The sequence below is a fragment of the Affinirhizobium straminoryzae genome (assembly GCF_007004135.1).
Classification (GTDB): domain Bacteria; phylum Pseudomonadota; class Alphaproteobacteria; order Rhizobiales; family Rhizobiaceae; genus Neorhizobium; species Neorhizobium straminoryzae.
Genome location: NZ_VJMG01000013.1, coordinates 1 through 55864 on the forward strand (window position 1 = coordinate 1; position 55864 = coordinate 55864).

General features: G+C 64.4%; 56 protein-coding genes, 1 tRNA gene and 1 other RNA gene (1 of these 58 cut by a window edge). 34 read left to right on the forward strand and 24 right to left on the reverse strand.

The features are described 5' to 3' along the window. On the forward strand, nt 1-229 hold a 229-nt coding region (locus tag FNA46_RS06135), incomplete at its 5' end, for an N-acetyltransferase (protein ID WP_483923584.1). On the opposite strand, the gene FNA46_RS06140 is transcribed toward FNA46_RS06135, so the two are convergent. Continuing rightward, nucleotides 219-719: a DUF3833 family protein gene (locus tag FNA46_RS06140; RefSeq protein ID WP_143124237.1), complete on the reverse strand. Its 501-nt coding sequence runs from the start codon at nt 717-719 to the stop codon at nt 219-221. The genes FNA46_RS06135 and FNA46_RS06140 overlap by 11 nt on opposite strands. A 158-nt stretch (nt 720-877) precedes the next feature. Next, complete coding sequence (locus FNA46_RS06145) at nt 878-1882, reverse strand: 2-hydroxyacid dehydrogenase (protein ID WP_143124238.1); 1005 nt, start codon at nt 1880-1882, stop codon at nt 878-880. Nucleotides 1883-2057: 175 nt separating this feature from the next. On the opposite strand from FNA46_RS06145, the gene FNA46_RS06150 reads away from it, so the two are divergent. Continuing rightward, the gene (locus FNA46_RS06150; protein ID WP_143124239.1) at nt 2058-2609 is read left to right on the forward strand and encodes an SH3 domain-containing protein; all 552 of its coding nucleotides are present in this window, start codon (nt 2058-2060) and stop codon (nt 2607-2609) included. An 84-nt stretch (nt 2610-2693) separates the two neighbouring features. Here the strand turns inward: FNA46_RS06150 and FNA46_RS06155 are convergent, their stop codons facing one another. Continuing rightward, nucleotides 2694-3686 (reverse strand): adenosine kinase, encoded by a 993-nt coding sequence (locus FNA46_RS06155; RefSeq protein ID WP_143124240.1) that lies wholly within the window; start codon nt 3684-3686, stop codon nt 2694-2696. A gap of 92 nt (nt 3687-3778) precedes the next feature. Then, complete coding sequence (locus tag FNA46_RS25945) at nt 3779-3925, reverse strand: hypothetical protein (RefSeq protein WP_185969747.1); 147 nt, start codon at nt 3923-3925, stop codon at nt 3779-3781. 64 nt (nt 3926-3989) lie between these two features. On the opposite strand from FNA46_RS25945, the gene FNA46_RS06160 reads away from it, so the two are divergent. Further along, nucleotides 3990-4937, forward strand: coding sequence for an AEC family transporter (locus FNA46_RS06160; RefSeq protein ID WP_143124241.1), 948 nt, complete (start codon nt 3990-3992; stop codon nt 4935-4937). A 104-nt stretch (nt 4938-5041) separates the two neighbouring features. On the opposite strand, the gene FNA46_RS06165 is transcribed toward FNA46_RS06160, so the two are convergent. After that, nucleotides 5042-5614, reverse strand: coding sequence for a c-type cytochrome (locus tag FNA46_RS06165; protein WP_143124242.1), 573 nt, complete (start codon nt 5612-5614; stop codon nt 5042-5044). Between the two features lie 151 nt (nt 5615-5765). Here FNA46_RS06165 and FNA46_RS06170 point away from each other — a divergent pair, with 151 nt between their 5' ends. The 3 genes from FNA46_RS06170 (at nt 5766) to FNA46_RS06180 (ending at nt 8457) form a co-directional block, all read left to right on the forward strand. Then, a complete protein-coding gene (locus tag FNA46_RS06170; RefSeq protein WP_143124243.1) occupies nt 5766-6521 on the forward strand; it encodes a 3-deoxy-manno-octulosonate cytidylyltransferase in 756 nt (251 codons plus the stop codon). A gap of 11 nt (nt 6522-6532) precedes the next feature. Beyond that, entirely contained in the window at nt 6533-7396 is an 864-nt protein-coding gene (locus FNA46_RS06175) for a prephenate dehydratase (protein ID WP_143124244.1), read from the forward strand. Nucleotides 7397-7512: 116 nt separating this feature from the next. Continuing rightward, nucleotides 7513-8457, forward strand: coding sequence for a DMT family transporter (locus FNA46_RS06180; protein ID WP_143124245.1), 945 nt, complete (start codon nt 7513-7515; stop codon nt 8455-8457). 7 nt (nt 8458-8464) lie between these two features. Here FNA46_RS06180 and nudC read toward each other — a convergent pair whose 3' ends face one another. Together nudC and FNA46_RS06190 are read right to left on the reverse strand one after the other, a co-directional pair. Then, nucleotides 8465-9433, reverse strand: a complete 969-nt coding sequence (nudC, locus tag FNA46_RS06185) for an NAD(+) diphosphatase (protein WP_185969748.1) — start codon at nt 9431-9433, stop codon at nt 8465-8467. Continuing rightward, on the reverse strand, nt 9430-9840 hold the full coding sequence (locus FNA46_RS06190) for an HIT domain-containing protein (protein ID WP_143124247.1): 411 nt from the start codon (nt 9838-9840) through the stop codon (nt 9430-9432). The genes nudC and FNA46_RS06190 overlap by 4 nt, the downstream gene beginning before the upstream one ends. A gap of 87 nt (nt 9841-9927) precedes the next feature. Between FNA46_RS06190 and ffs the strand changes: the two genes are divergently transcribed. The 3 genes from ffs to FNA46_RS06205 all read left to right on the forward strand — a co-directional run bounded on the left by ffs (nt 9928) and on the right by FNA46_RS06205 (nt 12372). Next, nucleotides 9928-10024, forward strand: an RNA gene (gene ffs / locus FNA46_RS06195) — signal recognition particle sRNA small type. Between the two features lie 84 nt (nt 10025-10108). Continuing rightward, on the forward strand, nt 10109-12016 hold the full coding sequence (locus tag FNA46_RS06200) for a DNA polymerase III subunit gamma/tau (protein WP_143124248.1): 1908 nt from the start codon (nt 10109-10111) through the stop codon (nt 12014-12016). Between the two features lie 32 nt (nt 12017-12048). Further along, nucleotides 12049-12372 (forward strand): YbaB/EbfC family nucleoid-associated protein, encoded by a 324-nt coding sequence (locus FNA46_RS06205; RefSeq protein WP_143124249.1) that lies wholly within the window; start codon nt 12049-12051, stop codon nt 12370-12372. A 51-nt stretch (nt 12373-12423) separates the two neighbouring features. Here FNA46_RS06205 and FNA46_RS06210 read toward each other — a convergent pair whose 3' ends face one another. Beyond that, a complete protein-coding gene (locus FNA46_RS06210) occupies nt 12424-13035 on the reverse strand; it encodes an MOSC domain-containing protein (protein ID WP_143124250.1) in 612 nt (203 codons plus the stop codon). 56 nt (nt 13036-13091) lie between these two features. On the opposite strand from FNA46_RS06210, the gene recR reads away from it, so the two are divergent. Together recR and FNA46_RS06220 are read left to right on the forward strand one after the other, a co-directional pair. After that, nucleotides 13092-13697 (forward strand): recombination mediator RecR, encoded by a 606-nt coding sequence (gene recR, locus FNA46_RS06215; protein ID WP_143124251.1) that lies wholly within the window; start codon nt 13092-13094, stop codon nt 13695-13697. 296 nt (nt 13698-13993) lie between these two features. Next, nucleotides 13994-15241, forward strand: coding sequence for a lytic murein transglycosylase (locus FNA46_RS06220; RefSeq protein ID WP_425468676.1), 1248 nt, complete (start codon nt 13994-13996; stop codon nt 15239-15241). 100 nt (nt 15242-15341) lie between these two features. On the opposite strand, the gene FNA46_RS06225 is transcribed toward FNA46_RS06220, so the two are convergent. Continuing rightward, nucleotides 15342-15797, reverse strand: coding sequence for a GNAT family N-acetyltransferase (locus FNA46_RS06225; protein WP_143124253.1), 456 nt, complete (start codon nt 15795-15797; stop codon nt 15342-15344). Nucleotides 15798-15812: 15 nt separating this feature from the next. Beyond that, a complete protein-coding gene (locus FNA46_RS06230) occupies nt 15813-17453 on the reverse strand; it encodes an MFS transporter (RefSeq protein ID WP_143124254.1) in 1641 nt (546 codons plus the stop codon). 247 nt (nt 17454-17700) lie between these two features. On the opposite strand from FNA46_RS06230, the gene rimP reads away from it, so the two are divergent. The 8 genes from rimP to FNA46_RS06270 all read left to right on the forward strand — a co-directional run bounded on the left by rimP (nt 17701) and on the right by FNA46_RS06270 (nt 27688). After that, nucleotides 17701-18291, forward strand: a complete 591-nt coding sequence (gene rimP / locus FNA46_RS06235) for a ribosome maturation factor RimP (protein ID WP_143124255.1) — start codon at nt 17701-17703, stop codon at nt 18289-18291. A gap of 67 nt (nt 18292-18358) precedes the next feature. Next, nucleotides 18359-19981, forward strand: a complete 1623-nt coding sequence (gene nusA, locus FNA46_RS06240) for a transcription termination factor NusA (RefSeq protein ID WP_143124256.1) — start codon at nt 18359-18361, stop codon at nt 19979-19981. Then, nucleotides 19978-20655 carry an RNA-binding protein gene (locus tag FNA46_RS06245; protein ID WP_143124257.1) on the forward strand — a complete coding sequence of 226 codons (678 nt, stop codon included), beginning with the start codon at nt 19978-19980 and terminating at the stop codon, nt 20653-20655. The genes nusA and FNA46_RS06245 overlap by 4 nt, the downstream gene beginning before the upstream one ends. Nucleotides 20656-20757: 102 nt before the next feature. Beyond that, on the forward strand, nt 20758-23547 hold the full coding sequence (infB, locus tag FNA46_RS06250; RefSeq protein WP_143124258.1) for a translation initiation factor IF-2: 2790 nt from the start codon (nt 20758-20760) through the stop codon (nt 23545-23547). Nucleotides 23548-23873: 326 nt separating this feature from the next. Beyond that, entirely contained in the window at nt 23874-25037 is a 1164-nt protein-coding gene (gene exbB, locus FNA46_RS06255) for a tonB-system energizer ExbB (RefSeq protein ID WP_425468677.1), read from the forward strand. Between the two features lie 3 nt (nt 25038-25040). Then, on the forward strand, nt 25041-25505 hold the full coding sequence (exbD, locus tag FNA46_RS06260; RefSeq protein ID WP_143124260.1) for a TonB system transport protein ExbD: 465 nt from the start codon (nt 25041-25043) through the stop codon (nt 25503-25505). Beyond that, a complete protein-coding gene (locus FNA46_RS06265) occupies nt 25502-26479 on the forward strand; it encodes a TonB family protein (RefSeq protein ID WP_143124261.1) in 978 nt (325 codons plus the stop codon). The genes exbD and FNA46_RS06265 overlap by 4 nt, the downstream gene beginning before the upstream one ends. Nucleotides 26480-26698: 219 nt before the next feature. After that, nucleotides 26699-27688, forward strand: coding sequence for an Ldh family oxidoreductase (locus FNA46_RS06270; protein WP_143124262.1), 990 nt, complete (start codon nt 26699-26701; stop codon nt 27686-27688). Nucleotides 27689-27749: 61 nt separating this feature from the next. On the opposite strand, the gene FNA46_RS06275 is transcribed toward FNA46_RS06270, so the two are convergent. The 4 genes from FNA46_RS06275 to FNA46_RS06290 form a co-directional block, all read right to left on the reverse strand. Further along, nucleotides 27750-29162, reverse strand: coding sequence for an ABC transporter permease (locus FNA46_RS06275; RefSeq protein ID WP_143124263.1), 1413 nt, complete (start codon nt 29160-29162; stop codon nt 27750-27752). Beyond that, a complete protein-coding gene (locus FNA46_RS06280) occupies nt 29159-29848 on the reverse strand; it encodes an ABC transporter ATP-binding protein (RefSeq protein WP_143124264.1) in 690 nt (229 codons plus the stop codon). Before FNA46_RS06280 ends, FNA46_RS06275 begins: the two co-directional genes overlap by 4 nt. Nucleotide 29849: 1 nt before the next feature. After that, nucleotides 29850-30320 (reverse strand): hypothetical protein, encoded by a 471-nt coding sequence (locus FNA46_RS06285; RefSeq protein WP_143124265.1) that lies wholly within the window; start codon nt 30318-30320, stop codon nt 29850-29852. A gap of 107 nt (nt 30321-30427) precedes the next feature. Then, on the reverse strand, nt 30428-32167 hold the full coding sequence (locus tag FNA46_RS06290; RefSeq protein ID WP_143124266.1) for an alkaline phosphatase: 1740 nt from the start codon (nt 32165-32167) through the stop codon (nt 30428-30430). A gap of 415 nt (nt 32168-32582) precedes the next feature. On the opposite strand from FNA46_RS06290, the gene FNA46_RS06295 reads away from it, so the two are divergent. The 3 genes from FNA46_RS06295 (at nt 32583) to FNA46_RS06305 (ending at nt 36294) form a co-directional block, all read left to right on the forward strand. Further along, entirely contained in the window at nt 32583-33206 is a 624-nt protein-coding gene (locus FNA46_RS06295; RefSeq protein WP_143124267.1) for a ribonuclease D, read from the forward strand. Nucleotides 33207-33294: 88 nt separating this feature from the next. Next, nucleotides 33295-34317 carry a hypothetical protein gene (locus FNA46_RS06300; RefSeq protein WP_143124268.1) on the forward strand — a complete coding sequence of 341 codons (1023 nt, stop codon included), beginning with the start codon at nt 33295-33297 and terminating at the stop codon, nt 34315-34317. A 249-nt stretch (nt 34318-34566) separates the two neighbouring features. Continuing rightward, nucleotides 34567-36294: a hypothetical protein gene (locus FNA46_RS06305; protein ID WP_143124269.1), complete on the forward strand. Its 1728-nt coding sequence runs from the start codon at nt 34567-34569 to the stop codon at nt 36292-36294. Nucleotides 36295-36435: 141 nt separating this feature from the next. On the opposite strand, the gene rpsA is transcribed toward FNA46_RS06305, so the two are convergent. The 3 genes from rpsA to FNA46_RS06320 all read right to left on the reverse strand — a co-directional run bounded on the left by rpsA (nt 36436) and on the right by FNA46_RS06320 (nt 39795). Beyond that, a complete protein-coding gene (gene rpsA / locus FNA46_RS06310) occupies nt 36436-38139 on the reverse strand; it encodes a 30S ribosomal protein S1 (RefSeq protein WP_143124270.1) in 1704 nt (567 codons plus the stop codon). A 165-nt stretch (nt 38140-38304) separates the two neighbouring features. Beyond that, nucleotides 38305-38940 carry a (d)CMP kinase gene (cmk, locus tag FNA46_RS06315; RefSeq protein ID WP_143124271.1) on the reverse strand — a complete coding sequence of 212 codons (636 nt, stop codon included), beginning with the start codon at nt 38938-38940 and terminating at the stop codon, nt 38305-38307. A gap of 78 nt (nt 38941-39018) precedes the next feature. Continuing rightward, nucleotides 39019-39795, reverse strand: coding sequence for a 3-phosphoshikimate 1-carboxyvinyltransferase (locus FNA46_RS06320; RefSeq protein WP_143124272.1), 777 nt, complete (start codon nt 39793-39795; stop codon nt 39019-39021). A gap of 270 nt (nt 39796-40065) precedes the next feature. Between FNA46_RS06320 and FNA46_RS06325 the strand changes: the two genes are divergently transcribed. Both FNA46_RS06325 and FNA46_RS06330 read left to right on the forward strand, forming a co-directional pair. Beyond that, nucleotides 40066-40452 carry a TIGR02300 family protein gene (locus FNA46_RS06325; RefSeq protein WP_143124273.1) on the forward strand — a complete coding sequence of 129 codons (387 nt, stop codon included), beginning with the start codon at nt 40066-40068 and terminating at the stop codon, nt 40450-40452. A gap of 154 nt (nt 40453-40606) precedes the next feature. Beyond that, a tRNA-Ala gene (locus FNA46_RS06330) sits at nt 40607-40682 on the forward strand. Between the two features lie 479 nt (nt 40683-41161). Here the strand turns inward: FNA46_RS06330 and FNA46_RS06335 are convergent. Next, complete coding sequence (locus FNA46_RS06335; RefSeq protein WP_143124274.1) at nt 41162-41668, reverse strand: GNAT family N-acetyltransferase; 507 nt, start codon at nt 41666-41668, stop codon at nt 41162-41164. A gap of 233 nt (nt 41669-41901) precedes the next feature. Next, nucleotides 41902-42156 carry a hypothetical protein gene (locus tag FNA46_RS06340; RefSeq protein WP_143124275.1) on the reverse strand — a complete coding sequence of 85 codons (255 nt, stop codon included), beginning with the start codon at nt 42154-42156 and terminating at the stop codon, nt 41902-41904. A gap of 107 nt (nt 42157-42263) precedes the next feature. On the opposite strand from FNA46_RS06340, the gene FNA46_RS06345 reads away from it, so the two are divergent. The 6 genes from FNA46_RS06345 to FNA46_RS06370 all read left to right on the forward strand — a co-directional run bounded on the left by FNA46_RS06345 (nt 42264) and on the right by FNA46_RS06370 (nt 47526). After that, nucleotides 42264-42842, forward strand: a complete 579-nt coding sequence (locus FNA46_RS06345) for a DNA-3-methyladenine glycosylase (protein WP_246102887.1) — start codon at nt 42264-42266, stop codon at nt 42840-42842. 137 nt (nt 42843-42979) lie between these two features. After that, the gene (gene kynU, locus FNA46_RS06350; protein WP_143124276.1) at nt 42980-44185 is read left to right on the forward strand and encodes a kynureninase; all 1206 of its coding nucleotides are present in this window, start codon (nt 42980-42982) and stop codon (nt 44183-44185) included. Beyond that, on the forward strand, nt 44182-45021 hold the full coding sequence (kynA, locus tag FNA46_RS06355; RefSeq protein WP_185969749.1) for a tryptophan 2,3-dioxygenase: 840 nt from the start codon (nt 44182-44184) through the stop codon (nt 45019-45021). The genes kynU and kynA overlap by 4 nt, the downstream gene beginning before the upstream one ends. Before the next feature lie 31 nt (nt 45022-45052). Next, a complete protein-coding gene (locus FNA46_RS06360) occupies nt 45053-45880 on the forward strand; it encodes an alpha/beta hydrolase (RefSeq protein WP_143124278.1) in 828 nt (275 codons plus the stop codon). Between the two features lie 121 nt (nt 45881-46001). Beyond that, complete coding sequence (locus tag FNA46_RS06365; RefSeq protein WP_143124279.1) at nt 46002-46739, forward strand: YoaK family protein; 738 nt, start codon at nt 46002-46004, stop codon at nt 46737-46739. A gap of 4 nt (nt 46740-46743) precedes the next feature. Beyond that, the gene (locus tag FNA46_RS06370; protein WP_143124280.1) at nt 46744-47526 is read left to right on the forward strand and encodes a YdcF family protein; all 783 of its coding nucleotides are present in this window, start codon (nt 46744-46746) and stop codon (nt 47524-47526) included. Nucleotides 47527-47529: 3 nt separating this feature from the next. Here the strand turns inward: FNA46_RS06370 and FNA46_RS06375 are convergent, their stop codons facing one another. Beyond that, a complete protein-coding gene (locus tag FNA46_RS06375) occupies nt 47530-48003 on the reverse strand; it encodes a hypothetical protein (RefSeq protein WP_143124281.1) in 474 nt (157 codons plus the stop codon). A 124-nt stretch (nt 48004-48127) separates the two neighbouring features. On the opposite strand from FNA46_RS06375, the gene FNA46_RS06380 reads away from it, so the two are divergent. Further along, nucleotides 48128-48778 carry a trimeric intracellular cation channel family protein gene (locus FNA46_RS06380; protein WP_143124282.1) on the forward strand — a complete coding sequence of 217 codons (651 nt, stop codon included), beginning with the start codon at nt 48128-48130 and terminating at the stop codon, nt 48776-48778. Between the two features lie 7 nt (nt 48779-48785). Here FNA46_RS06380 and irrA read toward each other — a convergent pair whose 3' ends face one another. Beyond that, on the reverse strand, nt 48786-49202 hold the full coding sequence (irrA, locus tag FNA46_RS06385; protein ID WP_143124283.1) for an iron response transcriptional regulator IrrA: 417 nt from the start codon (nt 49200-49202) through the stop codon (nt 48786-48788). Nucleotides 49203-49502: 300 nt separating this feature from the next. On the opposite strand from irrA, the gene fabA reads away from it, so the two are divergent. The 3 genes from fabA to fabI are packed head-to-tail and all read left to right on the forward strand — an operon-like array spanning nt 49503 to nt 52097. Next, entirely contained in the window at nt 49503-50018 is a 516-nt protein-coding gene (fabA, locus tag FNA46_RS06390; RefSeq protein ID WP_143124284.1) for a 3-hydroxyacyl-[acyl-carrier-protein] dehydratase FabA, read from the forward strand. Between the two features lie 44 nt (nt 50019-50062). Next, nucleotides 50063-51286 carry a beta-ketoacyl-ACP synthase I gene (gene fabB / locus FNA46_RS06395; RefSeq protein ID WP_143124285.1) on the forward strand — a complete coding sequence of 408 codons (1224 nt, stop codon included), beginning with the start codon at nt 50063-50065 and terminating at the stop codon, nt 51284-51286. 4 nt (nt 51287-51290) lie between these two features. Further along, complete coding sequence (gene fabI / locus FNA46_RS06400; protein WP_143124286.1) at nt 51291-52097, forward strand: enoyl-ACP reductase FabI; 807 nt, start codon at nt 51291-51293, stop codon at nt 52095-52097. Between the two features lie 85 nt (nt 52098-52182). On the opposite strand, the gene FNA46_RS06405 is transcribed toward fabI, so the two are convergent. The 3 genes from FNA46_RS06405 to rpsO all read right to left on the reverse strand — a co-directional run. Further along, complete coding sequence (locus FNA46_RS06405; protein WP_143124287.1) at nt 52183-53199, reverse strand: class I SAM-dependent methyltransferase; 1017 nt, start codon at nt 53197-53199, stop codon at nt 52183-52185. A gap of 78 nt (nt 53200-53277) precedes the next feature. After that, nucleotides 53278-55425, reverse strand: coding sequence for a polyribonucleotide nucleotidyltransferase (gene pnp / locus FNA46_RS06410; RefSeq protein ID WP_143124288.1), 2148 nt, complete (start codon nt 55423-55425; stop codon nt 53278-53280). Nucleotides 55426-55794: 369 nt separating this feature from the next. Then, nucleotides 55795-55864, reverse strand: the final stretch of a protein-coding gene (gene rpsO, locus FNA46_RS06415; protein ID WP_143124289.1) for a 30S ribosomal protein S15. It continues 200 nt past the right edge of the window; the window shows 70 of its 270 coding nt (coding positions 201-270); its start codon lies off the right edge, out of view; its stop codon occupies nt 55795-55797.

Sequence of the window (55864 nt, forward strand, 5' to 3'; positions counted from 1 at the left end):
CCGCCTGCAGCAGGCGGCGGAAGAGGAAGCGCGGCGCCACAATTTGTCCCGGCTTCGCCTCGAGACCCGCATCGAACTGGTCCAGAACCATGCGACGTTTTCCGCCTGGGGTTTTGTCCGCACGGCCGAGAAATCGCATCCCGGCTTCGACCGGATCACCTTCATCGAGATGCAGAAAATGCTGGCCACGCCCGCGGAGCAACGACGGCCCGAGGCCGTCAACGGCTGAAGATCACCTTGGTCCTGGCGACCGGCAGCAGGTACTTCGTGACCCAGGCGGTGTTGACGAGTGTTCCGTCCGGTTCCAGTTCCATGGTGTCGTAGAAACGCACTTTGTTCGGCTTGGCCTCGGTGCCGAGGTTGACGAGGTAGTTGAACTTCGCAACCTTGCCCTCGATCACCACGTCGGTGGTACCGATCACGTCCTCGCGGGTGCCGGTGTAGCGGCCGGGACCTGTCTTGGTGAAGCGCCAGGTCTTGCGGTCCTTCTCGCCGTCGGAGAAAACGAAATCCTCGCGCAAGACCAGCGTCTTGCCGTCCCAGCGGCCGGTCAGATCCACCTTGAACTCCCGCTTGACGCCATTGATCGCGCTGAACGAACCCGTTGCGCGCGTCTTGCCCTCAAAATAGCGCTCCAGCGCCAGATCCGCCGCATCCGCCGCCTGCGTCAATGTCAGCATCGAAAGCCCCATCATGACTGAGAGCAAACCCTTCTTCATCGGGTGCCTCCTTTCCGTCTTTTCAACGGGGTCTACGGAGCATCTTGCAAACTGGATCGATTCCAATCTGGCTTCCGCGATCAAGGCCGCGTGAAGGCGATACCGCCCCATGGCGGGGCGGATCCATCAAGCGTCAGCGCGGCGGAGGGCGGGAACGGTCAGAGACGACTTGGCAGCACGCGGTTCGGCGGGCGGTGGCCGTCAAAGAAGGTACGGATGTTGATGATCACCTTGTCGCCCATGTCGATGCGGCCCTCGACGGTGGCCGAGCCCATGTGCGGCAGAAGCACTGCCTTGCCTTCCTGCGCGAGCTTCAGCAGCTTCGGATTGACGAGCGGCTCGTTGGAGAACACGTCGAGGCCGGCGCCGGCAATGCGGCCATCCTTCAGAAGCTGGATGAGGGCAGCCTCGTCGATGATGTCGCCGCGCGCCGTGTTGACGATGATGCTCGACGGCTGCATCAGCGCCAGCCGGCGGGCGGAGAGAAGATGGAAGGTGGCGGGCGTCGAGGGGCAGTTGACGGAGACGATATCGACCCGCGCCAGCATCTGGTCGAGGCTGTCCCAGTAGGTCGCCTCCAGCTCTTCCTCGGTTGCGGGGTTGACCCGCTTGCGGTTGTGGTAATGGATCGACAGGCCGAAAGCCTTGGCGCGGCGGGCAACGGCAGTGCCGATGCGGCCCATGCCGACAATGCCGATGCGCTTGCCGCCGATGCGCCGGCCAAGCATCCAGGTGGGTGACCAGCCGGCCCAGCTGCCGGGATCCTCCGTCAGCACCCGCGATCCCTCGATCAGGCGGCGCAGGACGGCAAAGATCAGCACCATGGTCATGTCGGCGGTGTCTTCCGTCAGCACGTTCGGCGTGTTGGTGACGGTGATGCCGCGCCGGGCTGCCGCATCCACATCGATATGATCGACCCCGTTGGAAAAGCTGGCGATCAGCTTCAGCTGCGGACCCGCCGCCTCGATCAGTGCCGAATCGATTCGATCCGTCACGGTCGGCACCAGCACATCGGCCGTCTTCACCGCCGCCAGAAGTTGCTCGGGGCTGCGCGGCACGTCGTCTATGTTGAGTTCCGCTTCGAAAAGTTCACGCATGCGTGTCTCGACCGCGTCCGGCAGCTTGCGGGTGATGTAAACCTTGGGCTTTTTCCTGGCGGTCATGGTCGTCCTTCGGAAGCTTGTTCAGATCTCGTTAACCGAGATCGGCGACATTCGGCGGATCAGGCGTTTTCTACCAGACCCGTCGGCGAAGACAAACAAAACCTCGCGCGCTGCGTTTGCCCCCGCATGCGCGAGGCCCCGGCTGCTCCGGCCGATGAGCATCGAGAGAAGGCATATGCGACGTTTCATTCGAATTTCATGCCTTGCCGGCGCGATTGCGCTCGTCGGGACGTCGCTTGCCGCCTTCGTTGACACCGCACCGGCCATGGCGCAGACGGCCAAGGGCGCAAGCGGCCTGCCGCTGCCGCGCTTCGTCAGCCTGAAATCCCGCCGCGTCAACATTCGCGTCGGCCCCAGCACCGATTATGCCGTGTCCTGGATGTACCTCAAGGAGGGGCTTCCGATGGAAATCATCCAGGAATACGAAAACTGGCGGCGTGTCCGCGACGCGGATGGAACCGAAGGCTGGGTGAACCAGGCGTTGCTGTCCGGCGAGCGCACGGCGCTTGCAGCACCATGGATGCGCGACAAGGGACAGCAGGTGTTCGTCAACATGCGCCGTGAGGCCCAGACCACGGCCCAGGTGGTCGCCAAGCTCGAGCCGGGCGTGATCATGCGCCTGAAACAATGCACCGGCGACTGGTGCCTCGCCATCGCCGGTTCGATGGAAGGCTGGGTTCCGCAATCGGAAATCTGGGGCGCCTATCCCGGCGAAGCCTTCAAGTAAGTCCCCTGATCCGCTTGAGGCGCGCCACCGGGCAACAAGACCGTGACGGATCACGGCCCGAACTGACACGGAAAGTCTCTGACGTCAGAGAAGGCCGGCTTCCACGGCCGCATCCTTCAGCGACACCATCGGCCGTGGGCCGAAATGCTGGATCACGATACCGGCCGCCAGGCAGCCGAGCCTGCCGCAGACATCGAGCGGCTTGCCGGCCGTATAGCCGGTCAGGAAGCCGGCAGCGAACAGATCGCCGGCGCCGGTCGTATCCAGCACCTTCTCGACCGCGATGGCATCGACCTTGTAGCGCTCCTCGCCTCTGAGGATGATGGCGCCGTCTTCGCTCAGCGTCACCGCCGCCAGCTTGCAGTCGGCCGCAAGGCTGCGCAGCGCCAGTTCGAAATCGTCGGTTTCATAGAGCGACAGCGCCTCGTGCCGGTTGGCGAACACGATATCCACCGTGCCCGAACGCATGAGATCGAGAAATTCGCCGCGATAGCGGTCGACACAGAAGGAATCCGACAGGGTCATCGAGGTTTCGCGGCCATGCGCATGGGCAATGCGCGCGCATTCGCGGATGGCTTCCTTGGCGCGCGGCGGATCCCACAGATACCCTTCGAAATAGGTGACCTTCGCCTCGGCCACCACCTCGGCCTCGACATGTTCCGGCCCGAGATCGACGCAGGCGCCAAGATAGGTGTTCATCGAGCGCTCGCCATCCGGCGTGACGAAGATCATCGAGCGGGCAGTCGGCGGAAAGGTACCATCGGGCCGGGTCTGGTAATGCACGCCCTGGGCGCGGATATCGTGCTGGAAGATCTTGCCGAGTTCGTCCTCCGCAACCTTGCCGAAATAGGCGGCCTTTGCGCCGAAGCTTGCGACACCGGCGGCCGTGTTGCCGGCGCTGCCGCCGGAGGCTTCGTGCGCGGGACCCATCAGGCTGTAGAGCAGTTGCGCACGTTCCGCATCGATGAGGTTCATGGCCCCCTTGATGATGCCGTTCTCTTCAAGAAACCGGTCCTCGCATCGCGACAGGATGTCAACGATGGCGTTACCGATGGTCAGGACGTCGAACTTGCTCATTCAGCCTCAATCTCCGCAGGGTGGTGCCTTCTCTTCCTCATATAACTTCCAGAGTTGAAGGAAAGGAAAAAGCGCGCGTGGCTTGATGCTCGTCATGCGGGCGTCACGAAGGCGGGATAAATCATCATCATCGGATCGCGGCCCGGACCACGGATGAACTGGCGGACGCGGTTTCGAACCCCGGAAGGGGTCGAAGCGGGCTTCACGCCCGCTTTCGTGTTTTTGATGCCGCGCGCCATCACGGGTTTGTCCCCCGCACGCGAATGCGCTACATCGGACTCCCGTCCGTGAAAGCCCTCCCCCGTGTCAGCCGTCTTTACCAATGTCGCTCCCGTCTTCCTGCTGATCCTGATCGGCTGGATCGTTGCCCGTACCGGCCTGATGAGCGAGGAAAGCGGTGATGCGCTGGCGGAATTCGTGTTCAAGATCGCCCTGCCGACGCTGATTTTCCGCACGCTGGCGGAAGCGCATTTCGAGGGAGCCTCGCCCTTTCGCCTCTGGATCGCCTATTTCGCCGGCGTCGCGGTGACCTGGACGGTCGGCCACCTGATGGCCCGGCGCCTGTTCGGGCGTGACGAGAAGATCGGTGTCATCGCCGGCATGTCTTCTGCCTTCGCCAACAATGTCTTCATCGGGCTGCCGCTGGTGGGGCGTTCGGTCGGCACCGACGGCATCGTGGCCATCTCCATCCTGCTGGCCATCCATCTGCCGCTGATGATGGTGATCGGGACGATCCTGATGGAACATGCGAGCGCCAGGGTGGATGGCGGCGGGCGACGCAGTCTTCTGGCGGTGTTGCGCCAGGTCGGCACCAATCTGAGCCGCAACCCGCTGGTGATTGCACTGGCGCTCGGCGTCGCCTTCAACCTGTCCGGCCTTGGCGCCTTGCCCGTGGTCATCAAGAACGTGGTGGACCAGATCGCTGCGGTGACGGCGGCGGCGGCCCTGATCTCGCTCGGCATGACGCTGCGCAAATATCCGGTGCACGGCAACCTGTCGCTCGCCACCGTCATGGCGCTGCTGAAGCTCATCCTCCTGCCGGCCTCGGTCTACGGCTTCGCCCATCTGCTCGGGCTGTCGCATGCCTGGACCTCCGCCATGGTGCTGACCTCCTCGGTGCCAACGGGCATCAATGCCTGGATCATCGCCACACGCTTCCGCTCGGGTCAAAGCCTCGCCGCCTCCGTCATCAGCATCACCACCATTTTCGGCGTGGTTTCGGTGAGCTTCTGGGCCTGGCTTCTCAGTTGATCGCCGATGCGTCGCAGGCGGGCCAGACCACACTTCCCCTTGTCCAAAAGCAAAGGCCCGGCGTGACCGGGCCCTGATGACAGCAAGAGGCAGGAGCGCTTGGCTCAGTTGGTGGCCGGAGCCGCCGGGTCCGGCAGCGGGGCGGGCTTTTCCGAGAGCGAGCGCAGATAGGCGATCACGTTGGCGCGCTCGTCATCCTTCTTGAGACCCGCAAAGCCCATGGCCGTGCCGGAGATATAGGCCTTCGGAGCCGCCAGGAAGTGGTTGAGATGCTCATAGTCCCAGACCACCGAACCGCCCTTGGAAAAGTCCTTGATGGCAGCGGAATAGCTGAAGCCCTCATGCGAAGCGATCGGCCGATTGACGACGTTCCACAGGCCTGGACCGACCTTGTTGGGACTGCTCGGTTCGGCCGAATGACAGCTCGCACACTTCTTGAAGGAATTGGCGCCGGCCACCGGATCGGCCTTGGCCAGGAGCTGCGCGATCGGCACGGCAGCAGCAGCCGGTGCCGCCTCGCCGCCGCCTGCGGCCGGCGCTTCCGCAGCCGCAATGGCAAAGCCCGGCGTTGCCGGCGCTGGCGAATGGAACAGACCCTCGGATGCGATCGACACGGACATCATCACGAAGACGGTACTGAGCAGGGCCCCCACAGCCATGTTCGTATAGGCGTTCATTCGAAAAAAGCTCCTTCCCACCTGCTGGAATCGCAGGCGTCCCACCTTGAAATCCCTTGAAAGCTATGTCTTTTGCGACACTGGTGCAACCTGAATCAGTGAGCTGCCCCTGCTACCTTTTGCCATCCTCGGCGCTCACGGAAGGACTTTGATGCGCAATCCGGATTTCGACAAAACGCTCGTGCTCATCCCGGCGCGCATGGCTTCCACCCGCCTGCCCGGCAAGCCGCTGGCCGATATCGGCGGCGCGCCGATGATCGTCCAGGTTGCCCGACGCGCCCGCGAGGCCAATGTCGGCCGCGTGATCGTTGCCGTCGACGACCAGCGCGTCTTTGACGCCGTCAACGCTGCCGGTTTCGAGGTTGTCATGACGCGGGACGATCACCAGTCCGGTTCCGACCGCATCCACGAGGCGGTGCTCAGCGCCGATCCCGACGGCCAGGCAGAATTCATCATCAACGTGCAGGGCGACCTGCCGACCATCGAGCCGGAGGCCGTGATGGCTTCGCTGCGCCCGATGCAGGATCCCGCAGTCGACATCGCCACGCTGACCGTCGAGATCGACAACGAGGAAGACAAGGTGCTGCCGCATATCGTCAAGGTGGTCGGCTCGCCGCTCACCCCCTCGCGGCTGCGCGCGCTCTATTTCACCCGCGCCACGGCGCCCTATGGCGAAGGCCCGCTCTACCACCATATCGGCCTCTACACCTATCGCCGCCGCGCGCTGGAACGCTTCGTCTCGCTCGGGCCCTCCGTGCTCGAACAGCGCGAGAAGCTGGAGCAGCTGCGTGCGCTGGAGGCGGGCATGCGCATCGACGTGGAGATCGTTGACTCCGTTCCGCTCGGCGTCGATACTCCGGCCGACCTCGAAAAGGCGCGCGCGATCCTCGCCAGCCGTTCCCTCTGATGGACATTCCCATGGTTTCCAAGACCAATCGCATCGCCTTCCAGGGCGATTTCGGCGCAAACTCCGACATGGCCTGCCGCGACATGTTCCCGAGCATGGAGCCGCTGCCCTGCCCCACCTTCGAGGATGCCTTCACGGCGCTGGAAAGCGGCGAGGCGGATCTGGCGATGATCCCGATCGAGAATACGCTGGCCGGCCGCGTGGCGGATATCCACCATCTGCTGCCCGAATCGCGGCTGCATATCATCGGCGAATATTTCATGCCGATCCGCTTCCAGCTGATGGTGCTGCCGGGTGTGACCCGCGACGAGATCCGCACCGTGCACAGCCATATCCATGCGCTCGGCCAATGCCGCAAGATCATCCGCTCGAACGGCTGGAAGGGCGTCGTGGCCGGCGACACCGCCGGTGCCGCCAAGCTGGTGGCCGAACGCGGCGACCGTTCCATGGCCGCCCTGGCGCCGCGACTGGCGGCCGGGCTCTACGGGCTGGAGATCCTGCAGGAAAATGTCGAGGATTCCGAAAGCAATGTCACGCGCTTCGTCGTGCTGTCGCGCGATGAAGCCTGGGTGAAACGGCAGAGCGACAAGGACCTGATCGTCACCACCTTCGTCTTCAACGTGCGCAACATTCCGGCCGCCCTCTACAAGGCGCTCGGCGGCTTTGCGACCAATGGCATCAACATGACGAAGCTGGAAAGCTACCAGATCGGCGGCAAATTCGTCGCGACGCAGTTCTACGCGGATATCGAAGGACATCCCGACGATGCGCCGGTCCGCCGGGCGCTGGAGGAACTGCGCTTCTTTTCCGAAAAGGTCCGCATTCTCGGCACCTATCTCGGTCACCCGATGCGCCGCGCCCTGAACGGCGCCTGACATCCCGACGGCCGCACGGCGGGCCAGAGGGGTGAGATCGTCATGGACCGGCACCGTTCTTGCCGGCCACCGGCGTGGCCTTGTCGGCTTGCGCCTGTCGCGGCGAAGGAGATCACATGTTTCTTGGAATTCTGGCAGGCCTGCTGACCTGCGCCCTCTGGGGCCTGACTTTCGTTGCGGCGCGGCTGGTGCATCCGTTCAGCCTGTTCGACATCACCATTGCCCGCTACGGCGTTTTCGGCCTGACCTGTGCACTGACCATGCTGCATCCGCGCTTTCGCCTGAAGGGCGTCAGCGGCAGGCGGATCGCAACCGGCATGATGCTCGGCATCATCGGCTATGTCGGCTATTTCGTACTGGCCTCGCAGGCGGTTCTTCTGGCAGGCCCGGTCGTGCCACCGCTGATCATCGGCATCATGCCGGTGATCCTGCCGGCGATCGCCAACCTGATGGACAAGACCATCGAGTGGCGGCGGCTGGCGCTCCCGCTGCTGATGATCGCCGCCGGCATTGGCGTCGTGAATGTCGAACTGGTGGCGAAACTCGATCTCCAGGGCCAGCGGATGATGCTGGCCGGCGCCGGCTGCGCCATTGCCGCCCTCCTGGTATGGGTGCTCTACGGCATCGTCAATGCCCGGATCATGCGCGCAGCCGAACCGCCCGGCACCATCGACTGGACCAACCTGCACGGGCTTGGCGCACTGGCCGGCTCGCTGGTGCTGATCCCGATGGCCTCGAACACCTATCAGACCGCCACGACGGAGGATCTGCTGCGCTTCCTCGGCTGGGCCGTGGTGCTCGGCATGACCGCCTCCTGGCTTGCCACCTGGTGCTGGAGCTTTGCCTCAAGACGGCTGCCGCTTGCGCTGACCGCCCAGCTGATCGTCGCCGAAACCGTGTTCGGCCTGATCTTCGGCCTGACCCTCGACGCCCGGGGGCCAACGGCGGCGGAGGCAATCGGAGCAGCACTGCAGATCGCCGGCGTCTCGCTTGCGGTGCACACCTTCACGCGCCGGCGCAGGGCCGCTCTCACAGCAGGTTCGGGCGCTACGCCGCAGTGACCGGTCGTCAGTCCCTGCGGCTCCACTCCACCCAGTCACGCATCAGCCGGTGGGCAATGGCCCCGCGCGGCGGCGAGAACGGGCCTTCGCCGGCCGGATCCGCCTCCAGCATGGCCGCCACTTCGGCGCGGCTGAACCAGCGGCAATCGGCCAGCTCCTGCTCGTCGCGGCGGATGTCGGCCGACAGCGCCTCCGCATAGCAACCGATCATCAGCGAATGCGGCATGGGCCAGGGCTGGGAGGCGTGATAGCGCACCCGGCCGGTCTCGATGCCGGATTCCTCCAGCGTTTCCCGCCGCACGGCATCCTCGATCGTCTCGCCCGGCTCCACGAAGCCGGCAAGCGTGGAATACATGCCCGGCGCGAAATGGTGGCCGCGACCGAGGAGAACACGGTCGTTTTCCACATCCACGGTCAGCATGATGACGACAGGATCGGTGCGCGGAAACATCATGTGGCCGCAGGCGGGGCAGCTGCGCTTGTAGCCGCCGAGCTGGCTGTTCGTCCTGGTGCCGCACTTGCCGCAGAAGCGGTTGGCTGCATTCCAGTGGGTCAGGCTGAGCGCCTGCGCCACCTCGCCGAGCGTTTCCTCGTCCAGCAGAGCGTCGCGGAAGGCCGAGCGGGCATCGGTGATCTTGAACTGCTTTTCGAGATCTTCCGCCGGCGTCGTCAGGCTGACGGCAAGCCGCGGCTCGCCATTCTCCCGGTAACCGAGCAGGATCAGCGCGTCCCGGTCGGGATGCAGGCCCGCCACCTCGTGCCGGGCAAACAGCGCATCCAGCACCTGGTCGTCATGCTTCAGAACCAGCTTGCCGCCGGCGAGGACGAGAATATGCGCGCCCTCATGGGCAAGCGCCTGATCCAGGCAATCTTCCGTGCGGTGTTCGGCGCCGCGATCCAGCCGGTTGCCGGAAAAGGCAGTCAGACGGCTTGCTTCCGGATGCGGCGCATCCGTTTCGAAAAGGGAGAGGGTCATGATCCGATCGCCTCGTTCAGCGCGGTGAGGAAGGCATGCTTGCGGTCATTGTCGTACGGAACGGCCGTGCCAAAACCCCAGATCGGGCCGGGCCAGTTCGGATCGCCCTCGTGGCGCGCCACCACATGCACATGCAGCTGGCTGACGATATTGCCGAGCGCGCCGACATTGATCTTTTTCGCACCCGTCACCTGCTTCAGCGCCCCGGCGACCAGATTGGCCTCAAAGGTCAGCATGGCCTGATCGAGCGGCGTCAGTTCGAAGATCTCGGTCTTGCCGGCGCGCTGCGGCACCAGCATCAGCCAGGGCCAGCGGCTGTCCTTCAACAGGCGCAGCTGGCACAGACCAAGCGCGGTGACGAATTCGGAATCCCGTTCCAGCCGGTCATCCAGTACAAAAGGGCTCAAGGTGTCCTCCGAAGTTTTTCGTCTTGCTAGCAGTTTTTTGAAGGCTTGGCTTGCTTTTGCTGCGGGAAACGACGATATGTCCCCTCGGGAGGTTGGTGGTGGACGAGCCACTCGCCAACCGGGTCAGGTCCGGAAGGAAGCAGCCCTAACGAGCCAGGCACGGGTCGCCGTGCCAGCCTCCCACCTTCTATTCTTCGATGGTCAGCTTCCGGTCCGGCCGCAAGGCTGGCCAAAGGCTGCCATAGCCGATTGAGGCTCGCGGGACTTGATGAGCGACACCGGGCTGACAGTTTCGGACACGACATCGACGGGTGGCACGGGCTACCGGGTTCTGGCGCGCAAGTACCGGCCCAAGGATTTCTCGGACCTGATGGTCGGCCAGGAGCCGATGGTCCGCACCCTCACCAATGCCTTCGAGACGGGCCGCATCGCGCAGGCCTACATGCTGACCGGCGTGCGCGGCGTGGGCAAGACGACCACCGCCCGCATTCTCGCCCGCGCGCTGAACTACAAGACCCCCGAGATCGACCGTCCGACCATCGACCTGCGGATTCCAGGCGAACACTGTCAGGCGATCATGGAAGGCCGCCATGTCGACGTGATCGAGATGGACGCCGCCTCGCATACCGGCATCGATGACATCCGCGAGATCATCGAGCAGGTGCGCTACCGTCCGGTTTCGGCGCGCTACAAGGTCTATATCATCGACGAAGTGCACATGCTCTCGACGCAGGCCTTCAACGGCCTCCTGAAGACGCTGGAAGAGCCGCCGGAGCATGTGAAGTTCATCTTCGCCACCACCGAAATCCGCAAAGTCCCGATCACGGTGCTGTCGCGCTGCCAGCGTTTCGATCTGCGCCGCATCAGCGCCGCCGATCTGGTCGGCCTGTTTTCCGCCATCCTCGGCAAGGAAGGCATCGGCTTCGAAGCGGAAGCGCTGGCGATGGTCGCACGCGCTGCCGAAGGCTCTGCCCGTGACGGCCTGTCGCTGCTCGACCAGGCAATCGCCCATGGCGGCGGTGCCGTTCAGGTGGAGACCGTGCGCGGCATGCTGGGCCTTGCCGACCGCGCCCGCATCGTCGATCTGTTCGAACATGTGGTGAGAGGCGACGTAACGGCGGCGCTGCAGGAATTTGCTGCGCAATACGAGGCCGGGGCCAATCCGGTCGTCGTCCTGACCGATCTCGCCGACTTCACCCATCTCGTCACCCGGATAAAATACATCCCCGAGGCCGGCGACGACCCGTCGCTGAGCGAGGTCGAGCGCGTGCGCGGTGCCGAGTTTGCCGCAACGGTCGCGGTCACCACGCTGTCGCGCATGTGGCAGATGCTGCTGAAGGGCATTCCGGAAGCCGAGAACGCCGCCCGTGCAGCGGGGGCCGCCGAGATGGTGCTGATCCGCCTCACCCATGCCGCCCACCTGCCCTCGCCGGAAGATGCCGCGCGTCGCGTCGCCGACCTGCTGAACGGCGGTGGCGAGGCCGGCGCCTTGGCCCCGGCATCCGGCAATGGCGGCGCCCGCGCCAGCCTTGGTGCTCCGCCGGTGACGGCGCGGGGACCGGAGAGCGGTGCGCCCGCGCCGCGCATGGCCGCCAATGGCGCTTCGGGTGGGCCGACCGCCATGCTCGCCGCCGTTCCCTCCACGCCGCAGCCAATGACGCTCGGTCGTACGGAAGAACGTGCGGCACCACAGGCCGCTCCGACCGCAGCTCCGGCGCCGAAAGTTCCGGTCACCTCGCTCGCCGACATTGCCGATCTCTGCGCCAAGAACCGCGATCCGAAGCTGAAGGCCCTGCTGCGCAGCTTCGTGCGGCTGGTCCGCATCGATCCCGGCCGGCTGGAGATCAACCTGCCGCCGGATGCGCCGAAAAGCATCGTCGGCGACCTGCAGCGCCGGCTGGAGGAATGGACCGAAACCCGCTGGATGGTGATTCTCAGCCGTGAGAAGGGTTCGCCGACGCTCGCCGAGGTGGAAAGCGAAGCCCGCGAGGCGCGCCTCACCGATGCCCGCGCCGATCCCGACGTCGCCGCCATCCTCGCCCAGTTTCCGGGCGCCCGCATCACCGACGTGCGCATCCGCGTCACCGAGGAGGACGAGGCCGAGGAGATCAAGCCACCGGCCACCATCGAGACGGACGAGGGCGACATCCTGCCCGGCGACGACATCGAATTCTGACACCCGACACGACGAGACGAAGGAGCGACCCGATGCGCGACATCATGGGCATGATGGGCAAGGTCAAGGAAATGCAGGCCAAGATGGAGAAGGCGCAGCAGGAGATTGCCGCGCTTGAGGTCGAAGGCAAGGCCGGCGGTGGCCTGGTGACGGTGATCCTGAGTGGCAAGGGCGAGTTGCGCGGCCTGAAGATCGATCCGTCGCTGTTCAAGGAAGACGAGGTGGAAATCCTCGAAGACCTGATCGTTGCCGCCCACAAGGACGCCAAGGACAAGAGCGAAGCCCAGGCGCAGGAAAAGATGGCGGCGCTGACGGCCGGCCTGCCGCTGCCGCCCGGCATGAAGCTGCCGTTCTGAGCCGGTTCGACGGCCCTCTGAGATTGCAAGCCCGCGCGCTCGCTCCGGCCATCATCCGGCGATCAGCGCGCGCAGCCGCTCGCCGATCGGCAAGGAAAGGTAGCGGCTGCGGTCCTCGTCCGAGAGCCGTCCGGGGCGAAGATGCAGCAGTTCCGGCATGGTGACCGACGGCCCGGCAAAGGGCTGACAGGTCACCGCATCGCCCGCCTGCAACAGGCCCTGCCGCAGCACGCGGCAATAGAAGCCGGGGCGCGCCACCGCATTGAAACGCCGGGCAAAATGCGGATCACCCATGCGCTCGGACAGCGTGGAACAGGGCGTGCGCGTCGCCGTCACCTCCAGCAGAACCTCCGCCGTCTCGAAACGGTCTCCGACGCGGATGCTGCGGCTATCCACCCCCTCGATGATCAGGTTTTCACCAAAGGTGCCGGGCGGCAGCGTCATGCCGAGTTCCTCCTCCCAGGCGGAGAGATCCACCGAGCCGAGGCCATAGACGGCCTGGTCGGGGCCGCCGTGATGCTTGCGGTTACAGACCGAATCGCCGACGAGCCCGTGCCGGTCGACCAGCACCGCCGCCGTGACCTCTGCCTTGCGAATGCCGGTTTTCGCGGATTTTCCGGGTAGTTTCCCGGCCTGGCCGATGCAGATGGCGGTGACTTTCATGCCGGGCACTCCAAAGTCGGATTCCGTTCCGGCCTCTTATGCTCTAAAAGCGGCGCATGGCAAAACGCGTTACCGGTCCCGAAATCGAAAAACTGATCCAGCTGCTCGCCAAGGTGCCGGGGCTCGGCCCCCGTTCGGCACGGCGGGCGGCGCTGCACCTGATCAAGAAGCGCGAACAGCTGATGGGGCCGCTCTCGGTCGCCCTCGGCGAGGCCTATGACAAGGTCAAGGTCTGCTCGCGCTGCGGCAATGTCGATACCAGCGACCCGTGCACGGTCTGCACCGACGATCGCCGCGACCAGTCGGTGATCATCGTGGTCGAGGATGTCTCCGACCTCTGGGCGCTGGAACGGGCCGGTGCGATGAACGCCGCCTATCACGTGCTGGGCGGAACGCTGTCGCCGCTCGATGGCGTCGGGCCGGACGATCTCAACATCAAGGGTCTGATCACCCGCGTCAGCGAGGGCGGCGTGCGGGAAATCATCCTGGCGGTCAATGCCACGGTGGAAGGCCAGGCGACCGCGCACTACATCACCGACCGTCTGTCCGATCTTCCGGTGAAGATCACCCGCCTGGCGCATGGCGTGCCGGTGGGGGGCGAGCTGGACTATCTGGACGAGGGAACGCTGACGGCGGCGCTAAGGGCGCGCACGGCGATATGAGGGTGACAGGAGGAGGCGATAGGTTGACAGGGCTTCTTCGGAACATTTTCACCCGACGGCATGATACTTCCGGATCGTCGGTGGACATGGACAGATCCACGAGATTCCCCCTCTTCTTGAGTGGAACGACGACTGGATGGGTCACAAAGACCCCTCCCCAATCCCCCCCCACAAGGGGGAGGGGCTTAACCTGCCGCGATCTCGTCGCCTTGATCGGGGCATGGCGGGGCCGCAGGTCCTCTCCCCCCTTGTGGGGGAGATGGCCGGCAGGCCAGAGGGGGATTGGGTGGGGGACTGTGTCATTCAGCAGCAAGCTTCTCTCCGCCTTTGCCCTCGCTACGCTGACCACCCTCCCCGCCCTCGCGGCCCCCTCCAGATCCGAGGTGGAGGCGCAGTTCCGCAGCTGGATCAGCCGCGATCTCGCCCCCGAGGCCCGCAAGGCCGGTGTCTCGCAGGCGACGATCGACAGCGCCTTTCGCGGCATTCGTCTGAACTGGAGCCTGCCGGATCTCGTGCCGCCCGGCACCACGCCCCCGAAGGAACAGGACCAGAGCCAGGCGGAATTCTCCTCGCCCGGCGCCTATTTTTCAGAAACGCGGCTGCAGGCACTGGCAGCGACCGGCCGGATGCTGGCCGAAACGCATGCGGCGACGCTGCGCCAGGTGGAGCGCACCTATGGGGTGCCGGGCGCGGTAGTCCTTGCCATCTGGGGCCGCGAAACCGGCTATGGCCGCGCGAAGCTTCCCTATCCGGCGATCGAGGTTCTCGCGACCAAGGCCTTCATGTCGACCCGCAAGGCGATGTTCCGCGCCGAGCTGATTGATGCACTGCGCATCCTCCAGCATGGCGACGTGGCGCCGGGGCGGATGATGGGATCCTGGGCCGGCGCGCTTGGCCAGCCGCAGTTCATGCCCTCCAGCTATGCCCGCTATGCGGTGGATTTCGATGGCGACGGCCGCGCCGACATCTGGGATTCAGTGCCGGACACGCTGGGCTCGATCGCGCATTATCTTGCGCTGAAGGGCTGGCAGCGCGGCCGCGACTGGGGTTTCGAGGTGTCGATCCCGGCCGCTGTGTCCTGTGCTCAGGAAGGGCCGGATCTCGCGAAACCGATTGCCGCCTGGGCCGCGATGGGGATTGCCCGCACCTCCGGAAAACCCTTTCCCGCCCATGAGGCCAGGGTGGAGGGCATGATGCTGGTGCCCGCCGGCCGCCACGGGCCGGAATTCATCGTCACGCCGAATTTCTACGTGCTGAAGGAATATAACAATTCCGACCTCTACGCGCTCTTCATCGGCAATCTGGCCGACCGGATCGCCTATGGCGCCGGCGCCTTCGACGGTGGCTGGGGGCCGGTCGGCAAGATGCGCCGCTCGGATGTGCTCGCCATGCAGACGGCACTGCAGGCCAAGGGCTATGACGTGGGCAAGGCCGATGGTCTTGCCGGCTTCAAGACCCGCCGCTCGCTCGGCGACTGGCAGGCAAAGAACGGGTTTTCGCCGACCTGCTTTCCAGACGAAGGCCTGAAGGCAAAACTGCGCTAGGGTCATTCCCGCGAAAGCGATAACCGGTTTCGCCCCTGCAACTGAATAGGAAACAAAAAAATGGAACGTCACCGGCGATCCCGCTTTCGCCGGAAGCGCTCTATAGGTTCATCTTGAAGCCCTCATGCGTCGCCTCGAAGCCGAGGGATTCGTAGAAGCGCAGCGCCTCCTCGCGGCGCTTGTCGGAGGTGAGCTGCACGAGGCCGCAGCCGCGCTTGCGGCATTCCTCGATGGCCCAGCCGATCATGAGGCGGCCGAGCCCACCGCCGCGTTCGCCGCTGGCGATCCGCACGCTTTCGATCTGTCCGCGCCAGAGACCCAGCCGGGAAAGGCCGGGAATGAAGCTCACCTGCAGGCAGCCGATCACCGCCCCATCCGCGCGGACGACCACCGCCAGCAGCTGGTTCGGATCCGCGTCGATGGCGGCGAAGGCCGCCTCGTAGCGGCTGTCGACGGGATCGGACACCACCTCGCGGGAAAGACCCAGCGCATCGTCGGCCAGCATGGCGACGATGGCGCCAAGGTCCCGGTGCGCTGCCTTTCGTATCTCGACCATCTGCCGCCCCTGCCCTCAGTGATGAAGATCGATGGATGTCTTGTGGAAGATGTCGTCGCCGGCATCGCGCGGCGGAATGGCCTGGCGCTCGATCATGCGGTGGACGCGCGGCCCCTCTTCCCCGGCATGCAGGGCGCGGATGCGGGTCCACACTTCGGAATCAGCCTGGGTGCGGCGCTGGTTGTGGCGCACGTAATCCGCCCAGGTGGCGGTGTGATAGGTTTCCGTCCAGATGTCCGGGTTTTCCAGATCGCGCAGCAGCGCCCACTGGCGGGCGCCGTCGCGGATGCGGATGCGCCGGCGCTCCGACATCAGCGCCAAAAATTCCGGCACGTTCTCCTCGCGGATCACGTAATCGATGAGGAGAACGATGGGACCGCTGCGCGGCTGCAGATCGAGGCGGAGCGACGGTTCGCGGAACGTGTTGACCGGATCGAGGTTGAGGGTCTCGAGCGAAGGCAGCGCGAACTTCCAGCCGATGGCTGCGCCGAGCACCATGGCAAGGCTCGCCAGCATCAGCGCGGTGGCCACGCCGTGGTCTTCCGCCAGCCGGCCCCAGAGCCAGCTGCCGACCGCGACGCCGCCGAAGGCCGCGGTCTGATAGAAGGAGAGCGCACGCCCGACCACCCAGCGCGGCGTCGACAACTGCACCGTGGTGTTGAACAGGGACAGCGCCAGTACCCAGCAGGCCCCGGGAATGAGCAGAACGGCCGAGGTCAGCAGGGTGGATGTGGAGAGAGCCGCCACGACCGCGCTCACGCCGAAGCCGGCAAAGGCGATCCGGACGATCATTTCGCTGGAGAACAGTTCCCGCAGTCTCGCATTGAGAAGTGCTCCGCCAATGGCCCCGATGCCGAAGGCGCCCAGCATGAAGCCGTAGGTCAGCGGACCGCCGGCCACCAGATCGCGCGCGACGAGCGGCAGAAGCGCCAGGATGGCGCTGGCCGACAGGCCGAACAGCGCGGAGCGGAACAGCACGTTGACCAGCTTCGGCGACATCGCCACATAGCCGAAGCCGGCCGAGAGCGCCCGCCCCAGCGTTTCGCGCGGCAGCTTGCTCGCAGGCACCTCCGACTGCCAGCGGATCAGCGCATAGATCAGCGCCAGATAGCTGACGGCATTGGCGGCAAAGGCGGCGGCGGCCCCGAAAGCCGCCACGATCGCCCCGCCGATCGCGGGCCCGAGGCTGCGGGTGATGTTGAAGCCGACGCTGTTCAGCGTGACGGCCGCCGGCAGGATGGCGCGCGGAACCATGTCGCCGACGGAGGCTTGCCACGAGGGGTTGTTAAGGGCCGTGCCGCAACCGATCAAAAAGGTGAAGGCGAGAAGCAACCACGGGTCGAGCCAGCCGAAGAAGGCAAAGACAGTGAGCAGCACCGAAACGGCGAGCATGAAGCCCTGAGCTGCCAGCATGATGCTGCGCCGGTTGAAGTTGTCGGCGAGCGCACCTGCTACCAGCGAAAACAGCATGATGGGCAGCGCCGTGGAGGACTGCACCAGCGCCACCATGTTTTCCGAGCGGGAAATTGCCGTCATCATCCAGGCAGCACCCACGGACTGGATCAGTCCGCCGAAATTGGAGGCGATGCTGGCGATCCAGATGGTGCGGAATGTCTGGTGGCCGAATGGCGCCAGGGGGGAAACCCGCTCGGGCACGGTGGACCTCGCTGTGATTCATGTCGATGCCTAAACTAGTCGTGGCGGCGGTGGCGGCAAGCGGAAATCCGGCCTTGCCGGGCCCACCCCGGCAAGGCCTTGCAATCGGCGGGTTTAGCGCGTATATGAACCGTAAATTCTTGATCGTCAGATGAAGAGTGGGCCCGCGAAGGACCCGCTCTTTTTTATTAGGCGGTCAGGCCAACGGAACTTCATCGCCGGGACGGCGACCACGCCGAAAGACCATATGCAGGACAGCCAGAAGGAACCGCGTCTCATCGTCGAGACGGGTCTCGACCTCAGGATCGCGGAAATCATCGAGCCGACTCTGGAGGCGATGGATTTTCGCCTTGTCCGGGTGCGGCTTCTCAACCAGAACGGTCTGACGCTGCAGATCATGTGCGAGCGCAACGACGGCACCATGACCGTGGAAGACTGCGAAGCGGTCTCCATGGCGGTTTCGCCGGTTCTCGATGTGGAAGATCCGATCGATAAGGCGTATCATCTGGAAGTGTCCTCGCCGGGAATCGACCGGCCGATGGTGCGCAAGTCCGATTTCGTCCGCTGGAGCGGGCATCTGGTGAAGTGCGAGACCTCCGTCCTGCTGGATGGCCGCAAGCGTTTCCGCGGCAAGATCGCCGAGACGGACGAGAACGGCTTCACGCTGGAGCGCGACCAGGTTGCCTATGGCGAAGAACCGCGCGTGACCGTTCCCTATGCGGCGCTGGCGGAAGCCAAGCTGATCCTGACGGACGACCTGATCCGGGATGCGTTGCGCGCCGACAAGCTGGCCAAGGCGGAAGCCGCGAACCAGAACGACGAAGCCGACGAAGACTGAACAGACCCCATTTTGCCCGCCGCAACCCGGCCGGCAGCAGACATTCGATCTACGGAGACCGACAACAATGGCAGTGAGTGCGAACCGGCTTGAACTTCTGCAGATCGCAGATGCAGTGGCGCGCGAAAAAGTCATCGACCGCGAGATCGTTCTGGCCGCGATGGCCGATGCGATCCAGAAGGCGGCCCGCTCCCGTTACGGCACGGAGAGCAATATCCGCGCCGACATCAATTCCAAGACCGGCGAAATCCGCCTGCAGCGTCTGCTGGAAGTGGTCGAACAGGCCGAGGATTACAACACCCAGATCCCGCTGCTTCTGGCCCGCGACCGCAACGTCGATGCCAAGATCGGCGACTTCATTGCCGATCCGCTGCCGCCGATGGATTTCGGTCGTATCGCCGCCCAGTCGGCCAAGCAGGTCATCGTGCAGAAGGTGCGCGAAGCCGAGCGTGACCGCCAGTATGACGAGTTCAAGGACCGCGTCGGCGAAATCGTCAACGGCACCGTCAAGCGCGTCGAATACGGCAACGTGATCGTCGATCTCGGCCGTGGCGAAGGCATCATCCGCCGCGACGAGATGATCCCGCGCGAAAACATGCGCTATGGCGATCGCGTCCGCGCCTATGTCTACGACGTGCGTCGTGAACAGCGCGGTCCGCAGATCTTCCTGTCGCGTACCCATCCGCAGTTCATGGTGAAGCTGTTCACCATGGAAGTGCCGGAAATCTACGACGGCATCATCCAGATCAAGTCGGTGGCCCGCGATCCGGGTTCGCGCGCCAAGATCGCCGTCATCTCGAACGATTCGTCGATCGATCCGGTCGGCGCCTGCGTCGGTATGCGCGGCTCCCGCGTTCAGGCCGTCGTCGGCGAACTGCAGGGCGAAAAGATCGACATCATTCCGTGGTCGGCCGATCCGGCCTCCTTCATCGTCAACGCACTGCAGCCGGCGGAAGTGGCCAAGGTCGTTCTCGACGAAGATGCAGAACGCATCGAAGTGGTCGTTCCGGATGAGCAGCTGTCGCTCGCCATCGGCCGTCGCGGCCAGAACGTGCGTCTGGCCTCGCAGCTGACCGGCTGGGACATCGACATCATGACGGAGGCCGAGGAATCGGAACGCCGCCAGAAGGAATTCAACGAGCGCACCAACCTGTTCATGGACGCCCTCGACGTCGACGAGATGGTCGGCCAGGTTCTCGCCTCCGAAGGTTTTGCCCAGGTGGAAGAACTTGCCTATGTCGATCTCGACGAGATCTCCTCGATCGACGGCTTCGATGACGACACCGCCAACGAGATCCAGACCCGCGCCCGCGAATATCTCGACCGTCTCGAGGCGGAAATGGATGCCAAGCGCCGCGAACTCGGCGTTGCCGATGAACTGCGCCAGATCGAGGGCCTGACCGGCAAGATGCTGGTGGCGCTCGGCGAGGACGGCATCAAGACGGTGGAAGACTTTGCCGGCTGCGCCGCCGACGACCTGATCGGCTGGACCGAACGCAAGGACGGCGAGACGAAGAAGTACGAAGGCATCTTCTCCAAGTTCGACGTATCCCGCGTGGAAGCCGAGACCATGATCGTGCAGGCCCGTCTGCTGGCCGGCTGGATCACCGAAGAGGATCTGGCCCGCGAACAGGCCGATGAGACCGGGGAAGCGGTTGACGAGGAGGCGGATGCCGCTGCCGAACAATGATCGCGGCGCCCGAGCATGACGCGGACGACGAGGATCTCGTGGTGAACGATCGCACCTGCATCGTCACCCGTGAGGCGACCGATCCGGCGGACCTCATCCGCTTCGTCGCGGGGCCGGATGGCCAGGTGGTGCCGGATCTGAAACGCCAGCTGCCGGGCCGCGGTTGCTGGATCCGGGCCGAACGTGGCCTGGTCGAGCGGGCGGTTCAGCGCAAGCTGTTCTCGCGGGCACTGAAGATGGAGGCCAAGGCCTCCGCCGAGCTTGTCGACCTCGTCGACCGCCTTCTGGTGGCCGACATGGTGGGCATGATGAACATGGCGCGCAAGGCGGGCCAGTTCATCTCCGGCGCCATGAAAGTGGATGCCGCCATTCGTGGCGGCGAGGCCGTTGGTGTGTTTCATGCGGCCGATGCCGCAGCCGACGGCGTGCGAAAGATTGACCAGGCCCGCAAGGCCTGGAGGCTCGGGACTGAGGCCGAGGAGGACATTCCCTCCTTCCGGCTTCTGACTGCGGCCGAAATGGACGAACTGATGGGCCAGAATGCTTTTATCCATGCCGCGGCGCTTGCCGGACAGGCGGGTGAGGGTGTAGTGAAGCGCGCAACCAAGCTCGAAACGTACCGCACTGGCGGTCACTCCGGAGCGAATGGCGGCGCTGGCCGGTCAAGGACATGACGCGGTTACCGGCAATCGCCGGCTGCCGCATTGGAAGACATGTATTGAACGACAGGATCTGATGGTTGCCATCTCTGTTCCTGTCGGAAGGAACAGGAACGGATGACCGACAGTAAAGACGACAAGACACTCAGCGTTACGGGCAAGAAGACCCTCACCCTGAAGCCCTCAGGGATGGCCCAGGGTACCGTACGCCAGGATATGGGTCGCGGTCGCACCAAGGCGGTCGTGGTCGAGACGCGCAAGCGTCGCCCGATCCGCCCGGAAGATGAAAAGCCGATCACGCCGGTGGCAGCCCCTGCCCAGCCGCAGCAGCGCCCGGCAGAGGCAGCAGCGCCGGCTCCGCAGCCGCGCCCGGCCCAGACCACGCCGCCGCCGCGCATCCACCAGCCCAACCAGCAGCAGCGTCCGCAGCAGGGCCAGCGCCCGCAGGGCCATCAGGGTCACCAGAACAACCCGGGTCGTCCACAGCAGCCGCAGCGCCAGCCGGATCGTCCGCGTGGCAATGTCCTGCACGACCTCTCGGCCAGCGAGATGGATGCCCGTCGCCGCGCGCTTGCCGAGGCTCAGGCCCGCGACGTGATCGAGGCCAAGCAGCGCGCCGAAGAAGAAGCGCGCCGCAAGGTCGAGGAAGCGCGCCGCGCTGAAGAGGCCCGCGCAGAGGAAGCCCGCCTGGCTGAGGAAGCCAAGGTTGCCGCCGAAGCGGCCAAGGAGGAAGCTGCCGCCCAGCCGCAGCCGGCAGCAGCCGTCGAACGCCCGGCCGCTGCAGCACAGCCGGCACAGCAGCCTGTTGCCGCACGCGCTCCGGACAACCGTCCGCAGCCGCCGCGCCCGGCTGCTCCCGGGGCAGCCCCCGCACCGGCCGGCGTCGCGCCACGCAGCCGCAAGGCATCGGATGACGAGGACGACGATCGCGGTTCCGCCCGTGGCCCGGCCCGCGGCAAGGTGGCGGCTCCCGCTCCTGCCAAGGTTCCGGCTCGCCCGAAGGAAGACGATCGCCGTCGCGGCAAGCTGACGGTCACGACGGCTGACGTGGACGAGGACGGCAACGCCCGTGGCCGTTCGCTGTCGGCCATGCGCCGCCGCCAGGAAAAGTTCCGCCGCAGCCAGATGCAGGAAACCCGCGAAAAGGTCATGCGCGAGGTCATCCTGCCGGAAACCATCACCATTCAGGAACTGTCGCAGCGCATGTCCGAACGCGCCGTCGACGTGATCAAGTACCTGATGAAGGAAGGCCAGATGATGAAGCCGGGCGACGTCATCGACGCCGACCTCGCAGAACTCATCGCCACCGAATTCGGCCACACGGTCAAGCGCGTCTCCGAATCCGACGTTGAAGAAGGCATCTTCAACGTGGCCGACGACGCAGGCGAGCTTCTGCCGCGTCCGCCGGTCGTCACCATCATGGGTCACGTCGACCACGGCAAGACCTCGCTGCTCGATGCGATCCGCAAGGCGAATGTGGTGGCCGGCGAAGCCGGTGGCATCACCCAGCACATCGGTGCCTATCAGGTCGAGCAGAACGGCCAGAAGATCACCTTCATCGACACCCCCGGCCACGCAGCCTTCACGGCCATGCGTGCCCGTGGTGCGCAGGTCACCGACATTGCCATCCTCGTGGTGGCCGCTGATGACAGCGTGATGCCGCAGACGATCGAGTCCATCAACCATGCCAAGGCAGCAGGTGTTCCGATCATCGTGGCGATCAACAAGATCGACAAGCCGACGGCCGACCCGCAGCGCGTTCGCACCGCGCTGCTGCAGCACGAAGTCTTCGTGGAATCCATGGGCGGTGAAACGCTCGACGTCGAAGTCTCGGCCAAGAACGGCCTGAATCTCGACAAGCTCTTGGAAGCCATCCTGCTGCAGGCCGAAGTTCTGGACCTCAAGGCAAACCCGAACCGCACGGCGGAAGGCTCGGTCATCGAAGCCCAGCTCGACCGCGGTCGTGGTGCCGTTGCCACCGTCCTGATCCAGAAGGGCACGCTGAAGCCCGGCCAGATCATCGTTGCCGGCGACCAGTGGGGCCGTGTGCGCGCGCTCGTCAACGACAAGGGCGAACACGTCAAGGAAGCGGGTCCTGCCATGCCGGTCGAGGTTCTCGGTCTGTCGGGTACGCCGGCTGCCGGTGACAAGTTCGCCGTCGTGGAAAACGAAGCCCGTGCCCGCGAAATCTCCGAGTATCGCCAGCGTCTCGCCCGCGACAAGGCGGCAGCCCGCCAGTCCGGTTCGCGCGGTTCGCTGGAACAGATGATGAGCCAGCTGCAGACGTCGGGCATGAAGGAGTTCCCGCTGCTCATCAAGGGCGACGTGCAGGGCTCGATCGAAGCCATTGCCGGCGCGCTGGAAAAGCTCGGCACCGACGAAGTACGTGCCCGTATCGTCCATTCGGGCGTTGGCGGCGTGACGGAATCGGATATTTCGCTGGCCGAGGCCTCGAATGCCGCCATCATCGGCTTCAACGTCCGCGCCAATGCGCAGGCCCGTACGCTGGCCGAACGCACCGGCACCGAAATCCGCTACTACAACATCATCTACGATCTGGTGGATGACGTGAAGGCAGCGATGTCGGGCCTGCTCTCGCCGGAACGCCGCGAGACCTTCCTCGGCAATGCCGAGATCCTGGAGGTGTTCAACATCACCAAGGTCGGCAAGGTCGCGGGTTGCCGCGTCATCGAAGGCAAGGTGGAGCGCGGTGCAGGCGTGCGCCTCGTTCGCGACAACGTGGTCATCCACGAAGGCAAGCTCAAGACGCTCAAGCGCTTCAAGGACGAAGTCTCCGAAGTGCCGGTCGGTCAGGAATGCGGCATGGCCTTCGAGAACTACGAAGACATCCGCGCCGGCGATACCATCGAGTGCTTCCGCGTGGAACATGTTACCCGTACGCTCTGACGTACGGACAGAGACACCATCCAGCGCCGGGCCCTGTGCCCGGCGTTTTGCATTTCGTCCACTGTAAGCGGGAACGCCGGCACACGCCTTGGCCGACGGTTGGGTTTCCGGTCCGCGCAACCCAGACGGGCATCACCTCCATCGGCAAAACCTGATTAATTCTGCCAATTTTTCAGCACATTATTCTTGCGAAAATAACTCAAGTTTATTATCGGATAGGCTTGAAACGCATGCGGTGCACCGCCCATGGCCATCACCCGCCGCATAGCGTGCCAGCCGGAACGTGGCTTTGCGGCTGAGCGCCTGCCCGAAAACGTGTCCGGAGTATGCCCATGCCGACCCTTTCGCCCTTGACCGTCCTGTCCTGGACAACCTCGTCCGCGACCGTCCGGAAGGCCGGAAACGAGACGCGTAGCGCATTTTCGCCGACCGCTCTGGTAATCGGTTCAGCGCTCTTCCTGTCGCTCGCCTGCGGCGCTGAGGCGCAGGACCCGACCGCCACCCAGCCGCGCCTGACCGCACCTGCCATATCAACCGAACCCCCACCTGCGGCTGCGCAGCCTTCAGCATCACAGCCCGGTGCGCCGGCACTACAGGACAATGCGGCGATCGGCGACGCCCAGTCTGCAGCCACTGGCGGCGTTGCCGCACCGGAGGCATCGGCTCAAGGTGCCGTGGAGGTGCAGGCGTCCGCGCCCAGCGCGACGGAAGGCGAGACTGCCGGCCTTCTCGAGCAGTTCATGCATCCGGCTCCGCGCAGCGACATTCCCCATGATCTCTCCCCACTCGGCATGTTCATGGCGGCCCATTGGGTCGTGAAGGGGGTCATGGCCGGCCTGGCGCTTGCCTCGCTGATCACCTGGACGGTGTGGCTTGCCAAGTCGCTGGAGCTTGCCGGTGCGCGCCGCCGCGTCAACGGCGTCATCAAGGCCATCCGCAATGCCCGCACGCTGTCCGAAGCGCTGGCCGCCACCGAGCGGCGCCGTGGCCCGGCGGCGCTGATGCTGCGCGAGGCGGCGCTGGAACTGAAACTCTCCGAAGGCGCTCTGGATTATGCCAACAACAGCGGCGTGAAGGAGCGCGTCTCCTCCTCGCTGTCGCGCATCGAGGCCTTCGCCGGGCGACGCATGATGCGCGGCACGGGCGCGCTTGCCACAATCGGCTCCGTCGGCCCGTTTGTCGGCCTGTTCGGCACCGTCTGGGGCATCATGAATTCCTTCATCGGCATCTCGCAGTCGCAGACCACCAACCTCGCCGTGGTGGCGCCGGGCATTGCCGAAGCGCTGCTTGCCACCGCCATCGGCCTCGTCGCGGCCATTCCGGCGGTGGTGATCTACAACATCTTCGCGCGCGCCATTACCGGCTACCGCCAGCTGCTGGCAGATGCGGCGGCAGGCGTCGAGCGGCTGGTCAGCCGCGATCTCGACTTTCGCAAGGTGCCGACCGGCGCGCGCAGCAAGTCGTCCGTCTCGCTGATGGCGGGAGAATAGGCCATGGCCGGCGGCATTCGTGAAGGCAGCGGTGACGACCTGCCGGAAAACCACGAGATCAACGTCACGCCGTTCATCGACGTGATGCTGGTGCTGCTGATCATCTTCATGGTGGCGGCTCCGCTTGCCACCGTGGATGTCAACGTGGACCTGCCGGCCTCGACGGCCAAGCCGGCACAGCGGCCGGACCAGCCTATCTATCTCACCATTAGGCAGGATCTGACGCTCAATCTCGGCAATGATCCGGTCGCCCGCGAGCAGCTGGCGGCGGCGCTCGACCGCACCACCTCCGGCAACAAGGACGCGCGGATCTTCCTGCGCGCCGACAAATCGGTGGGCTATGGCCAGTTCATGGAGGTGATGAACCTGCTGCGGGATGCCGGCTATCTGAAGATCGCGCTGGTGGGCCTTGAAACCCTGCCGGGAGCGACAATGCCGGTCGGCCAGACGACGGGAGCTGCGCCATGAGCCTGACCGTTCACCGGGGAAGCCGAACGGGCAGGCTCGGCGAGGCCGCCCTGTGGAGCGGGGCTGCCGCCGTGGTGCTCGCCGCCCATATCGCCGCCGCCGCCGTGGCCCTGCGCGAGGAACCGATCGAGGCTGCGGATGCGGCACCGCCCGCCGCCATCATGATCGAACTGGCGCCGGAGCCGACGGCTGCCGCGACGGACGAAACACTGGTGTCGCAGGAACTGCAGGATTCGCAGGAGGTGAAAAGCGACAGCATGCAGCCGGTGGAAGAACCGCCGCCGGAAGAGGTCATCGAGCCGGTCAAGGATACGCCGCCGCCGGAGGAGGTCGTGGAGCAGAAGGAGCCGCCGCCGCCGGAAGAGATGGTGGAAGACACACCGCCACCGGAACCGGTGAAAGAGGTGACCCAGACGATCCCCGAGGAACAGCCGAAGGAGCCGGAACCGGTGGATCCGGTCGTTGAACAGCAGCTTGCCATGCTGGAGAATGTTGAGGTTCCGCTTCCCGTCATCCGTCCGCCGGAACCGGTCGAGGTGAAGAAGGAAGCGCCGAAGCCGGAGCCGAAGAAGGTGGCGCAGCACGTTCCGCCGAAGCCCAAGCCGCCGGCCGCCAAGGCTGCCCAGCAGGCCAAGGCCGAAGTCCAGCAGGCGGATCGCACCGCCGCCTCTGCCACCGCCGAAAGCGTGGCCGGATCGTCCGTTTCCCCCGCCCGCTGGCAGGCCAAGCTTGCCGCCCATCTGGCCCGCCAGCGCGGAAAATGCCCGGCCACCGGCCGCGGCAGCACCGCCTATGTCACCTTCCGCATCGATGCCGGCGGCAATCTCTCCGCCGTCTCGCTGTCGCGGTCGTCCGGGTTTGCGGATTTCGACGGATACATGGTCGATCTGGTACGCCGCGCCTCCCCAGTTCCGCCACCACCGGCGGGAATCGGCGACCGGGTGACCGTGCCACTCGGCTACAAGAACTGCTGAGGGTTTCACGGTCCTGCCGGGCCGGACCTGCTTGGACGTGAGGCGGGGTCCGCACCGCGCGAGCTTTGGGGTCCGCCCCTGCCCTGACCTCGCCACGTCCGGGCGAAGGCTGAGAAAGCGAAAAGCAAGTTGCCATCTGCCGGCGATGCTGTAGGGAAAAGGCGATCCGGCCTGCCGCCGCAGGGCTTTGCATGGCCGCCCCGCCAGCAGGAACCGACCATGCATATCAGCCTTTCCGATCTCGAAGCGCGCATTGCCGGCGTCTTCGAAGCCAATGGCGTGACCGCCGCCACCGCTCTTTCCGTTTCACGCGCCCTCGTCACGGCCGAGGCCGCCGGACAATCCGGTCATGGCCTGCGCCGTGTACTCGCCTATGTCGCGCAGGTGCGCAGCGGCAAGGTGGATGGCAAGGCCGTACCGAAGGCGGTACGGACACGCCCCGGTGTTCTCTCCATCGATGTCGCCTTCGGCTTTGCCTATCCTGCGCTGGACCTGGCAGTCGAGGAACTCGCGCCGCTCGCCCGCCAGCAGGGTATTGCCGCCGCCGCCCTTTACCGCTCCCACCATGCCGGCGTGATGGCACTGACGGTGGAGCGCTTTGCCGAGCAGGGACTGGTGGCGATGATGTTTGCCAATGCGCCGGCCTCCATGGCGCCGTGGGGCGGCAAGCGGCCGCTCTACGGCACCAACCCAATCGCATTTGCCGTGCCGGTGGCAAGCGATGAGCCGATCGTCATCGACCTCGCGCTTTCCAAGGTGGCGCGCGGCAAGGTGATGGCCGCACAGCAGAAGGGCGTGGCGATCCCCGATGACTGGGCGCTCGACAGCGACGGCCGGCCGACCACGGATCCCGATGCAGCACTGAAAGGCACCATGGCGCCGACCGGCGGTGTGAAGGGGGCGGCGCTCGCCTTCATGGTGGAGGCGCTGTCGGCAGCGCTGGCTGGGGCGCTGTTCTCCTACGAAGCAAGCTCCCTGTTCGACGACAAGGGGCCGCCGCCGGCGCTCGGCCAGTATCTCATCGCGATCGACCCGAATGCGGCAACCGGCGGCGGCACGGCGGAGCGGCTGGCCATGCTCGCCACCGAAATGGGCCGGGAAGAGGGTGTGCGCCTGCCCGGACGGCGTGGCCGCAGCCTGCGGCGCATCGCCGCCGACGAGGGACTGACCGTCGAGGACAGCGTGATGGCGGAGATCGCCGCCCTCTGAGCCGTGATTGGACACGGGCAGGCGCATCCCGCGCCTGCCTCCACTCCCGCTTGGCCGCTGATCAGCTGCGCAGCGCCTGCGCCGGCGATTGCCGGTAAGCCATCAGCGCCGGAATGGCGGCAAACACCATGCCGATGGCGAGCAGGATCAGCGCCATGCCGCCATCCTCGGCGGCAAATTCCACCGGCAGGATCACGCCGGTCTGGCGGGTAAAGGCATCGCCAATCAGCCGGGCGGCGAGATAGCCGCCGCCGAAGCCGAGCGCAATCCCGATCAGCACCAGCACGAACAACTCGCTCCAGACGATGCCGAACACCGCCAGACGCGGCGCACCAAAGGCTCGCAACGCGCCGATCTGGCGCCGCCGCTGTGTCACGTGAATCACGCTGACAAGCAGCAGGGCCGCCGCCACAAGCGCCTGCGATCCGGCCGCCACGGCCGAAAGCACCATCTTGGCATCGCCGAGCGTCCCATAAAGCCGCGTCAGCACTTCGCCGGGGAAGACGGCAAGCGTGCCAGCGGTGCGATATTCCTGGCGCAGGCGATAGGCATCGGCAATCGTCTTCGGCTTGACGAGAATGGCCGGCAGGCCGGGCGCCTGATCGGTGAAGACCTCATTGAGCGCCCCATCGGGGTCGATATGGCCATGGTGGTGACCATCCCCGTCATGGTCATGCTCGTCATGATCATCCGCGCCATGCTCGCCCGCCTCGTGATGATCGCCCTCGTGATGATCGGCATCATGACCGGCCTCGTCATGTCCTGCGACGGCCCCGTCCGCATGCGCTGGCAGATGTGCCGCATCGGCCGCATGATCCCCGTCCTCGCCGCCAGCGTGATGATCGTCATCATGATCACCATGATCATCATGGCCGAGGCCGTGGATGTGCCAGACGGCCTGTACCGGCACCAGAATGGCGCGATCCCAAGGCGTGCCGGTGGGTTTGACGCGGCCGACGACGCGATAGGCGATTTCCGTATGCGTTTCACCGCCGGTTTCGGCCGTGCCGTGCATCGGCTTGATCTCCGCACCGAGCGGCAGATGCACCGCAGCACCGACGATCGCCTCCCCCTCATGGGCAAACAGGCCGCCTTCGGCGAACCCCGTCGTGGTGCCCTTCACCAGCGCCGTCGTGGTGCCGATGATCGGATAACCCATGAAACTGTCGCCGAAGCCGACAGGCGCTGCCCAGGCGACGCGCGGATCGGCCGCGAGCTTCGCCAGCACCGCGCCCGGCATCAGCGGAAGCGGCGAAGGCTGCAGGAAAACGGAGGAGAGAACGAGCTGCGTCTCGCTGCCGGCAGCCCCGACCACCAGATCGAAACGGTCCGCGGCACGGGCGCTGCCGAGCCGCAAGGCCCGCTCCTGCACGGTAACAGCCACGCCAAGCGCCGTTGCTAGCGCTACCAGAAGCACCAGAACGAAGGCACCGAGCCAGAGCCGGCGCAGATCCGCCAGAACGAAGGAAATCATGCCGCCACCTCGGATGCTGCGTTGTCGGCCACGATACGGCCCGCGGCGAGCGAAAGCCGCCGGTCGAGACGCTCGACCAGCCGCGGATCATGCGATGCGACGATCAGCGTCGAGCGGGTCTCGGCCGCAACCTCCAGCAGGAGATCGCCGACTGCCGCGCCGCTCTCGACATCGAGGCTCGCCGTCGGCTCGTCCGCGATAATGACGCCCGGCCGGCGCAACAGCGCGCGTGCGATCGCCACACGCTGCATTTCGCCGCGCGACATGGTCTCGATGCGCTGGTCCGGCCGCGACAGGCCGACCCGGGCCAAAAGATCATGGGCGCGGGCCAGGATCGCGGCATCGGCGGCACCCGCCAGCCGGGCGGGCAGCAACACATTGGCCAAAGCGGTCAAACCGGGAAACAGATGAAAATCCTGCATGACGAGCCCGACATTCCGAGCCCGCCACCGGTCGCGGCCGCTTTCGGAGAGTGGCGCGATGTCGGATGCGTTCCACAGGACACGGCCCTCGCGCACCCGCTCCAGCCCGCTCAGAATATTGAGAAGCGTGCTCTTGCCCGAACCCGAGCCGCCGGTGACGGCCAGATGCTGACCGGCAGCGACGTCGAGGCGGTCGATCACGAGTACCGGCTGCTGCAGGTCGGGCACGCGAACGACCAGGTTTTCGATGGAGAGTGTCAGCATGTCACACCGGAGCGTAATGCGCATCGCGCAGCCGGAGCAGGCTTACGAACCCGGTCTCCGGATCGGTCCAGGACCCCGTTTCGAGCCGGCCCGTCACTTCGATCGTCTGGTTGGCCTGGGTGAAGGTCTGGCGGGCGGAGAGATAGACCACGACGATATTGTCCGGCCAGTCGGCATCCGACGAGCAGAAGGGGCAGAGCGACATGGGGATCTCGGTCAGAACGAAAAAGGCCGCTTCGGCCTTCAGCGGCGGCGCCATGAAGCCGCGCATGGAGACGGACTTGCCATCGAGCGCCTTTGTCTTGTCGGAAAACTGGAGTCCGAGCGGCGTGACCTTGCCATAGAGTTCGCCAAAGCCGAGCGTGCTCGCCGCGGCAGCCGCAGGTCGGGCGGTGAGCAGAGAGGGCGCGACCATCGCGAGGCCGGCAAGCACCAGGCGGCGCGACACCGGACGCTGTGGGAGGGTCATCATGATCGGGATCTCCTTCCGTGAAACAGTTCCACCCACCGAGACGGCGGGTGGAATTTCGTCAGGCCGTAAAGGCCGGATCTTTAGACCCGGCACGGGCATCGGCGTGCTTACTTGGCGCCGAGTGCGAAAGTATCGACGAGCACCTTGTAGATGTCGCTTTCTTCCATGTAGCCCTTGAAGCCTTCCGAACCGGGGCCGGTCGCCTGCAGGACGATGTCGTCAACAGCGTGAACCGCGGTGTCGGCCGAACGCGGCAGGTTGCCTTCACGGAAGACGGCGCCCGGAACGTTCTTGTAGGCTTCGTTGGCGACGTACTGCTTCTTCTCGTTCTGCACGGCCGGCTCGAACGGGCCGTCCATCTTCGGACGCCAGGTTTCGTAGTAGTCCGGGTAGTTCGAGGAGAAGACAGCCAGACGACGCGAGACGTCGACCTTGTCCGGATAGCCGTCGCCATCCTTGTCTTCGTAGTTCGGGAAGCCTGCATCGGCGTAGGTGCCGACCTTTTCGCGCATGTCGGTGCCCGGCTTCTCATCATCGATCGTGCCGATGATCGACACGCCGTGCGTGTGGTCGCCGGTGACGACGATCAGCGTGTCCGGGTTCTTCTTCAGGAATTCGAGGCCGAGGCCGACGGCCTGGTCGAATTCGATGGTTTCATACAGGGCGCGGTCCCAGTCCATCGGGTGGGACATCTTGTCGATCGAAGCGCCTTCGACCATCAGGAAGAAGCCTTCCGGATTCTTCGACAGCTTGTCGAGAGCGGCCCTGGTCATGTCGACGAGGCCCGGCTGGTTCGGGAACTTTTCGACCGTGCCCTTCTTCAGCTGCAGGCGGTCAAGCACGGTGTCCATGTTGCCGGTGTGGAAGAGGCCGAGAACCTTGTCGCCGTCAGCCTTGGCCAGTTCGTCCTTGGTGGTCGCCAGGGTGTAGCCGGCTTCCTTGAAGAGAGCGATGAAGTCCTTGTCGTCCTTGCGCTTGGAACCGGCAACGGATTTGGGGAGGAAATAGGCAGAGCCACCACCCAGAACGACCTCCGGCTTCACGTCGTAGAACATGCCGGCGATCTCGGCCTTGTCGCCACGGGCGCGGGTATGGGCCACGACGGCAGCCGGGGTCGCATCTTCAACTTCGGCAGTCGAGACGACGCCGATCGACTTCTTCGTCGTGCGGCGCAGAGCTTCGGCAATGGTCTCGACCTTGGGGTCGTCCAGCGAGCTCGGGGTGCGGTCAGCATAGACGCCAAGGGCGTTCACGGCGGTCTTGTGGCCGGTCATGTAGGCCGACATGGTGTTGGCCGAGTCGGTCGCGATGGCGTTCGTGGAGGATGTGCCGACGAATGCCATCCGGTCCAGCGTGTCCATGTTCAGGTGGCCGTTGGCCTTGCCCTCGGTCATGCCCTTGGACATGATGCGGGCGCCGGTGCGGTGCGCGACCGACAAACCATCGCCGAGGAAGAAGATGATGTTCCTGGCCTTCGGGGTTGCCTGCGTGCCGTAGACGTTCCAGGTGACGGACTTTTTCTCGTCACCGGCGGAGACTTCGACCTTGTAGTCGCCAGCCTTGGCGATCTTGACGCCGCGCAGCAGGAGGGCAGAGCCGAGCACCTTGTCTTCCTTGCCCTTTTCTTCGGCAACGAACTTGGCTTCGGCGCCGAGAACGGCCTTGTAGTCCTGGCCGTTGACGGTGATCTTGACATCCTCCGGCTTCACGACCGACTTGAACTCGACCTTGAAGTCGAAGGGAGAACCCGTGAGGATCGTGGCGCGATCGAGCGGATAGACGGTCGCAGCCTGGGCACCGGAAACGAGTGCCGTGGTCGCGACGAGGGCAGCAAAGAGAGTGCGCATGGGTGCCTCGAGAACGTGGTTGTTGGTCACGTCCCGGCTATAGTCACGCGTGATGACATTTGCGTGAAACAGAAATATCTAAAACAACCCAAGATATGTTATACAGTAACAAAACTGCAAACGAAAAAGCCTGCCGCGGGAGGAGGTGCGGCAGGCTTTTAAACTTGATCGGCAATTGGGAGGAGGAGGAGGTTGCCGATCTCTTCGTCGCGACGCTGGGAGGAGGAGGAGTGCGTCGCTTCGATGATTGAGATATAGGTGACGCGATTGATTTCAACAAGGGCGCTGCTGCATTGCAGCAATGCGCCTGACGCAAGGCTTCTACCGGATTGCTGTCGATAGCGAGTCAAATAAAGGCATATCCTGCGCGGGTTCTCTGGTTTATAGCGGGCAGACCGAACCGGAAAGAGACGACATGAGCACGATCCGCTATCACGAGGCAGATATCAGCGCAGAGGCGGCCGCCCGCTATCAGGGGGCCATTGCCATCGATACCGAAACGCTTGGGCTGGTCCCGCGCCGGGACCGGCTGTGCGTGGTGCAGCTTTCGCCGGGTGACGGCACGGCCGACGTGATTCGCATTGCCGCCGGGCAGAAGGAAGCGCCCAATCTGGTGGCGCTGCTGGCCGATGCCGGCCGCACGAAGATCTTCCATTACGGCCGCTTCGACATTGCCGTTCTCTTCCACACCTTCGGCGTGACCACTGCCTCGGTCTTCTGCACCAAGATCGCCTCGCGGCTGACGCGCACCTACACCGATCGGCACGGCCTGAAGGACAATCTCAAGGAACTGCTGGACATCGACGTTTCCAAGGCGCAGCAGCAATCCGACTGGGCGGCGGAAACCCTGTCGCAGGCGCAGCTCGAATATGCCGCCTCCGACGTTCTCCACCTGCATGCCCTGCGCGACAAGCTGACCCAGCGCCTCAAGCGCGATGGCCGCATGGAAATGGCGCAGGCCTGTTTCGACTTCCTGCCGACCCGCGCCAAGCTCGACCTTCTCGGCTGGGAAGAAACCGACATCTTCGCCCATAGCTGAAACCCACAACCTGCGGCTAGACCTTTATTAAGCGCCTGACGCCACCCTCCACACCGGATTCGCAAGAGGCCGGGGGAGAATAGACATCATGCTGATCGCGGGCGCATCATCGACGGGGACCATTGCAGCCGGGCTGCTGCAATCCATGCTGGACGACACCGAGGAACGCCGGCGCCGCGAAGAGCAGGAGAAGACCGGCCAGACACCGGACGCTGCTGTCGAGGCCCGTATCAGCGCAAGCCAGACAAACAAGCGGGCGCAGGAGAAGATCAGCGAAGCGCTGTTTTCCGTGACCAAGGTCGATGCCAACGCGCTGAAGGTGCAGCTTTACCAGTCGCTCGGCAAGGCGCTCGGCGTGGAGAAGACCGAGGATATGTCCTCCTATGCCTATGGCCGGGCGATCGAGACGGCGCTGGCCGATCTCTCGCCACAGGACACCATTGCGCTCACGAAGGACATCGGCCTCGACACGCTGGGTCTCAAGCTTTCGACGGTCATCGAGGCGATCAAGAATCCCTCTTCCGATTCGTCGGTCGCGGTGCAGAAGGCGCTGGAAAAGCAGCATGGCGACGGTACCCTGACCGGCGGGGATGCCGCCAAGGTGCTGCAGCGACTGGAGGATGTCGCCAACCCCAAGACGCTGGCCGAGCTGAAGCTCGGTGAGCAGGGTTTTGACCCGACCCGCGTGTCGGATGCCGAAACCGAAGCCGAACAGCAGGATGACATCGCCGCCCGTGAGGCCTCCGCAAAGCTTGACAGCGTGCAGGCCATGCACAGGGCGATCCGTGAGCGCAACGACAGGACGGCGAACGACACTGACGCATCGGCGGACGATAGGGCGCAGGACGTCCTGGCCACTCTTGCCGCTGCGGTGGAAACGTCAAGGACCGGAACAGCCCGAGACACCTCGCAGACGACAGGCAGCGCTCAGGACAGGGATAAGGTCTCTGCGACGGGGAAGAACGACTCCCGTCCGTGGACACCGCGGCAGGCGGAAGAAGACATAGTCCGCACCGACCCCGGTGGCGCGATTCTGGCGGTGTCGCAGGATGAAATCGGCCTCTACCGGCTGCTGAAGCCGAAGACCGCGGGGGCCGCACCCATTCCCTAAGGCTCGCGCCGTTCTCTGGCCAGATACCGCCGCTTCACATCAACGAGGCCCCGCATCGCAGGTGGAGCAGCGCTCTCCCCTCTCCGACCGATCGTTCAAGTTTTAGGAAAATCTTAAGGTTTCTGCGTCATAGTGGGCCATTCATCGGCATGAAATGTCGCCATGAGGCGCCGCGGCCCATTCGGTCGCTCCTGTGGGTTCCGCGAAGCCGGTCTGTCCTGTCAACCGACAACAGCGTGGAGCAGACTCATGTTGCCGCCTGTCGCCGCCCTTTCGGACACCTCCGTCGATCTCTCGGGCCAGTCCGCCCAACCGCCGACACTGCCGCGAATCGAGCTGTCGCTCGGCCGCACCGGGGATCACCCGGGCACCAGCACGTCCTCGCTCGCGCTTGGCGCGGGCCGTTTCGTCCTGCTCTCGCTTTCTGGCCAGATGCAGCTGTCGCAGGGTCTGTCCGTTGTCGCGGAAACCATCGGCGCACTGCTGAAGATCAACCGCCATGCCGGAGAATCGCTGGTCGATTACACCGAACGCCTGGCAGAGGTGATTTCGGGCCTCAGCGGACCCGAAAAGCTTGCCCTCCAGCGGGCGTTGAACCAGTTGATGCAAGGATTTTCGCTGCGGCTTCTGACGGAGATCCTCAAGAACCCCTTCGGCCCGGAGGCCACCCGGGTGGCGCTGCAGATGGAGGCCGCCGCCTATGACGAGCGCAACCCGGTCACACGGCGCGTGGTCACCTCCTATCGCCAGAATGCCGGCGCGGAGGCCGCACCGCTGCCGCCCGGCAGCACCGAGGCTCGACTGCCCGCAGATCCCCGTCTCAACCCGCCGGTCCGCACCGCAGCAGCGCCCCTGCCGCTCGCCGACCGTTCCCGCCAGACGCCGTCACCGGCGCAGCATGCGATGGCCAGCCTGTCCCACGCACTGCCGGAGGAGAGCATCGGTGGACTCCCAGATACAACGGGAGAGCCCCATGCCGGTCCCGGCCTCTCGGGACGCGACGCCTCTGGAGACGGCAACGCCCTGCCCCCGCAGAGACAGGTGACACAGAGAGCCGCGACGCACAGCACGCTTGATGAGCCCAAAAGCGCGGATTCACAGCATGGTGCCGCACAGCCACGGGCGGCGGCACCGCCTGTTCCGATCGCGGATGCACCCCTGAGGACCTCTCCCGCAGCACCAAAGGCCGACCTTGTCTCAAGTCCGTTCCCGGTCCTCGCCGCAGAAGCCGCTGCGGCACCGGAAGATGTAACCTATGATGGTCCGGCGCTGGCCCGTCTGATGACGGGTATTGCAGACGAGATAGGTGCCCCAGCCGGGGCTTCTCGTGCCGGCGTTCCTCTGGCGCCGGACATGCCGATTACCGCCGCATGGCTGTCGGATCTGTATGTCGAGGACGAGACATGGCCTCTCCCGGGGCAGGAGCCCGCACCGGACGATGCGGCCCCGCAAATGGCGGACATGATGTCCGACGGCAGCGTGCCGGAACGCCTCGCGGCGGACAGCCGGACAGCGCCGGAAGCAGGCGAGCCAGCAGACACGGCAACGGCAGGGCAACGACGAGCCGGCAGCGATGCGTCTTCCCCCGCGCCCTTCGCGGCGGTCATCGCAGCGCAGACGCAATCCGGCCCTTCCGCAGTCCCGCCCGTCCGGGAGGTGGCAGTGCCAGTCTATGTGCCCTACGGCCCGCAGGGAATGCCGGAGGATGAGGATGGTCCGCTTGTGAAGGCCGTAGAGGCAGAGGACGAAGAGCGCGAACCCGGGCGCCGGCGCGGCAGCCGACAGGGCAGCGGCGCGCATGCCGACCCGGACGCGACGGAGCAGGATTCCGAGCCTGCGGATGCGCAGGCCTCGGACGAGCCCTCGCCTGACCCCCTCGCCCTGCCGGACGATTTCGCTGCCCTGCCCGAGCCGGCTGCGTTCCTGCCGCCGGAAAGCAGCGCCCATGGCTTTTACCAGCGCCTCGCCGCCTGGTAGCCAGCGGGATCCGCGCTGGCGACGTTTGCTCGTGCAGGAAACCGGATTGCATCTTTCCCGAGAGCATTCGGGGATCAATCGTCCAACAAAAAACCCGCCGGATCGCTCCGGCGGGTTCCTTTATCATTGGTCCAACGAGGATCAGTCGTTGCTGCGGTTCTTCAGGGCAGCGCCCAGAATGTCGCCGAGCGATGCGCCCGAGTCGGACGAACCGAACTGCGCAACGGCTTCCTTCTCTTCCGCGATCTCGAGAGCCTTGATCGACAGCATGATCTTGCGATCCTTCTTGGAGAAGTTGACGACGCGGGCGTCGACGACCTGACCAACCTGGAAACGCTCCGGACGCTGCTCGTCACGGTCACGCGACAGATCGCCACGACGGATGAACGAGGTGATGTCTTCGTGGTTGACGAGCTTCACTTCGATGCCGCCATCGTTGACGCCGATGACTTCGCACGAGACGACAGCGTTCTTGCGCAGGTCGCCGGACTGGGCAGCTTCGCCGACCGTGTCACGGCCGAGCTGCTTGATGCCGAGCGAGATGCGCTCCTTCTCGACGTCCACATCGAGAACAACAGCGCGAACGACGTCGCCCTTGTTGAATTCTTCGATGACCTGCTCGCCCGGACGGTTCCAGTCGAGGTCGGAGAGGTGAACCATGCCGTCCACGTCGCCGTCGAGGCCGATGAACAGGCCGAATTCGGTCTTGTTCTTGACTTCGCCTTCAACTTCCGTGCCAGCCGGATGGCTGTAGGCAAAGGCCTGCCACGGGTTTTCGAGCGTCTGCTTCAGGCCGAGCGAGATGCGACGCTTGGACGGATCGACTTCGAGAACGACCACGTCGACTTCCTGGCTTGTGGACAGGATCTTGCCGGGGTGAACGTTCTTCTTCGTCCAGGACATTTCGGAGATGTGGATGAGGCCTTCGATGCCCGGCTCCAGCTCAACGAATGCACCGTAATCGGTGATGTTGGTGACGGTACCGGAGATCTTCTTGCCAACCGGGTACTTGGCGGAGATGCCATCCCACGGATCCGACTCGAGCTGCTTCATGCCGAGCGAGATGCGGTGGGTTTCCTGGTTGATGCGGATGATCTGAACCTTGACCGACTGGCCGATGTTCAGGATTTCCGACGGATGGTTCACACGGCGCCATGCCATGTCGGTAACGTGCAGCAGGCCGTCGATGCCGCCAAGGTCAACGAACGCACCGTAATCGGTGATGTTCTTGACGACGCCGTCAACAACCTGGCCTTCTTCGAGGTTCTGAACGATTTCAGAACGCTGCTCGGCGCGCGACTCTTCCAGAACCGTGCGGCGCGAAACGACGATGTTGCCGCGACGCTTGTCCATCTTGAGGATTTCGAAGGGCTGCGGGTTGTGCATGAGCGGCGTGACGTCGCGGATCGGACGGATGTCGACCTGCGAACGCGGCAGGAAGGCCACGGCACCGTCGAGGTCGACCGTGAAGCCGCCCTTGACCTGGTTGAAGATGACGCCTTCGACGCGTTCGCCGGCTTCGAACTTCGCTTCCAGACGGATCCAGCTTTCTTCGCGGCGAGCCTTCTCGCGCGACAGAACGGCTTCGCCCAGAGCGTTTTCGATGCGCTCGACATACACTTCGACTTCGTCGCCGACCTTCAGCGAGCCGTCCTTGCCCTTGGCGCCGAATTCCTTGAGCGGAACGCGACCTTCGACCTTGAGGCCGACGTCGATGACGGCAACGTCCTTCTCGATCGCCGTGACCGTGCCCTTGGCAACATAGCCTTCGGCCAGATCGTGAGAGGCAAAGGATTCCTCGAGCAGGGCTGCGAAATCATCCCGCGTGGGGTTTGCTACTGACATGAAATCTCCTGATCGTGCCACTGGGGCACGCAATGCGCCGGGGGTTCGTGTTGTTCATACCCAAAGATCAAGTCCGCCCTACACACTTCGAGGGCATTCCGGCGCGGGGACCAGGTCTTCAAGCGATGTGCTGTTGTCTGATGCGCCGGCCGGGCCGGCGGATCGTCAGTTCCGGTTCAAGGCCGCGTCGATGATGGTCTTCGCCGCTTGAAATGCGGCCTCTATACTCATTTCCGAGGTATCAAGCAAGTGCGCATCATCGGCCGGTTTCAGCGGGCTGTCGGCCCGGCCCATGTCGCGATCGTCACGCTTTTTCACATCCGCGAGGATGGTCTGGTAATCGGCCACGCCACCACTCGCGATCACCTCGTCATGGCGTCGCCTGGCACGCACGTCGGGCGAGGCGGTGACATAAAGCTTCACGGGGGCCTGCGGGCAGACAACGGTGCCGATGTCGCGCCCGTCGAGCACGGTGCCCGGCGAGCGCGCGGAAAAGCGCCGTTGCGCCTCCACAAGCGCGCAGCGCACGGCCGGCATCACGGCGATCCTCGACGCCGCCTCGCCGATATGGTGCTGCGCCAGCACCGCGCGATCGAGCCCCGACAGATCGACTGCCTGCGCCATGCGCTCGGCGACCGCCTCGTCATCGAGCGGCAGGCCGGCCTCCAGCAGCGCACGCGCCGTGGCGCGGTAGGTGAGACCCGTATCGAGATGGTGGAAGCCGTAGGTTTCAGCGATCCGCCGCGCCAGCGTGCCCTTGCCCGCCGCAGCCGGCCCGTCAATGGCGATGATGAAGGTCATGACAATCTCCCCGGTTTGCGCCTCCCCATAACCGAAGAGCAGGCGGGGTGCCACCTGCGGCAGGCGGACGGAGCCGATTTATGCACCCGCCATGGTGCGCGGCATCGCCACCGGATGCCCAAGGCCAATGCTCTGCGCCCGAAGCGGAACACGTCCGGTGATCCTCGTCTCGACACCCGTTGCACCGCGCATCTCGGTGACGGGAACACCGAACCGCTGCAGGACAGCCAGAAAGCCGTCCTCCTTTCCAGCACCGGGATGGAAGAGAACCGTATCGCCCGAGGCCGCAAGGGCCGCGAGCAGCAGCGCGGGCTTGAGCCAGGGCACGCTGCCCAGCCCCAGCCCCAGGCCCTGGTCCTGTTCCTGGTCCAGACCCCGGCCATCATCCGGCAGATCGAGGCGAAGCGGAACGGCCAGACGGGGGCCGCGCACCCGCAAAAGATCGGCCTCGCTTGCCTCGACCTGCAAGCCCATGCGCGACAGAGGTTCCAGCAGCGGGGCCATCGCCTGCGGCGCCACGCGCAGCGCAAGCGGAAAATCGTAAAGTCCGGCCAAGCCGAGAAGAAGGGCGGCCAGTTCGGGACCGGTGCCCGTCTCGCAGACGGCGGGAGGCGCAAGCAGCGCACCATTGCCCACACCGTTCACCAGCAGTGCGGAACCGCTGCGCCTGAATGCGATACCGAAGCCGGAGAGAAGCCCGGCGGCCTCGGCGAACAGAGGCTCCTCCGGCAGGCCTTCGATCCGGCTTTCGCCCGCCGCAAGCCCGGCCACGCACAGCAGAAACAAGCGCTCCAGACGATCATCCGGCAGCGACAGGAGCGCGGACGGCGCCGCTGCGGGCATCGACCGTTCCATCGCAGGCTCCTTCGACATTGACCGACCCTCATTTATGACTAGCATGACGGCGGCCGGTTCAAAAATGCCGGCGCGCGCCCGAAACGACCGGCGGCTCCTATCACAAAGTTGCGCCTCGGTCATGCGCGACAGGACCGGAAAACCGGGCTCTTTGGCGGCCAAGTTTGTCTTTGACATGCCTGGGGACAATGAGTAAGGGGACCGGCTAGCATTTTAGCGCCGCCTTTGCGGCAACGCCGAGGAAATCGGCATTCTCACGAGGCTTTGACAGTGGCAAAAGCGGAACTTGGAACCAAGCGCACCGACCCGGATACGGGCAAGAAATTCTACGACCTCAACCGCGATCCGGTTGTCTCTCCCTATACCGGCAAGTCCTGGCCGCTCTCCTTCTTCGAGGAGACGACCGCCCAGATGAAGATGGAACAGGACGAAGAGGAAGAGGTCGCGGAAGTCGATACCGAGAACCCCGACGTTGAACTGGTCTCGCTCGAAGAGGGCGATGACGCAGCCGCCGGCGACGACATTCCGGATATCGGCGACGACGACGTGGAAATCGACGGCGACGACGACGACACCTTCCTCGAAGCCGATGAAGACGACGATGACGATGACGTTTCCGGCATCATCGGCGTCGGCGGCGACGAAGACGAGGTCTGATTTTCCTTGAGAATTCAGGCCCGGACGAAAAAAATGCCGGGCCTGTCATTTTTTGGCTTGCACTCCGAAACGACCGGACGTATTAAGCCGCCACCCCGCCGGAAACGACGCTTCCACGGGGCTCCCGGAACCGGAAAATGCCCGGTACCCTGATGGGGCTATAGCTCAGCTGGGAGAGCGCTTGCATGGCATGCAAGAGGTCAGCGGTTCGATCCCGCTTAGCTCCACCAAATCATCTTCGATCTCTACGGTGTCGCGAAATTACAAAGCAGTTTCGCCGTTTGATCGACTCCTTGCAAACAGATTTCAGAAAAAATGTGCTGTCATGGGTTCTGGTTGAGTTCGCCATCACCGTCTGATTCGTGCGACGCGTCTTGACCAAATGTGCGGCGGAACGAGCCGTCGCCATCGGAGGCGAACAGGGCTTCGATGGGGATGGGAGACTGGCACGAAGATAGCCTCCGAGCCACCGACACCCTATTCGGGTATGCCACCGCAGAAGCAATGCCGGGAATGCTCGATGTGCTCATTGACGATGCGTGAACGGTCGATGAATGACGGGCACGGACGAAAGGTCAAGCAAGTCCGGTCGACGCTGGCGTTTACGTTTTGACATCGGCGAAACGGCCCCTTCCGGGTGCCAGGCGGATACTCAAGGAACGCATTTGCACTCTCTTGGTGGGTTAAGAGGCAATTCAGCAAACGGGCCTCAGACCGGCAGGCGGCACATCATGAGAACGTCATCAATCTCCTTGCCGTCATGGATGAAACCGCAGGGAATGCGACCGACCTCCAGGAAACCTTCACGGGAATAAAAGCGTATTGCCGGGATGTTGTCCCCGCTCACCGCCAGCTCCAACTGTGAAATGCCCATCCCACGCGCATGGTCAGCAACCGCATGCAACAACTTATGGGCGAGACCACTTCCGCGCTGGTCATTGCGGACATAAACCATGATGATGGTGGCACGATGAGCCATCTTTCTTGCACGCTGAGGGCGTAATCCCACAATGCCCACAGGCTCACTGCCTTGAAAAGCAATAAAGACGGGATCACGCAGACGTTGTTTCCACTCATCTGTCGAGAGCGAGACCCAGTCATCGTAACTGCTGGCAAAGGACGAAGGTTCATTGTGCAAGGCTTCCAGGCGGATGCGTCGAAACGCTTCCACTTCATCCGCAAGAATCCGCCTGATATCCGCCGAACCTGCATTCATCGCCAACCCCTCCTATCCACTTGTCGGCCTAACGTAATCCGGACACTTGAACAATGGGAGGGCCAAGCCAGCTCGAGAGAGAGACTGGATTGTCGCTGAAAAATCCCTATCGGGCGCCAATCTGACGGAAACCCGGAATTCGCAACCGTGATAACGGTCAGCAAGGCCATGGGTTTAGATCCCACGATCACGCCACAACAGAGCCGCCTAAGCAAAAAAACGAAGAGGCACGCTTACCGTCGCGGCTCGCCACCCGGCGCATAGACGCTTTTGCGCTCGAAGCGGAACTTGTGGCCGCACTGGCAGCGCAGCATGTATTTCCGCGGATCGCGGGCGGCAAATTCGGTGTAGAAACCCTTTGGCATCTCGTCGACCTGGAAGCCGGGGTCCTTGCGGCGCGGGTCGTCGTCTTCGGAAACCTCGGCAAAGCCGGAGTGTCCGCACTGGGGGCATTCGAGTTTTCGGGAATATCGGTCGCGTGCTGCCATGGCGGCAGAGGTAGAGGCTCGCGGGCGGGCTGGCAAGGGGCGGATGCCGCCTTGCTTTCATCCATCCACCCCTTGCCGTGGCCGGCAAGGCGGGCGAGATAGGCGGCATGACGCCCGAGACCATGCCCGCCGATCTTGTCGCCTTCTTCGACCGCAGCGCGGTGGAGGTGGCGCGTGACCTGATCGGCGCCACCTTCAGCGTCGATGGCGTCGGCGGCATTGTCGTCGAGACGGAGGCGTATGAGCCGGACGATCCGGCCTCGCACAGTTTTCGCGGCGAGACGCCGCGCAACCGCGCCATGTTCGGCCCGCCGGCGCAGACCTATGTCTACCGCTCCTATGGCATCCACTGGTGCCTGAATTTCGTCTGCCGGCCGGGCAGCGCGGTTCTGATCCGCGCGCTCCAGCCGACGATGGGTCTCGAGACCATGATCGCGAGGCGCGGCCTTGCCGATCCCCGGCGTCTCTGCGCGGGACCGGGGCGGCTGTGCGAGGCGCTCGGCATCGATCTGTCGCATGACGGAAGGCCGCTCTCAACGAACCCGTTCGCCTTGGCATTGTCCGGCCTGCCGCAACCCTTCGTCTCGGGGCCGCGCATCGGCATCAGCCGGGCCGTGGATCTGCCCTGGCGGTTCGGCCTTGCCGGATCGCGCTATGTGAGCAAGACATTCCGGCAACCCGCCTGAGAAGGCAGAATCTGCGGCAGGGTCGCAAAATCTAGTTTAAACCTAAAGCAATCTTGCTATTCTCGCGACACACCCCTCTAGACTTCGCGATCATGCCGGCGCGCGCTGCGGGGGTTTTGCCCGATCGGACGGAGACAATGACAGATTTCGAACAGACCCGACGCCTCTTCCACATGCCGGAGGGCGTGATCTATCTGGATGGCAATTCGCTCGGCCCCCTGCCGCTTGCTGCCGAGGGGCGCGTCTCGGCCATGATGACCGAGCAATGGGGCGCGATGCTGATCCGCGGCTGGAACGACGCCAACTGGATGGCCATGCCGCGCCGGATCGGCGACCGCGTCGGCCGCCTGATCGGCGCGCCGGAGGGAAGCGTGGTGATGGGTGATACGCTCTCCATCAAGGTCTACCAGGCGCTGGCGTCTGCGCTCGACATCGCCGCCGAACGGGATCCCAAGCGTCGCGTCATTCTCTCCGACAACGGCAACTTCCCCTCCGATCTCTATATGGCCGAAGGGCTGATCCAGACGCTGGATCGGGGCTATGAACTGAAGGTGGTCGATCCGGAAGCCGTCGAGGCAGCCATCGACGAGACGGTCGCCGTGACCCTGCTGACGGAGGTGGATTACCGCACCGGCCGCCTGCACGATATGGCGGCGCTGACGGCGATGGCGCATGCCGCGGGCGCCCTCTGCGTCTGGGATCTCGCCCATTCGGCCGGCGCCATCCCCGTCGATCTTCTCGGCGCCGATGCCGATTTCGCCGTCGGTTGCACCTATAAATATCTGAACGGTGGCCCGGGCGCGCCGGCCTTCATCTATGTCTCGCCGCGCCATGCCGATCGCGCCCGCCCTGCCCTGTCCGGCTGGCTCGGCCATGAACGTCCCTTCGCCTTCGACCTGCATTATCGTCCCGGCGATGGCGTCGATCGCATGCGGGTCGGCACGCCGCCGATCCTCGCGCTCGCGGCGCTCGATGCAGCCCTTGACGCCTGGGAGGGCGTCGAGATGGCGGATGTGCGGAAAAAATCCATCGCGCTCTGCGATCTCTTCATCGCCGAGGTCGAGCAGCGCTGCCCGGACCTGGTGCTCGGCTCGCCGCGGGACGGTACGCAGCGCGGCAGCCAGGTCTCGTTCCTGCATCCGGAAGGCTATGCGATCATGCAGGCGCTGATCGCGCGGGGCGTGATCGGCGATTTCCGCGCGCCGAACGCCATCCGCTTCGGCTTCACGCCGCTCTATATCGGCGAGCGCGAGGTGATCGCCGCCGTCGACATCCTCTCGGACATCATGACCAACCGGCTGTGGGACCAGCCGCAATTCAAGAAGAAGGCGCTTGTGACGTGACGGCGAAACCCTACGACCCAGCCCAGGAAGGGGCAGAAATGTCCTTTCGCGAGCGCATGTCCTATACGGATTACCTGCAGCTCGATCCGATCCTATCGGCGCAAAAGCCGCTGTCGTCGGCGCATGACGAACTGCTGTTCATCATCCAGCACCAGACGTCCGAACTCTGGATGAAGCTCGCGATCCACGAGATCACCTCGGCGATCGCCGCGATCCGGCGCGACGACCCGCAGCCGGCCTTCAAGATGCTGACGCGGGTGGCGCGCATCTTCGAACAGCTGAACGGCGCCTGGGACGTGCTGCGCACCATGACGCCCAGCGAATATACCGAGTTTCGCAATGCGCTTGGCCAGTCCTCCGGCTTCCAGTCCTACCAGTACCGGGCGATCGAATTCCTGGCCGGCAATCGCAACCTCGCCATGCTCGGGCCGCACAGCCACCGGCCGGACCTGATGGAGCATCTGGAAGCGATCCTGGCGCGGCCGAGCCTTTACGACGAGGCGCTGCTGCTGCTGGCCCGCAACGGTTTCGACATCGGGCCGGATGCCGAGCGCACCTCCTGGCGCGACAAGCGCAGCGAGAACGACAAGGTTCTCGACGCATGGCGCACGGTCTATGCGGCGCCCGGCCGTTACTGGGTGCTCTACGAACTCGCCGAAAAGCTGGTGGATTTCGAGGATTACTTCCGCCGCTGGCGGTTCAACCATGTGACCACCGTGGAGCGCGTCATCGGCTTCAAGCGCGGCACCGGCGGCACCTCCGGCACCCAGTATCTGAAGAAGATGCTGGAGGTGGAGCTCTTCCCCGAACTGTGGCGCGTGCGTACCGTCCTCTGACGCCTACGCCGAATCAGGAAGGAAACCTGCCATGCTGTTCCACCGCATCACCGATTGGGACGACGCCTATACCAATGGCGGCAACATTCCGCGCGGCGAGCGCTGGCCGGACGCCTGGGTGGAACCGGCAAGCGCCTACCGGGAACGCCTTGCCGCAGACGGACGGGCAAAGATCGATCTTGCCTATGGCGAGGGCGCGCGCCACCGCTTCGACCTCTTCCTGCCGGAGACGACGCCGAGGGGTCTCGTCGTCTTCGTGCATGGGGGCTACTGGCAGGCGCTCGACAAGTCCTACTGGTCGCATCTGGCGGCAGGCAGCATCGAGAGCGGTTTTGCCGTGGCCATGCCGAGCTATACGCTCTGCCCGCAGGCACGCGTCGGCGACATCGTCCGGGAGATCGCAGCCGCCATCACCGATGCGGCGGGCGAGATCGACGGGCCGATCCACCTGACGGGCCACTCTGCCGGCGGCCATCTCGTCACGCACATGGTGGCGGCCCCCTCGCCGCTGCCAGAAGCCGTGCGGGCGCGGGTGCGCACCGTGGTGTCGATCTCCGGCGTGCACGACCTGCGCCCCCTGATCCACACCAATCTCAATGTCAAACTTCGGCTGTCGCCGGAGGAAGCCGCCGCCGAAAGCCCGGTGCTGATGCGACCCGGTGAAAACACCCGGCTGTTCTGCTGGGTGGGAGGCAACGAGCGTGCCGAATTCCTGCGCCAGAATGCGCTGATGGCAAGCCTCTGGCTTGGCCTGGGTGCGGAAACCGGCGCCTATGTGGAGCCCGACCGGCACCATTTCAGCGTGGTGGACGGGCTTGCCGATCCGCGCCATCCGCTGACCCTCACGCTGCTTTCGTGATGCGATGCAAAATGTGATGGCGCGGGGCCCCCTTCGCCCGTTCCACCGCGCCTGCCTCTGCGGTTAGTCTTGCGCAAGGGCGATTCTTCGCCGGCCGCATCGCGCGGCTGAAGGGCAGACCATGACACGGGCAAGACGGCGCAACATCATTCGGGTCCAGCGGACATGGACGGGGCTTGGCCTCGTTGCGGCGATCTCCTTCATCGCCGGCATGACCGATGCCATCGGCCTGCGCCTCTCCGGCGACTTCGTCTCCTTCATGACCGGCAATACGACGCGCGCGGCCATCGCCATGGCCGATGGCGATCTGAATCACGGGCTCATCCTGCTCGCGGCCATCCTTGTTTTCGTGCTCGGCAATGCACTCGGCATCGTCGTTGCCCATCTCGTGCCCCGCCGCATCTTCGGCGTCCTGGCCAGCGTCTCGCTGCTGCTCGCGCTCGGTGCGATGATGCAGGCGCCGGCCCTGCATTTCCTTCGGTTCTATACGGTGGTGCTGGCGATGGGCATGGTGAATGCCACGGTGGAGCATATCGAGGGCCTGCCGATCGGCCTCACCTATGTCACCGGCGCCCTGTCGCGACTGGGGCGCGGCATCGGCCGCTTCATCCTGGGCGACCGGCAGATGGACTGGCGTATCCAGCTGGTGCCCTGGCTCGGCATGGTGAGCGGCGCCATCAGCGGGGCGCTTCTCGGCATCGCCTTGCCGCAGACTGCGCTCATCGTCGCCGCCTTCCTGACCATGATGGTCGCCCTGTTTTCCCTGCGTATCCGGCGCGCCCTGCATCGGCGTTACAACCAGCGTGTCATCCGCCCGTCGGCACATCGGCCGATCCACCCGTCCGCGACCCGCAAGTGAGCCCATGTTCTATCTGTCGAAAATCTTCTGGCTGCTGGCGCAGCCCCTGTCGCTCGCCTTTCTGCTGACCGCTGCGGGCCTTCTCACGGCGCTTGCAGGTGCCCGGCGGCTCGGACTGCTGTTCTCCTGCCTTTCGGCGCTGGTGCTGTTCCTGACGCTCTACACCACCGCCGGCGCGCTGCTGCTGCAGGCGCTGGAAGCGCGTGTGCCCAAGCCGTCGACCGATCCCACCTCGATCGCCTGCATGATCGTGCTGGGCGGCGCGATCGAAAACGACGTCGTCGCATCGCGCGGCGGGGTGGAGCTGAATGCTGCGGCAGACCGCTATACCGAAGCCCTGCGGCTCGCCCTGTCGCATCCGCAGGCGAAAATCCTCGTCTCCGGCGGCGATGGATCGATCAGCGGCCGTTTTCCCGGCGAGGCGGGGCTCGCCGAACAGTTCTTTGCGGCGCTCGGCGTGCCGCCACAGCGGCTGATCAAGGACAATACCTCGCGCAACACCTGGGAAAACATGCTGAACACCAAGGCGCTGCTGGCCGCAAACGGCCTGACCGATTGCCTGCTGATCACCTCCGGTTTCCACATGCCGCGCGCGCTGGCACTGTTCCAGAAGGCCGGCATCGCGGTCGTCCCCTATCCGGTGGATTTCCGCAGCCGCGGCAACGAGCGGCTCGGCTTCGATTTCACCCAGCCGTCGCTGAACGCCCAGAACACCGCCACGGCCGTGCGCGAATGGCTGGGCCTGCTCGGCTATTATCTCGCGGGCCGCATCGACTGGCCGTTCTGACGTTCACTTCTTGGAAATCGTCACCATGCGGGCGCCGCGCACGCGCACCGTCATTTCGCACGGGGCGGAATCGGTACGGTCGCAGTAATGCGGCGCCATGTTGAAGACGAAGACCATGTTGCCGAAGCGCTTGATGAACTCGTAGCCGAACAGCTGGGCGGTGGCGATCATGAAATAGCCGCCTTCCTTGGCCTGGAGATAGAAGTTATAGGGGCAGCCTTCCGCATCGCAGCGTGTCTGTGTCTGGCCGTCGCAGGTGACGGCGCCGTGATTGACCACCGCATCGATGATGCCGTCATTGTTGATGTCGATGCGGCTGATGAAATCCGGGCCGAACTCCACGCTCTTGCACTGCGCGCGAAAATAATCCTTCTCGTAGATTTCCGGGTCGGACAGCAGCTTCTGCTGGGCTCCGGCCGCCGATGGCAGCAGGATCAGCGCAAGGGCCTGTAGGATCGTGATGACAAGAACGCGCACGCGCCTCTTCCTCATGTTCATTCGCCTGTAGACAACGCCCGGCCGCAATGGCCGCAGGGCAAAACCACCGCTATGCTTAGCATCACGCACTTGCGCGACGCTGGTGCGGGGAAACGAGGACGCCATGTCGCTGCTGATGGTGCTGGATTATGCGGGCGTGGCGCTGTTTGCCGCGACAGGCGCCCTTGCCGCCTCGCGCAAACAGCTGGACCTGATCGGCTTCCTGTTCTTTGCGGCGGCAACGGGCGTTGGTGGGGGCACGCTGCGCGATCTCGTGCTCGGCCAGACGCCTGTCTTCTGGGTGAAGGACCCGACCTATCTGCTGATCTGCGCCGGCGTCGGCATCTTTGTCTTCCTGACGGCGCACCGGGTGGAATGGCGCTACCGCCTGCTGATCTGGCTCGACGCGGTCGGCCTCTCCGCCTACAGCGTGATGGGGGCCGCCAAGGGGTTTGCTGTCACCCAGTCACCGACGATCGCCATCGTGACGGGCACGATGACCGCCACTTTCGGCGGCATCCTGCGCGACCTGATCGCCAACGAACCCTCGATCCTGCTTCGGCCGGAAATCTACGTGACCGCCGCCCTTGCCGGGGCGAGCGCCTATACGGCGACGCATCTCCTCGGCCTGCCGCTGGCCTACAGTTCGGCGGCCGGTATCTTCGTCGCTTTCGCGCTGCGCGGCGGCGCTTTGCATCATGGCTGGATGCTGCCGCGCTACCGCCCCCGGGCCGGACGCCCGCAGGACGAGGCCATGCGAAAGAAGAAGGATTGAGAGGAAATCAGCGACGCTTTTCGCGCAGGCGGATGATCACATCGACATGGGCGATTTCCATGCCCTCCGGCGGCTCCGGAAGATTGTCGATCTGCAGATTGCTGACGGGAATATCGAGCACCTCGTTGCGACCTTCCACGAAGAAGTGATGATGGTCCGAAACATTGGTGTCGAAATAGGTCTTGGCGCTTTCAACCGCAAGCACACGGATCAGACCGGCTTCAGTGAACTGGTGCAGCGTGTTGTAAACGGTGGCAAGTGACACGGGCACGCCGGCCGTTGTGGCTTCTTCGTGCAGTTCCTCGACCGTCAGGTGCCGATCGCCCTTGGCAAACAGCAGATCGGCCAGGGCAACACGCTGCCGCGTCGGGCGAAGCCCGCAATCGCGCAGTCTGGTCTCCACATCGGTCACGGCTTCAGCCATCGGTGACGCAAGCTCCTGTCAGGCCCGGGGACATCCGGTATATCTAGAGTGCTGGATATAACTTTAACTGCGCCCCCTTTCAATACCGCAACCCCCTGCCCGCCCCGCAACGGCGGGGAAATGCGAAATTTTGGCCCCAAAGCCTCTGGTTTGGAGGGTCCGCTTCCTATATGCCGACCTGAATCAACTCGGCTCGGTCCACCTTGCAACATCAGGGCGGCCGATCCGCGCGCTTCAATTTCAGGCGGTCTTGCAGTAAAGACGCAAGGACATCGCGACGAGGGGGAACGGACAAGCCTCATGGACAGCAGACAATCGAGCTTCACTTACGAAGAAATCCTAGCCTGTGCGCACGGCCAGTTGTTCGGCCCGGGCAATGCGCAGCTGCCTCTGCCGCCCATGCTGATGGTCCACCGCATCACGGAAATCTCCGAGACGGGCGGGGCCTTCGACAAGGGCTATATCCGTGCCGAATACGACGTGAAGCCCGATGACTGGTATTTCCCCTGCCACTTCGAGGGCAATCCGATCATGCCGGGCTGCCTCGGCCTTGACGGCATGTGGCAGCTGACCGGCTTCTTCCTCGGCTGGCTCGGCGAAGAAGGCCGCGGCATGGCGCTCTCCACCGGCGAAGTGAAATTCAAGGGCATGATCCGCCCGCACACCAAGCTTCTGCAATACGGCATCGACTTCAAGCGCGTCATGCGCGGTCGTCTCGTGCTCGGCACCGCCGACGGCTGGCTGAAGGCCGACGGCGAAACCATCTACCAGGCCACCGATTTGCGGGTCGGCCTTTCGAAGGACAAGACGGCCTGATATCGCTTGGGCACGTTTTCAGGAAACAACAAGGGTTAGATCAGATGCGACGGGTAGTTGTCACAGGCCTTGGCGTGGTCTCCTCGATCGGCAACAATGCGGCGGAAGTCACCGCATCGCTGCGCGATGCCAGGTCCGGCATCTCCTTTTCGGAGGATTTCGCCGAGCATGGCTTCAAGTGCCAGGTCTGGGGCCGGCCGAATATCGACACGACCGATCTCGTCGATCGCCGCGCCATGCGCTTCCTCAGCCAGGGCGGCGCCTGGAACCACGTGGCCATGAAGCAGGCGCTTGCCGATTCGGGCCTTGAAGACAAGGATTACGCGGAAAACGAACGCGTCGGCATCATCATGGGCTCGGGCGGTCCCTCCACCCGCACGCTGATCGATGCGGCCGAGATCACAATGAAGAACAACAGCCCGAAGCGCATCGGCCCGTTTGCCGTGCCGAAGGCCATGTCTTCGACGGCGTCTGCCACGCTTGCCACCTGGTTCAAGATCCACGGCGTCAACTACTCGATCTCGTCGGCCTGCTCGACGTCCGCGCACTGCATCGGCAATGCCGTGGAAATGATCCAGTGGGGCAAGCAGGACATGATGTTCGCCGGCGGCCACGAGGATCTCGACTGGACCATGTCCAACCTATTCGACGCCATGGGCGCGATGTCGTCGAAATACAACGACACGCCCGCCACCGCTTCGCGTGCCTATGACGCCAACCGCGACGGCTTCGTGATTGCCGGCGGCGCCGGCGTTCTGGTTCTCGAGGAACTGGAACATGCAAAAGCCCGCGGCGCCAAGATCTATGCCGAAATCGTCGGCTATGGCGCGACCTCTGATGGCTACGACATGGTGGCACCGTCCGGCGAAGGCGCCATCCGCTGCATGCGTCAGGCGCTGAAGACCGTCGATGGCAGCGTGGATTACATCAACACCCACGGCACCTCGACGCCGGTCGGCGATTCCAAGGAAATCGGCGCCATCCGCGAAGTGTTCGGCGACAAGATCCCGCACATCCAGTCGACCAAGTCGCTGACCGGCCATTCGCTGGGCGCGGCCGGCGTACAGGAATCGATCTATGCCCTGCTGATGATGCAGGCCGGCTTCATCGGCGAAAGCGCGCATATCCAGGAGATCGATCCCGAATTCGACGGCGTGCCGATCGTGCGTCAGCGCATCGACAATGCCAAGATCGACATCGCCCTTTCCAACTCGTTCGGGTTTGGCGGCACCAATGCCACGCTCGTCTTCCAGCGTTACAACGGATAAACCCATGAGCGGAATCATGCAGGGTAAGCGCGGCCTCATCATGGGGGTTGCGAACAATCATTCGATCGCCTGGGGCATTTCCAAGGCGCTCGCGGCACAGGGCGCGGAACTCGCCTTCACCTATCAGGGCGAAGCGCTCGGCCGCCGCGTCAAGCCGCTGGCGGCGGAGCTGAATTCGGACTTCATCATTCCGTGCGACGTGGAAGACATCGCCTCGGTGGATGCGGTCTTTGCCGCCATCGGTGAGCGCTGGGGCAAGCTCGATTTCGTCGTGCACGCCATCGGCTTCTCCGACAAGAACGAGCTGAAGGGCCTCTACGCCGACACCACGCGCGACAACTTCAGCCGCACCATGGTGATCTCCTGCTTCTCGTTTACCGAGATCGCCAAGCGGGCGGCGGCCCTGATGGACGAGAACGGCGCCATGCTGACGCTGACCTATGGTGGGTCGAGCCGCGTGATCCCGAACTACAACGTGATGGGCGTCGCCAAGGCCGCGCTCGAAGCCTCGGTCCGCTATCTGGCCGCCGATTACGGCCCGAAGGGCATTCGCGTCAACGCGATCTCGGCAGGTCCGGTCCGCACGCTGGCAGGTGCGGGCATTTCCGACGCCCGCGCCATCTATTCGTGGAACCAGAAGAACTCGCCGCTGCGTCGCACCGCGACCATCGAGGATCTCGGCGGTTCGGCGCTTTACCTGCTCTCCGACCTGTCGCGCGGCGTGACCGGCGAAATCCATTACGTCGATGCTGGCTACAACATCACCTCGCTGCCGACGCTGGACCGGCTGCGCAACGCCGACGCCGAGTAAGTCGCTCGGATATATGGATGCGAAAAGGCCCCGGATGCGACGCATCCGGGGCCTTTGACATTCTGGGCCATGGACGCAGCGCAGCTTATTTGCGTGCGTGCAGCACCTTGAAACGGGCATTGCGGCACACTTCGCCGCTGTCCTTGAACTCGGCGGCCAGAACCTGTTCGTAGGGCAGGCCGCGATTGGCGACCATCAGCAATTGCCCGCCGATGCGAAGCGCCGCCGCAGCCGCCTTGATGAAGGCCTGCCCGATCGCCGGATCGGCCGCATGTCCTTCGTGGAAGGGCGGGTTCATGATGACGAGATCGTATTTTTCCTTGATCGGCTCGGCCGTCAGATCCTGCCAGAAGAAGCGGGTCTGCAGATCGGGGCAATTGCGGGAAAGATTCTTCTTCGCAAATTCCAGCGCCCGGTGATCAGCCTCGAACAGATCGATGCGGTTGGTGCGCGGCGACGCCTCCGCCAGCATCACCGAGAGATAGCCCCAGCCGGCGCCGAGATCGGCCGCATTGCCGTCGAAATCCCGCGGCAGGCGGCTGGCGAGCAGTTCCGAGCCGGCATCGACGCGGTCATGCGAGAAGGTGCCGGGCACCGCCTCGAAACGCTCCTCGACGCGCTGCGGCGCCTGGGAGAACCTGGCGACCGCTGCCGAAACCTCGGACGGTCGGGTGAACCAGGCGACGACGCCGTGATACTTCGGCATATGCTCGATGGCAAAGCCCAGATTGGCGATCTGCTTGCGCAGCGGCTGGATGCCGTCTTCCTTGGAACCGGCCAGTACGATCAGGCCGCCTTCGCGCACGCGCTGGAGCGCCTGGGCGACATTCTCCTCGTTCTCGCCCTTGTGCTTGCCGCAGAGGATCAGCGCGCCGTCATAGGCCTCGCCTTCCACTTCCGGCACCACATGCGCGCCGTTGACGCTGAGCGGTCGAAACAGCGGCCGCAGCGGCTGGATGTTGACGATCTCGGCGGCAAACCCTTCCGGCAGGCGCGGCCCGACCTCGGCTGAGAGAAACAGGAAACGGCTCCCCTCGCCGGGCAGCGGCAGGATACCGGTGGCGAAGGGATGGAACAGGGTCTTGACGGCGTCGCGGATCATGGCGGTCTTCCGGGGCTTGGATAGCAAAGGGGCGCGGAAACCTCCCGCGCCCCAGGATCACTCGAGAAGGGAGAGGGCTTATTCGGCGGCAGCGTCGCCGTCGGCCTTCTTCTTCTCGGCAACGATTTCCTGGCCGGTCGCCTGATCGACGACCTTCATGGAGAGGCGAACCTTGCCGCGCTCATCGAAGCCCATCAGCTTGACCCAGACCTTGTCGCCTTCCTTGACGACGTCCGAGGTCTTGGCAACGCGCTCGGAAGCCAGCTGCGAGATGTGCACGAGGCCGTCGCGGGCGCCGAAGAAGTTGACGAAGGCGCCGAAATCGGCGGTCTTCACAACCGTGCCTTCGTAGATCGCGCCGATTTCCGGCTCGGCCACGATGGAGTGGATCCACTTGCGGGCGGCTTCGATTTCCTTGCCGGAGGCAGAGGCGATCTTCACGGTGCCGTCGTCTTCGATGTTGATCTTGGCGCCGGTCTTTTCGACGATTTCGCGGATGACCTTGCCGCCCGAACCGATGACTTCGCGGATCTTGTCGACCGGGATGTTCATCACTTCGATGCGCGGTGCAAATTCGCCGAGCTGGCCACGGCTCTCGGTGATGGCCTTGGCCATTTCGCCGAGAATGTGCTTGCGGCCGCCCTGCGCCTGGCTGAGCGCGACCTTCATGATCTCTTCGGTGATACCGGCGATCTTGATGTCCATCTGCAGCGAGGTGATGCCGGCTTCCGTGCCGGCGACCTTGAAGTCCATGTCGCCGAGGTGGTCTTCGTCGCCGAGAATGTCGGAGAGAACGGCGAAGCGATCACCTTCGAGGATCAGGCCCATGGCGATACCGGCCACCGGCTTTGCCAGCGGAACGCCGGCATCCATCAGCGCGAGCGAGGTGCCGCAGACGGTTGCCATCGAGGACGAACCGTTCGACTCGGTGATTTCCGAGACGACGCGCAGCGTGTAGGGGAACTGTTCGGTCGTCGGCAGCATCGGGTGGATGGCGCGCCAGGCGAGCTTGCCATGGCCGATTTCGCGACGGCCCGGCGAACCCATGCGGCCGGTTTCCCCGACGGAATAGGGCGGGAAGTTGTAGTGGAGCATGAACTGCTCCTTGTACATGCCGGTCAGGCTGTCGACATACTGTTCGTCTTCGCCGGTGCCGAGGGTGGCAACGACGAGCGCCTGCGTTTCACCGCGGGTGAACAGGGCCGAACCGTGCGTGCGCGGCAGCAGGCCGACTTCGGCAACGATCGGGCGAACCGTTTCGAGGTCGCGGCCATCGATGCGACTCTTGGTGTCGAGAATGTTCCAGCGAACGATCTTCGCCTGCAGGTGCTTGAACACGGCGCCGACGACTTCGGCGGTGTACTTGGCTTCGCCGTCAGCCGGCAGGAAATGCGCCTTCACCTTGGCCTTGACGGCATCGACGGCAGCGTAGCGTGCAGCCTTCTCGGTGATCTTGTAGGCGTCGCGCAGTTCGGCTTCGGCCAGCTTCAGCATCTCGGCTTCGAGTTCGGAATGATCTTCCGGCTCGAATTCGCGCGGCTCCTTGGCGGCCACTTCGGCGAGCTTGATGATCGCGTCGATGACCGGCTGGAAGCCCTTGTGGCCGAACATCACGGCGCCGAGCATCACGTCTTCGTTGAGTTCCTTGGCTTCCGATTCCACCATCAGGACGGCGTCCTGCGTGCCGGCGACGACGAGGTCGAGGCTCGATTCGTCCATCTCGTCGAGATGCGGGTTCAGCACGTATTCGCCGTTGATGTAACCGACGCGGGCGCCGCCGACCGGGCCCATGAAGGGCACGCCGGAGAGCGTCAGGGCTGCCGAGGTGGCGACCATCGACAGGACGTCCGGGTTGTTTTCGAGGTCATGCTGGATGACGGTGACGACGACCTGCGTGTCGTTCTTGTAGCCTTCCGGGAAGAGCGGGCGGATCGGGCGGTCGATCAGGCGGGAAACGAGCGTTTCGTTTTCCGACGGACGTCCCTCGCGCTTGAAATAGCCGCCCGGGATCTTGCCGGCGGCATAGGTCTTTTCCTGGTAGTTGACGGTGAGCGGGAAGAAGTCCTGACCCGGCTTCGGCTCCTTGGCGGAGACGACGGTGGCGAGCACGACGGTTTCGCCATAGGTGGCAATGACCGCGCCGTCAGCCTGGCGGGCAACCTTGCCCGTTTCCAGCTTGAGCGGGCGGCCTGCCCACTCGATTTCAACGGAATGCGTGTTGAACATGGTTTCAGTCCTTCTTGCGCGGCGGGCGGCAGCTCTTGCAACGAAGAGATCAGTGCGCCGGCCTGCGCGTCATGTGACGCGATCACGGGCAAGACAACGGGAGGCTTTCCTTCGGTCCGGATCATGCTCCGACCATCAAAAGGACGAGGGGACCAGAGTATCCGCTCGTCGCGCGCCGGATCAGGGATACGGCGAAAGCTTCCGGCAATCCTGCCCCATGACAGGTCATCGGTTGGGTTCGGCAGGTCCGGCCCATCCGGGCCCGCCAGACAACCACCCTTCACCGGGTGGCTTCAGGTTCCGGGCACGTGCTGCCCGGAAGGACAACCGGCGGACGATCGCATCGATCGCCCGCCGGACTGTTTCGTCTTAGCGACGGATACCGAGGCTCGAAATGAGCTTCGTGTAGCGAGCTTCGTCCTTCTTCTTCAGGTAGTCG

Excerpts from the sequence above, each read along its gene's own strand:
- FNA46_RS06140 (WP_143124237.1), bottom strand. The coding sequence starts at position 719 with ATGAAGAAGGGTTTGCTCTCAGTCATGATGGGGCTTTCGATGCTGACA.
- FNA46_RS06145 (WP_143124238.1), bottom strand. The coding sequence starts at position 1,882 with ATGACCGCCAGGAAAAAGCCCAAGGTTTACATCACCCGCAAGCTGCCG.
- FNA46_RS06150 (WP_143124239.1), top strand. The coding sequence starts at position 2,058 with ATGCGACGTTTCATTCGAATTTCATGCCTTGCCGGCGCGATTGCGCTC.
- FNA46_RS06155 (WP_143124240.1), bottom strand. The coding sequence starts at position 3,686 with ATGAGCAAGTTCGACGTCCTGACCATCGGTAACGCCATCGTTGACATC.
- FNA46_RS25945 (WP_185969747.1), bottom strand. The coding sequence starts at position 3,925 with ATGGCGCGCGGCATCAAAAACACGAAAGCGGGCGTGAAGCCCGCTTCG.
- FNA46_RS06165 (WP_143124242.1), bottom strand. The coding sequence starts at position 5,614 with ATGAACGCCTATACGAACATGGCTGTGGGGGCCCTGCTCAGTACCGTC.
- FNA46_RS06170 (WP_143124243.1), top strand. The coding sequence starts at position 5,766 with ATGCGCAATCCGGATTTCGACAAAACGCTCGTGCTCATCCCGGCGCGC.
- FNA46_RS06175 (WP_143124244.1), top strand. The coding sequence starts at position 6,533 with ATGGTTTCCAAGACCAATCGCATCGCCTTCCAGGGCGATTTCGGCGCA.
- FNA46_RS06180 (WP_143124245.1), top strand. The coding sequence starts at position 7,513 with ATGTTTCTTGGAATTCTGGCAGGCCTGCTGACCTGCGCCCTCTGGGGC.
- nudC (WP_185969748.1), bottom strand. The coding sequence starts at position 9,433 with ATGACCCTCTCCCTTTTCGAAACGGATGCGCCGCATCCGGAAGCAAGC.
- FNA46_RS06200 (WP_143124248.1), top strand. The coding sequence starts at position 10,109 with ATGAGCGACACCGGGCTGACAGTTTCGGACACGACATCGACGGGTGGC.
- FNA46_RS06205 (WP_143124249.1), top strand. The coding sequence starts at position 12,049 with ATGCGCGACATCATGGGCATGATGGGCAAGGTCAAGGAAATGCAGGCC.
- FNA46_RS06210 (WP_143124250.1), bottom strand. The coding sequence starts at position 13,035 with ATGAAAGTCACCGCCATCTGCATCGGCCAGGCCGGGAAACTACCCGGA.
- recR (WP_143124251.1), top strand. The coding sequence starts at position 13,092 with ATGGCAAAACGCGTTACCGGTCCCGAAATCGAAAAACTGATCCAGCTG.
- FNA46_RS06225 (WP_143124253.1), bottom strand. The coding sequence starts at position 15,797 with ATGGTCGAGATACGAAAGGCAGCGCACCGGGACCTTGGCGCCATCGTC.
- rimP (WP_143124255.1), top strand. The coding sequence starts at position 17,701 with ATGCAGGACAGCCAGAAGGAACCGCGTCTCATCGTCGAGACGGGTCTC.
- nusA (WP_143124256.1), top strand. The coding sequence starts at position 18,359 with ATGGCAGTGAGTGCGAACCGGCTTGAACTTCTGCAGATCGCAGATGCA.
- FNA46_RS06245 (WP_143124257.1), top strand. The coding sequence starts at position 19,978 with ATGATCGCGGCGCCCGAGCATGACGCGGACGACGAGGATCTCGTGGTG.
- infB (WP_143124258.1), top strand. The coding sequence starts at position 20,758 with ATGACCGACAGTAAAGACGACAAGACACTCAGCGTTACGGGCAAGAAG.
- exbB (WP_425468677.1), top strand. The coding sequence starts at position 23,874 with ATGCCCATGCCGACCCTTTCGCCCTTGACCGTCCTGTCCTGGACAACC.
- exbD (WP_143124260.1), top strand. The coding sequence starts at position 25,041 with ATGGCCGGCGGCATTCGTGAAGGCAGCGGTGACGACCTGCCGGAAAAC.
- FNA46_RS06265 (WP_143124261.1), top strand. The coding sequence starts at position 25,502 with ATGAGCCTGACCGTTCACCGGGGAAGCCGAACGGGCAGGCTCGGCGAG.
- FNA46_RS06270 (WP_143124262.1), top strand. The coding sequence starts at position 26,699 with ATGCATATCAGCCTTTCCGATCTCGAAGCGCGCATTGCCGGCGTCTTC.
- FNA46_RS06275 (WP_143124263.1), bottom strand. The coding sequence starts at position 29,162 with ATGATTTCCTTCGTTCTGGCGGATCTGCGCCGGCTCTGGCTCGGTGCC.
- FNA46_RS06280 (WP_143124264.1), bottom strand. The coding sequence starts at position 29,848 with ATGCTGACACTCTCCATCGAAAACCTGGTCGTTCGCGTGCCCGACCTG.
- FNA46_RS06285 (WP_143124265.1), bottom strand. The coding sequence starts at position 30,320 with ATGATGACCCTCCCACAGCGTCCGGTGTCGCGCCGCCTGGTGCTTGCC.
- FNA46_RS06290 (WP_143124266.1), bottom strand. The coding sequence starts at position 32,167 with ATGCGCACTCTCTTTGCTGCCCTCGTCGCGACCACGGCACTCGTTTCC.
- FNA46_RS06295 (WP_143124267.1), top strand. The coding sequence starts at position 32,583 with ATGAGCACGATCCGCTATCACGAGGCAGATATCAGCGCAGAGGCGGCC.
- FNA46_RS06300 (WP_143124268.1), top strand. The coding sequence starts at position 33,295 with ATGCTGATCGCGGGCGCATCATCGACGGGGACCATTGCAGCCGGGCTG.
- FNA46_RS06305 (WP_143124269.1), top strand. The coding sequence starts at position 34,567 with ATGTTGCCGCCTGTCGCCGCCCTTTCGGACACCTCCGTCGATCTCTCG.
- rpsA (WP_143124270.1), bottom strand. The coding sequence starts at position 38,139 with ATGTCAGTAGCAAACCCCACGCGGGATGATTTCGCAGCCCTGCTCGAG.
- cmk (WP_143124271.1), bottom strand. The coding sequence starts at position 38,940 with ATGACCTTCATCATCGCCATTGACGGGCCGGCTGCGGCGGGCAAGGGC.
- FNA46_RS06320 (WP_143124272.1), bottom strand. The coding sequence starts at position 39,795 with ATGGAACGGTCGATGCCCGCAGCGGCGCCGTCCGCGCTCCTGTCGCTG.
- FNA46_RS06335 (WP_143124274.1), bottom strand. The coding sequence starts at position 41,668 with ATGAATGCAGGTTCGGCGGATATCAGGCGGATTCTTGCGGATGAAGTG.
- FNA46_RS06340 (WP_143124275.1), bottom strand. The coding sequence starts at position 42,156 with ATGGCAGCACGCGACCGATATTCCCGAAAACTCGAATGCCCCCAGTGC.
- FNA46_RS06345 (WP_246102887.1), top strand. The coding sequence starts at position 42,264 with ATGACGCCCGAGACCATGCCCGCCGATCTTGTCGCCTTCTTCGACCGC.
- kynU (WP_143124276.1), top strand. The coding sequence starts at position 42,980 with ATGACAGATTTCGAACAGACCCGACGCCTCTTCCACATGCCGGAGGGC.
- FNA46_RS06360 (WP_143124278.1), top strand. The coding sequence starts at position 45,053 with ATGCTGTTCCACCGCATCACCGATTGGGACGACGCCTATACCAATGGC.
- FNA46_RS06365 (WP_143124279.1), top strand. The coding sequence starts at position 46,002 with ATGACACGGGCAAGACGGCGCAACATCATTCGGGTCCAGCGGACATGG.
- FNA46_RS06370 (WP_143124280.1), top strand. The coding sequence starts at position 46,744 with ATGTTCTATCTGTCGAAAATCTTCTGGCTGCTGGCGCAGCCCCTGTCG.
- FNA46_RS06380 (WP_143124282.1), top strand. The coding sequence starts at position 48,128 with ATGTCGCTGCTGATGGTGCTGGATTATGCGGGCGTGGCGCTGTTTGCC.
- irrA (WP_143124283.1), bottom strand. The coding sequence starts at position 49,202 with ATGGCTGAAGCCGTGACCGATGTGGAGACCAGACTGCGCGATTGCGGG.
- fabA (WP_143124284.1), top strand. The coding sequence starts at position 49,503 with ATGGACAGCAGACAATCGAGCTTCACTTACGAAGAAATCCTAGCCTGT.
- fabB (WP_143124285.1), top strand. The coding sequence starts at position 50,063 with ATGCGACGGGTAGTTGTCACAGGCCTTGGCGTGGTCTCCTCGATCGGC.
- fabI (WP_143124286.1), top strand. The coding sequence starts at position 51,291 with ATGAGCGGAATCATGCAGGGTAAGCGCGGCCTCATCATGGGGGTTGCG.
- FNA46_RS06405 (WP_143124287.1), bottom strand. The coding sequence starts at position 53,199 with ATGATCCGCGACGCCGTCAAGACCCTGTTCCATCCCTTCGCCACCGGT.
- pnp (WP_143124288.1), bottom strand. The coding sequence starts at position 55,425 with ATGTTCAACACGCATTCCGTTGAAATCGAGTGGGCAGGCCGCCCGCTC.